The sequence below is a fragment of the Lactobacillus ultunensis DSM 16047 genome (assembly GCF_001436305.1).
Lineage (GTDB): Bacteria > Bacillota > Bacilli > Lactobacillales > Lactobacillaceae > Lactobacillus > Lactobacillus ultunensis.
Window position 1 is genome coordinate 1 of sequence record NZ_AZFO01000002.1, and the last position, 57,671, is coordinate 57,671.

General features: G+C 36.4%; 55 protein-coding genes, 1 tRNA gene and 3 pseudogenes (1 of these 59 running past the window's edge). 23 read left to right on the plus strand and 36 right to left on the minus strand.

The genetic code is table 11. The features are described from left to right. Positions 1-33 precede the first annotated feature (33 nt). Positions 34-1,380: a threonine/serine exporter family protein gene (locus FC57_RS00670; RefSeq protein ID WP_007125498.1), complete on the minus strand. Its 1,347-nt coding sequence runs from the start codon at positions 1,378-1,380 to the stop codon at positions 34-36. Between the two features lie 184 nt (positions 1,381-1,564). On the opposite strand from FC57_RS00670, the gene FC57_RS00675 reads away from it, so the two are divergent. The 3 genes from FC57_RS00675 to FC57_RS11405 all read left to right on the plus strand — a co-directional run bounded on the left by FC57_RS00675 (position 1,565) and on the right by FC57_RS11405 (position 3,073). Beyond that, positions 1,565-2,500, plus strand: coding sequence for a sugar-binding transcriptional regulator (locus FC57_RS00675; protein ID WP_007125497.1), 936 nt, complete (start codon positions 1,565-1,567; stop codon positions 2,498-2,500). 18 nt (positions 2,501-2,518) lie between these two features. Next, complete coding sequence (locus FC57_RS00680) at positions 2,519-2,851, plus strand: hypothetical protein (protein ID WP_007125496.1); 333 nt, start codon at positions 2,519-2,521, stop codon at positions 2,849-2,851. 87 nt (positions 2,852-2,938) lie between these two features. After that, positions 2,939-3,073 carry a hypothetical protein gene (locus tag FC57_RS11405; protein ID WP_007125495.1) on the plus strand — a complete coding sequence of 45 codons (135 nt, stop codon included), beginning with the start codon at positions 2,939-2,941 and terminating at the stop codon, positions 3,071-3,073. Positions 3,074-3,141: 68 nt separating this feature from the next. Here FC57_RS11405 and FC57_RS00685 read toward each other — a convergent pair whose 3' ends face one another. Continuing rightward, entirely contained in the window at positions 3,142-3,522 is a 381-nt protein-coding gene (locus tag FC57_RS00685) for a DUF1828 domain-containing protein (protein WP_007125494.1), read from the minus strand. A 162-nt stretch (positions 3,523-3,684) separates the two neighbouring features. On the opposite strand from FC57_RS00685, the gene FC57_RS00690 reads away from it, so the two are divergent. Genes FC57_RS00690 through FC57_RS00700 form a run of 3 tightly spaced genes read left to right on the plus strand, consistent with a single transcriptional unit; the run spans position 3,685 to position 6,790 of the window. Continuing rightward, the gene (locus tag FC57_RS00690; RefSeq protein ID WP_007125493.1) at positions 3,685-4,242 is read left to right on the plus strand and encodes an ECF-type riboflavin transporter substrate-binding protein; all 558 of its coding nucleotides are present in this window, start codon (positions 3,685-3,687) and stop codon (positions 4,240-4,242) included. Positions 4,243-4,254: 12 nt separating this feature from the next. Beyond that, positions 4,255-5,964: an ABC transporter ATP-binding protein gene (locus FC57_RS00695; protein WP_040529377.1), complete on the plus strand. Its 1,710-nt coding sequence runs from the start codon at positions 4,255-4,257 to the stop codon at positions 5,962-5,964. Next, the gene (locus FC57_RS00700) at positions 5,957-6,790 is read left to right on the plus strand and encodes an energy-coupling factor transporter transmembrane component T family protein (protein ID WP_007125491.1); all 834 of its coding nucleotides are present in this window, start codon (positions 5,957-5,959) and stop codon (positions 6,788-6,790) included. Before FC57_RS00695 ends, FC57_RS00700 begins: the two co-directional genes overlap by 8 nt. Before the next feature lie 20 nt (positions 6,791-6,810). On the opposite strand, the gene FC57_RS10810 is transcribed toward FC57_RS00700, so the two are convergent. The 21 genes and pseudogenes from FC57_RS10810 to FC57_RS00795 form a co-directional block, all read right to left on the minus strand. Continuing rightward, on the minus strand, positions 6,811-6,975 hold the full coding sequence (locus FC57_RS10810) for a hypothetical protein (protein WP_007125490.1): 165 nt from the start codon (positions 6,973-6,975) through the stop codon (positions 6,811-6,813). A gap of 27 nt (positions 6,976-7,002) precedes the next feature. Further along, a complete protein-coding gene (locus FC57_RS00705) occupies positions 7,003-7,458 on the minus strand; it encodes a DUF441 domain-containing protein (RefSeq protein ID WP_007125489.1) in 456 nt (151 codons plus the stop codon). 242 nt (positions 7,459-7,700) lie between these two features. Continuing rightward, a pseudogene (locus tag FC57_RS11455) lies at positions 7,701-7,811 on the minus strand (LPXTG cell wall anchor domain-containing protein); the annotation flags it as partial. Positions 7,812-8,527: 716 nt separating this feature from the next. Further along, a complete protein-coding gene (gene citF, locus FC57_RS00710) occupies positions 8,528-10,069 on the minus strand; it encodes a citrate lyase subunit alpha (protein WP_148449531.1) in 1,542 nt (513 codons plus the stop codon). Next, positions 10,059-10,973 (minus strand): aldolase/citrate lyase family protein, encoded by a 915-nt coding sequence (locus FC57_RS00715; RefSeq protein WP_007125487.1) that lies wholly within the window; start codon positions 10,971-10,973, stop codon positions 10,059-10,061. Before FC57_RS00715 ends, citF begins: the two co-directional genes overlap by 11 nt. Next, on the minus strand, positions 10,973-11,266 hold the full coding sequence (gene citD, locus FC57_RS00720; protein ID WP_007125486.1) for a citrate lyase acyl carrier protein: 294 nt from the start codon (positions 11,264-11,266) through the stop codon (positions 10,973-10,975). Before citD ends, FC57_RS00715 begins: the two co-directional genes overlap by 1 nt. Beyond that, positions 11,256-12,311, minus strand: a complete 1,056-nt coding sequence (gene citC / locus FC57_RS00725; RefSeq protein ID WP_007125485.1) for a [citrate (pro-3S)-lyase] ligase — start codon at positions 12,309-12,311, stop codon at positions 11,256-11,258. The genes citD and citC overlap by 11 nt, the downstream gene beginning before the upstream one ends. An 87-nt stretch (positions 12,312-12,398) precedes the next feature. Beyond that, on the minus strand, positions 12,399-13,190 hold the full coding sequence (locus tag FC57_RS00730; protein ID WP_007125484.1) for an alpha/beta fold hydrolase: 792 nt from the start codon (positions 13,188-13,190) through the stop codon (positions 12,399-12,401). Between the two features lie 79 nt (positions 13,191-13,269). Then, the gene (locus FC57_RS00735) at positions 13,270-14,736 is read right to left on the minus strand and encodes a DASS family sodium-coupled anion symporter (RefSeq protein WP_007125483.1); all 1,467 of its coding nucleotides are present in this window, start codon (positions 14,734-14,736) and stop codon (positions 13,270-13,272) included. A gap of 244 nt (positions 14,737-14,980) precedes the next feature. After that, positions 14,981-16,294, minus strand: a pseudogene (locus FC57_RS00740) (C1 family peptidase). Positions 16,295-16,421: 127 nt separating this feature from the next. After that, positions 16,422-17,348 carry an L-lactate dehydrogenase gene (locus FC57_RS00745; protein ID WP_007125480.1) on the minus strand — a complete coding sequence of 309 codons (927 nt, stop codon included), beginning with the start codon at positions 17,346-17,348 and terminating at the stop codon, positions 16,422-16,424. A gap of 172 nt (positions 17,349-17,520) precedes the next feature. Continuing rightward, entirely contained in the window at positions 17,521-18,891 is a 1,371-nt protein-coding gene (locus tag FC57_RS00750; protein WP_007125479.1) for a flavocytochrome c, read from the minus strand. Positions 18,892-18,903: 12 nt separating this feature from the next. Next, a complete protein-coding gene (locus FC57_RS00755; protein WP_007125478.1) occupies positions 18,904-20,304 on the minus strand; it encodes a class II fumarate hydratase in 1,401 nt (466 codons plus the stop codon). Between the two features lie 127 nt (positions 20,305-20,431). Next, a complete protein-coding gene (locus FC57_RS00760) occupies positions 20,432-21,133 on the minus strand; it encodes a methionine ABC transporter permease (protein WP_007125477.1) in 702 nt (233 codons plus the stop codon). Beyond that, the gene (locus tag FC57_RS00765) at positions 21,126-22,187 is read right to left on the minus strand and encodes a methionine ABC transporter ATP-binding protein (protein WP_007125476.1); all 1,062 of its coding nucleotides are present in this window, start codon (positions 22,185-22,187) and stop codon (positions 21,126-21,128) included. The genes FC57_RS00760 and FC57_RS00765 overlap by 8 nt, the downstream gene beginning before the upstream one ends. Before the next feature lie 11 nt (positions 22,188-22,198). Next, positions 22,199-23,059 carry a MetQ/NlpA family ABC transporter substrate-binding protein gene (locus FC57_RS00770; RefSeq protein ID WP_007125475.1) on the minus strand — a complete coding sequence of 287 codons (861 nt, stop codon included), beginning with the start codon at positions 23,057-23,059 and terminating at the stop codon, positions 22,199-22,201. Between the two features lie 471 nt (positions 23,060-23,530). Continuing rightward, on the minus strand, positions 23,531-25,951 hold the full coding sequence (locus FC57_RS00775) for an HAD-IC family P-type ATPase (protein ID WP_007125474.1): 2,421 nt from the start codon (positions 25,949-25,951) through the stop codon (positions 23,531-23,533). A gap of 83 nt (positions 25,952-26,034) precedes the next feature. After that, positions 26,035-26,541, minus strand: coding sequence for a dihydrofolate reductase (locus FC57_RS00780; RefSeq protein WP_007125473.1), 507 nt, complete (start codon positions 26,539-26,541; stop codon positions 26,035-26,037). Positions 26,542-26,552: 11 nt separating this feature from the next. After that, the gene (locus tag FC57_RS00785; protein ID WP_007125472.1) at positions 26,553-27,509 is read right to left on the minus strand and encodes a thymidylate synthase; all 957 of its coding nucleotides are present in this window, start codon (positions 27,507-27,509) and stop codon (positions 26,553-26,555) included. A gap of 141 nt (positions 27,510-27,650) precedes the next feature. Beyond that, positions 27,651-29,036 carry an amino acid permease gene (locus tag FC57_RS00790; RefSeq protein WP_007125471.1) on the minus strand — a complete coding sequence of 462 codons (1,386 nt, stop codon included), beginning with the start codon at positions 29,034-29,036 and terminating at the stop codon, positions 27,651-27,653. Positions 29,037-29,168: 132 nt separating this feature from the next. Further along, positions 29,169-29,260 (minus strand) — tRNA-Ser (locus FC57_RS00795). Between the two features lie 119 nt (positions 29,261-29,379). Between FC57_RS00795 and bsh the strand changes: the two genes are divergently transcribed. Together bsh and FC57_RS00805 are read left to right on the plus strand one after the other, a co-directional pair. Further along, positions 29,380-30,357: a choloylglycine hydrolase gene (gene bsh / locus FC57_RS00800; protein ID WP_007125470.1), complete on the plus strand. Its 978-nt coding sequence runs from the start codon at positions 29,380-29,382 to the stop codon at positions 30,355-30,357. Positions 30,358-30,460: 103 nt separating this feature from the next. Beyond that, a complete protein-coding gene (locus FC57_RS00805; protein ID WP_007125469.1) occupies positions 30,461-31,036 on the plus strand; it encodes a phosphatase PAP2 family protein in 576 nt (191 codons plus the stop codon). A 55-nt stretch (positions 31,037-31,091) separates the two neighbouring features. On the opposite strand, the gene FC57_RS00810 is transcribed toward FC57_RS00805, so the two are convergent. After that, positions 31,092-31,925: a DegV family protein gene (locus FC57_RS00810; RefSeq protein WP_007125468.1), complete on the minus strand. Its 834-nt coding sequence runs from the start codon at positions 31,923-31,925 to the stop codon at positions 31,092-31,094. Positions 31,926-32,148: 223 nt separating this feature from the next. Here FC57_RS00810 and eno point away from each other — a divergent pair, with 223 nt between their 5' ends. Next, positions 32,149-33,435 (plus strand): phosphopyruvate hydratase, encoded by a 1,287-nt coding sequence (gene eno / locus FC57_RS00815; protein ID WP_007125467.1) that lies wholly within the window; start codon positions 32,149-32,151, stop codon positions 33,433-33,435. Between the two features lie 80 nt (positions 33,436-33,515). Here eno and FC57_RS00820 read toward each other — a convergent pair whose 3' ends face one another. Together FC57_RS00820 and FC57_RS00825 are read right to left on the minus strand one after the other, a co-directional pair. After that, complete coding sequence (locus FC57_RS00820; RefSeq protein WP_007125466.1) at positions 33,516-34,169, minus strand: DUF4767 domain-containing protein; 654 nt, start codon at positions 34,167-34,169, stop codon at positions 33,516-33,518. Between the two features lie 76 nt (positions 34,170-34,245). Further along, positions 34,246-34,731: a nitroreductase family protein gene (locus FC57_RS00825; protein ID WP_007125465.1), complete on the minus strand. Its 486-nt coding sequence runs from the start codon at positions 34,729-34,731 to the stop codon at positions 34,246-34,248. 132 nt (positions 34,732-34,863) lie between these two features. Between FC57_RS00825 and FC57_RS00830 the strand changes: the two genes are divergently transcribed. The 7 genes from FC57_RS00830 (at position 34,864) to FC57_RS00860 (ending at position 41,884) form a co-directional block, all read left to right on the plus strand. Next, positions 34,864-35,727: an ROK family protein gene (locus FC57_RS00830; protein ID WP_007125464.1), complete on the plus strand. Its 864-nt coding sequence runs from the start codon at positions 34,864-34,866 to the stop codon at positions 35,725-35,727. 198 nt (positions 35,728-35,925) lie between these two features. Next, complete coding sequence (locus FC57_RS00835) at positions 35,926-37,308, plus strand: glycoside hydrolase family 1 protein (RefSeq protein ID WP_007125463.1); 1,383 nt, start codon at positions 35,926-35,928, stop codon at positions 37,306-37,308. Beyond that, positions 37,308-38,741: a PTS sugar transporter subunit IIC gene (locus FC57_RS00840; RefSeq protein ID WP_007125462.1), complete on the plus strand. Its 1,434-nt coding sequence runs from the start codon at positions 37,308-37,310 to the stop codon at positions 38,739-38,741. The genes FC57_RS00835 and FC57_RS00840 overlap by 1 nt, the downstream gene beginning before the upstream one ends. Positions 38,742-38,782: 41 nt before the next feature. Next, entirely contained in the window at positions 38,783-39,025 is a 243-nt protein-coding gene (locus tag FC57_RS00845; RefSeq protein WP_007125461.1) for a hypothetical protein, read from the plus strand. A gap of 140 nt (positions 39,026-39,165) precedes the next feature. Further along, complete coding sequence (locus FC57_RS00850; RefSeq protein ID WP_040529376.1) at positions 39,166-39,888, plus strand: GntR family transcriptional regulator; 723 nt, start codon at positions 39,166-39,168, stop codon at positions 39,886-39,888. 10 nt (positions 39,889-39,898) lie between these two features. Continuing rightward, on the plus strand, positions 39,899-41,380 hold the full coding sequence (locus FC57_RS00855; protein WP_007125459.1) for a family 1 glycosylhydrolase: 1,482 nt from the start codon (positions 39,899-39,901) through the stop codon (positions 41,378-41,380). A 93-nt stretch (positions 41,381-41,473) separates the two neighbouring features. After that, positions 41,474-41,884 (plus strand): DUF3284 domain-containing protein, encoded by a 411-nt coding sequence (locus tag FC57_RS00860; RefSeq protein WP_007125458.1) that lies wholly within the window; start codon positions 41,474-41,476, stop codon positions 41,882-41,884. 91 nt (positions 41,885-41,975) lie between these two features. On the opposite strand, the gene celB is transcribed toward FC57_RS00860, so the two are convergent. From celB to FC57_RS00880, 4 genes are all read right to left on the minus strand, one after another. After that, positions 41,976-43,328 carry a PTS cellobiose transporter subunit IIC gene (gene celB, locus FC57_RS00865; RefSeq protein ID WP_007125457.1) on the minus strand — a complete coding sequence of 451 codons (1,353 nt, stop codon included), beginning with the start codon at positions 43,326-43,328 and terminating at the stop codon, positions 41,976-41,978. A gap of 206 nt (positions 43,329-43,534) precedes the next feature. Next, complete coding sequence (locus FC57_RS00870; RefSeq protein ID WP_040529375.1) at positions 43,535-44,047, minus strand: PTS cellobiose transporter subunit IIA; 513 nt, start codon at positions 44,045-44,047, stop codon at positions 43,535-43,537. 105 nt (positions 44,048-44,152) lie between these two features. Beyond that, the gene (locus FC57_RS00875) at positions 44,153-44,524 is read right to left on the minus strand and encodes a PTS lactose/cellobiose transporter subunit IIA (RefSeq protein ID WP_007125455.1); all 372 of its coding nucleotides are present in this window, start codon (positions 44,522-44,524) and stop codon (positions 44,153-44,155) included. 32 nt (positions 44,525-44,556) lie between these two features. Next, a complete protein-coding gene (locus tag FC57_RS00880; protein ID WP_007125454.1) occupies positions 44,557-44,892 on the minus strand; it encodes a PTS sugar transporter subunit IIB in 336 nt (111 codons plus the stop codon). A 400-nt stretch (positions 44,893-45,292) separates the two neighbouring features. Between FC57_RS00880 and FC57_RS00885 the strand changes: the two are divergent. Both FC57_RS00885 and FC57_RS00890 read left to right on the plus strand, forming a co-directional pair. Further along, positions 45,293-45,998: pseudogene (locus FC57_RS00885) on the plus strand (GntR family transcriptional regulator). Between the two features lie 87 nt (positions 45,999-46,085). Further along, on the plus strand, positions 46,086-47,534 hold the full coding sequence (locus FC57_RS00890; protein WP_007125451.1) for a 6-phospho-beta-glucosidase: 1,449 nt from the start codon (positions 46,086-46,088) through the stop codon (positions 47,532-47,534). 56 nt (positions 47,535-47,590) lie between these two features. Here the strand turns inward: FC57_RS00890 and FC57_RS00895 are convergent, their stop codons facing one another. Together FC57_RS00895 and FC57_RS00900 are read right to left on the minus strand one after the other, a co-directional pair. Beyond that, a complete protein-coding gene (locus FC57_RS00895) occupies positions 47,591-48,253 on the minus strand; it encodes a DNA alkylation repair protein (protein ID WP_007125450.1) in 663 nt (220 codons plus the stop codon). A gap of 72 nt (positions 48,254-48,325) precedes the next feature. After that, complete coding sequence (locus FC57_RS00900; RefSeq protein WP_007125449.1) at positions 48,326-49,447, minus strand: NAD(P)-dependent alcohol dehydrogenase; 1,122 nt, start codon at positions 49,445-49,447, stop codon at positions 48,326-48,328. 220 nt (positions 49,448-49,667) lie between these two features. Between FC57_RS00900 and FC57_RS10970 the strand changes: the two genes are divergently transcribed. The 4 genes from FC57_RS10970 to FC57_RS00915 are packed head-to-tail and all read left to right on the plus strand — an operon-like array spanning position 49,668 to position 52,245. Continuing rightward, the gene (locus FC57_RS10970; RefSeq protein ID WP_007125448.1) at positions 49,668-49,925 is read left to right on the plus strand and encodes a cupin domain-containing protein; all 258 of its coding nucleotides are present in this window, start codon (positions 49,668-49,670) and stop codon (positions 49,923-49,925) included. Continuing rightward, positions 49,913-50,650, plus strand: a complete 738-nt coding sequence (locus tag FC57_RS11190) for an AraC family transcriptional regulator (protein ID WP_007125447.1) — start codon at positions 49,913-49,915, stop codon at positions 50,648-50,650. Before FC57_RS10970 ends, FC57_RS11190 begins: the two co-directional genes overlap by 13 nt. Before the next feature lie 40 nt (positions 50,651-50,690). Further along, positions 50,691-51,620: a nucleoside hydrolase gene (locus tag FC57_RS00910; RefSeq protein ID WP_007125446.1), complete on the plus strand. Its 930-nt coding sequence runs from the start codon at positions 50,691-50,693 to the stop codon at positions 51,618-51,620. A gap of 4 nt (positions 51,621-51,624) precedes the next feature. Next, a complete protein-coding gene (locus tag FC57_RS00915; protein ID WP_040529428.1) occupies positions 51,625-52,245 on the plus strand; it encodes an NUDIX hydrolase N-terminal domain-containing protein in 621 nt (206 codons plus the stop codon). Between the two features lie 62 nt (positions 52,246-52,307). Here the strand turns inward: FC57_RS00915 and FC57_RS00920 are convergent, their stop codons facing one another. Both FC57_RS00920 and FC57_RS00925 read right to left on the minus strand, forming a co-directional pair. Next, the gene (locus tag FC57_RS00920) at positions 52,308-53,801 is read right to left on the minus strand and encodes an LBA0864 family S-layer associated protein (RefSeq protein WP_052536193.1); all 1,494 of its coding nucleotides are present in this window, start codon (positions 53,799-53,801) and stop codon (positions 52,308-52,310) included. A 92-nt stretch (positions 53,802-53,893) separates the two neighbouring features. Then, positions 53,894-54,163, minus strand: coding sequence for an FMN-binding protein (locus tag FC57_RS00925; RefSeq protein WP_007125443.1), 270 nt, complete (start codon positions 54,161-54,163; stop codon positions 53,894-53,896). A gap of 152 nt (positions 54,164-54,315) precedes the next feature. On the opposite strand from FC57_RS00925, the gene FC57_RS00930 reads away from it, so the two are divergent. Continuing rightward, positions 54,316-55,926, plus strand: coding sequence for an Mbeg1-like protein (locus FC57_RS00930; RefSeq protein ID WP_007125442.1), 1,611 nt, complete (start codon positions 54,316-54,318; stop codon positions 55,924-55,926). 38 nt (positions 55,927-55,964) lie between these two features. On the opposite strand, the gene FC57_RS00935 is transcribed toward FC57_RS00930, so the two are convergent. Together FC57_RS00935 and FC57_RS00940 are read right to left on the minus strand one after the other, a co-directional pair. Further along, positions 55,965-57,071 (minus strand): serine hydrolase domain-containing protein, encoded by a 1,107-nt coding sequence (locus tag FC57_RS00935; RefSeq protein ID WP_007125441.1) that lies wholly within the window; start codon positions 57,069-57,071, stop codon positions 55,965-55,967. A 92-nt stretch (positions 57,072-57,163) separates the two neighbouring features. Then, on the minus strand, positions 57,164-57,671 hold the 3' portion of the coding sequence (locus tag FC57_RS00940; protein ID WP_007125440.1) for an aspartate-semialdehyde dehydrogenase. The gene runs 551 nt beyond the window's last position; 508 of the gene's 1,059 nt are visible here — the last part of the coding sequence; its start codon lies off the right edge, out of view; the stop codon is at positions 57,164-57,166.

Consider the following 57,671-nt stretch of genomic DNA (forward strand, 5'->3'; position numbering starts at 1 on the left):
TGAGGGTTAGTTTTTTCCCAGACACCTTTTATATTAATCTGCATGTCTCCATTTTTCGTCCGTTAAGATACGAGCGGCAAGCAATCCTAATGGTAAAGCAATTACGATCATTAGAGCTTCAGTTGTCCAAAAAGCACCAATATTGATATTGGTAATACCAAAGTTGAAAACTGCTCGATACATGTATAAACCTGGAACCATAATCACAATTGAAGGTACTGTAATTGCAATTCGAGGGAAACCAACTTTTTGTCTAACAATACTTGCTAAAAGACCAGCAGTTAAAGCACCAATAAATGCTGCCAATGCTGGAGCAATATGTCCGTAATCAACTAAGCTCAATCGTAAAGTATTAGCCATTGCACCCATAATAGCAGCAGTTGCTGCCATATCTGGACGACTGTTAAACATAATTGAGAAGCCGAATACCCCACAAAAACTAGCAATCAGTCGTAAGAAAGTAAGCATCCCTGGTTCGATTGTGAGCTTAAGCATAGAGCCTGGATGTAACCGCAAGATTGTCGCTACAGCCCAACCAGACATAGTCGCAATAATAATAATTAAAATTGCATAAGTCAGTCGTTCAAGACCAGACCGCATATCCAGCTTGGACATGTCCAGACCTGAAGTAATGAATGGAAAACCTGGAATGACAAATAGCATTGCGCCAATATAACCATAAGCATGATGACGATCCAAATGGAAGAGCATACTGCCAATATGGAAACAAATAAAGTAAACTGCACACGCAACTGCGACAGCCACCGCAATTTTAGCTACTAAAGTCATCCTATGCTTGCCCATTAGTGCTCGCACATAATTACCTACTCCTGCACCAAAGAAAGCACAAATGACTTCTGGCCAGCCACCACCTAATAAAAAAATGAAGCCTGCACAGGCAAGTCCAGAACTCAAACCCGCAATCAAAGCAGAATAAGCTGATTTTTGGTTTTCAATTTCACGTAAACGCTTATGAATCTGACCGATCGTCCATTGACCGTGACCAGCCTCAAATTGACGGACAAACTTTTCCATTTCATTCAACTTGGTCATATTTACGCCAGTCGATGGCAATGACAAAGTCTGTGAATAAGACTCATTATCAACATCAAAACAAGTATATTCAATTGAAACCAAACCAATATCAGCAGAACAAGTAATGCCTAAAGTTCGAGCAATTGTATCCATCGAATCGCGTACACGCCAAGCACCAGTTCCACAGCTCAAAAGCATGATTCCTACTCGACCAACGATTGATGCCTTCTCAACCAAGGTCGCATCTTGAGCCATTGTGTCATCATCACTCTTGAAGAATTCCTCCCACAGAATCTTCATATGATGTTTCTCTGATAAATGCCGTTCTCGTTCCTTATCCTTCATTAGTAGTATTACTTTCCTTCAATATTAAAATTAATTAAATGTAGCTCTTTTATTTTACCACAGGATTTTTATAAGAAATTGGTAAAAAATTAGTATTTTTAAAATTTTGCCACTCCATTTCATTATTTTAAATTTATAATTAGAGTATGAGAAATTAATTTAAGTAATTAAAGGATGAATAAAAGTGGCACAATTAACAGACGAAGAACTTGCTAGTATTGCTCATGACTTTTATTTGAGCAAACTAAACATTGCTGAAATTTCCAAAAAATATGATTTATCTCGTTACTTGATTACCAAAGCACTTGAAGATGCCGAAACTCGTGGTATTGTTAAAATCAAAATTGCTCAAGGAATCAAACGTAATCAGGTATTAGAACGCGAATTTCAAAAGAAATTTGGGTTAAAAGAAGCCTTTATTTTACAAAGTCATGAAAGCAAAGATGAAACTAGTGAAGCCGTAGTCAACTTTGCAGCTAAGCAAATTGAGACTTATTTAAAAAATGCCAAAGTTGCTGGCGTTAGTTGGGGAGCAACGATGCATGGCGTTATAGATGACTTTGCCGAAGAAGAATTTAAACACCTTTATTTTGTACAATTGTTGGGACAAGCTATTAATTCTAATCGTCGCAAGAATCCATTAGCTCAAGATGCTGCTGAAAATTTGCATGCTCACAGCTTAACCTTGCCTAGTCCACTCTATGTTTTAAACCCTAAGATTATTCCAGCATTAAAACAGGAACCCTATTTTAAGATAATTGAAAATTGCTACCATAATTTAGACTTGCTTTTCACAGGGTTAGGTACTTTGGAGTCCTTTAAGGTTAATCAATTTTTAGAAGACAATTATGGTTCAAAATTATTCCAAAATATCCCTCAAGAAGAAGTAGCCGGTCTCATTATGGGACGTCCTTACAACATTAACGGTGATTTCTTTACTAGCTTTGAAAAACACATCTGTGGTATATCAATGGATGACATCATGCGTACTCCAATTCGCTTCTGTATTGTCCGCAATCGTTTCAAATCTGATGCGTTACTTGGAGCATTACGCACCGGTGTAATTACACACTTAGTGACCAGTGATGCTATTACCCAGCGCGTACTGCAAAAGCTTTGATTATTTGGAGGAAAGATTATGAAAAAATCAAAATATGATCTTTGGATAGGGGCAATTAACTTATTTAATTGCTTACTGTTCATTGCATCCTGGTTTGCAATTTTTGGTGCTGATTTTACTACCCGAATTGCAATGTTCTTCTATCTTTTCGCTTGGACAGGAGCTATCTTAAACACAATTGCCGTTGTACAATCACACAATATGCAAATATCAATAATCGGACCTATCTTGGGCGTAATTGGCAACATGTTATATGGATTTACTGCTGTTCTTGCCTTACCTGCCGTAATCATCAACATCATATCTGCATTCTTCATTTTTATGCAGCATGACAACAAGAAAAAGAAATAAAAAAAGCCGCAAGTCAATTGCGGTTTTTCTGTGCTTTTGGTTAACTTTATGGTGTAAGCGATTTACAATAACGGTGAGGTGAGAATTATGGAGTTTAGAATTGATTCTTGTATTCCAGATGTCGAAACCATTATGAACCTGGATGAGGCTGTTGCCAATTTTGATTTGAATGGGCAAAAACCGGAAGATGTTGATGTAGAAAGGATGCCTAAGAATGATTAAAGGTGTCCGAGTGAAATTGAATAAAGCAAAAATGCATCCCTGAGTATTAATTCACGGGGATGCATTTTTTAACCTAAATAGGAAATAGCAACTTGAAGTTGTGCTAACTTCATTACTGCTTGAGCCAAATTCTGTTGGTCAACATCAACATATATTTCAAAATGATCTTCATCAAATTCATAACCAGAACCAACTGCAATTTCCTCAGCTGTTTCATTCAATTCATGATCTTCTTCATTAGGGTCAAGCTTGAACAAAATTCTACCACCATCACTCACTCTACAGTGATCACCATCTTCTTCCACCCAAACATACACGGTATCGCCATAAGCGTCGATCATCATTGTAGCAATTTGCATAGTCTTTTTATCAACCCAGATTGTTTTGGTGCTTTTGGCTACATAATTACCAATTGCCTGACCTAATAATTCTATTTCATCTTTTTTCATTTTTTACTCCTAATTTGTAACTATATCTTTATTTTTATTATAAATCTAAAAATTTAATAAGCTAAATACTATCTTTTCAATTATTAGAAGAATTTAATGTTCACTTGACGGTAACCGCTTTCTAATTATACCTTTAAAATATATATTTTTTTGGAGAATTTTATGAAATCAAAAGGCTTATCTGTTAAAAATGTTGTTGCTATCGGTATTGGCTCTGCCATTTACGTCATTCTAGCTCGTTTTACGTCAATTCCAACTCCTATTCCTAATACCAATATTGAATTGGTCTTTCCTTTTCTTGCCTTCTTTGCCGCAATTTACGGTGCCAAGGTCGGCTTTGCCGTGGGATTTATCGGGCATACGCTATCTGATTTTATTATGTATGGGCAAACTTGGTGGAGTTGGGTTTTAGCAACTGGAATTCTAGGCTTAATTATTGGTTTAATTAGTAAAAAACTTGATCTAAAAAACGGCATTTTTGGGATTAAACAAATTTTATTTTTCAATATTGTTCAAATTCTCGCTAACGCAGTTGCTTGGATTTTAGTGGCCCCTATTGGTGACATTATTATCTACAGCGAGCCCGCTAACAAAGTTTTTGTCCAAGGGATCAGTGCCACAATTTCCAACGGAATTACAATCGCAATTGTTGGTACAATCCTGCTCAAAGCTTATGCAGATACCAAAATCAAAAAGGGCAGTTTACGTAAAGAAGATTAGAAAGGTATGGTCATGACTGAACCCATTATTACTTTTAAAGATTTTTCATTCAAATATGACAGCCAAGCTTTCCCCACTTTAAAAAATATTAATTTAACTATTAATAAAGGCGAAAAGATTCTAATTGCTGGCCCCTCTGGTAGTGGTAAATCTACCATTGGTCGCTGTCTCAATGGACTAATTCCAAATATTGATACTGGAGATATTTCGGGCAAATGTATTATCAATGGTAAAAACATTGAAGAAACGAATTTATTTGAATTATCCTTTACCACATCGACTATTCTTCAAGATACAGATAGTCAATTTATTGGTTTAACCGTTGGTGAAGACATTGCCTTTGCATTGGAAAATGATTGCCAACCACAAAATCGAATCAGACAGACCGTACATCGTTGGGCTGACGAATTAAATATTTCCCATCTTTTAAAGCAATCACCTCAAAATTTATCAGGTGGACAAAAACAAATTGTGGCTCTAGCTGGTGTCTTAATTGATGAATCCCCTATTCTGTTATTTGACGAACCATTAGCCAATCTTGATCCAGCTTCTGGGATGAGAACAATGGCTTTAATTGATCAGATTCAAAAAGAATTGAATGCGACAGTTATCATCATTGAACATCGCGTCGAAGAAGTCATGAGTCAGCCACTTGATCGAATTATTTTGATTAATGACGGCGAAATTATCGCAGATAAAAGACCAAACGATCTTTTACATGAAAATAAACTAGAAGATATCGGCGTCAGAAGCCCCCTCTACATTAAGGCATTGGAAAAAGCAGGAATTAACTTAGAAGAAATTCCTAATCTAACTTCGATAAATGAATTACCTGATAGTGAGGAAATTAGTAGAAAATTACAAGCTTGGGTAAACAACTCTACTCTTCAGGGAGAAAAGGAACAAGATGTTCCGTTGCTTGAATTAAAGGGCGTTGGTCATCGTTACAATCGATTGCAGGTTAATCCCTTACATGATGTAACAACTACTATTAATAAAGGTGACTTTGTTTCCATTGTCGGACAAAATGGTGCGGGCAAAACAACTCTTTGTCGTATTATCTGCGGTTTTGTTGCCAATGAAGGGCGTATTTTATTTAATGGTGATGATCTTGTATCCCTCTCAATCAAGGAAAGATCCGAAAAAATCGGCTATGTAATGCAAGACCCTAATCAAATGATTTCACAAAAAATGATTTTTGATGAAGTTGCACTAGGTTTACGCTTACGTGGTTACGATAAAAATGAAATAAAGAAGAGAGTCTATGATGCTCTCAAAATCTGTGGTCTTTATCCTTTCCGTAATTGGCCAATTTCTGCATTAAGTTTTGGTCAAAAAAAGAGAGTCACAATAGCGGCTATTCTGGTGCTTAAGCCAGAATTAATCATTCTTGATGAACCGACAGCAGGACAAGACTGGAAGACCTACACCGAAATCATGTCTTTCCTAAAGAAACTGAATCAACAGGGTAAAACTATTATGATCATCACCCACGATATGTATCTTATGATGGAATATACCAATCGATCTTTAGCTTTCGCCGATGGAAAATTGATCGCAGATACTTACCCTATCAAGTTACTGACAGAAAAAAGCTTAATTAAGAAAGCATCACTTAAACGTACTAGTCTTTATGATCTTGCTCAAAAGTATCACTTGCGGGATGCGGACACCTTTGTACGAGCTTATATTGATTCAGAAAGGAACAAACAAAATGCATGATGAAAGTCAAATTTTAGGTTATCAACCTGGTACAAGTTTTATCTATCAGCTAAATGCGACAACCAAGCTTGTCTTCATGTTACTAGTTTCCGCAGCTTGCATGATCACTTATGATACTAGATTCTTATTCGCTATCTGCATCTTTTCAGTATTTCTCTTCAAAGAAGCCGGTATTAAATGGAGACAGATCTCATTTATCATAAAATTTATTACGGTTTTTATGATTTTAAATTTGCTTTTTGTCTATCTTTTCCAGCCAACCTATGGTGAAAATATTTATCATACCAAGAGTATATTGATTCATGCAGGATACTTTACATTAACTATTCAAGAAGTATTTTACTTATTTAACCTGCTTCTAAAGTATATTTGTTCTATTCCTATCGTCTTGCTGTTTTTATTAACGACTAATCCCAGCCAATTTGCGGCCAGTCTAAACAGAATAGGCATTAGTTACAAGATTTCTTATGCTGTTGCTTTAGCTTTACGCTATATTCCTGACATTCAAAATTCTTATTGGGCAATTTCCGCAGCTCAACAAGCTCGTGGTATTGAATTATCTAAAAAAGCCAAATTATCCCAAAGAATCAAGGGTACTTTAAATATTGTGATGCCATTAATCTTCTCTAGTTTGGATAGAATCGATACAATTAGTACAGCCATGCAACTCAGACGTTTTGGCTCAAAGAAGAAACGCACATGGTATGTGTCAGAATCTTTCAAGAAAGAAGATTACTGGGTAATGGGGCTGTCTGTTCTACTAGTTTTACTAGTCGCATTACTTTGGTATCTCAATCATGGGCGTTTTTACAATCCATTCATGTAACTTAAAAGGACTGCTTCACATTAGCAGTCCTTTTTATGATGTTTTTTCTTCTTTTTATTATCGTCAACAGTGACGATTTCTGGCTTTTTAGGAATTGGTGGGATGACTTGATAATTGCGTAAACGACGTTCTAGATAATCATCTAGCCTTTCAGTTGTATTTTCATGAACAATTATCGTCATCATTCTCACCTCTTTTTTCAATTATATCATCTAAAAATGTAGATTGAATAAAGTAATCACTAAGTAAATCATACCACTAGCAATAACCGGACCAGCAGCAACTCCTTTGAAAACAACAACACCAATAATAGTTCCTAAAACTAGGGCAACGGTTACCTGAGGCACAGCAGCTAATTGATTTACGCCATATCTTGATAAAATAGCAACTGCAATACCCGCTAAAATAGCAATCCAACCAGCAGGTGTTTTGAACGTTTTCACTAGATCTTTAAATCCTATCTGTCCTGTAGCAATCGGTACTAAAATTGCTACTGAAATAATAGTAACACCCCAATTAATACCTTTGGCTTGAATCGTAGGCAACCACTTGTTGGTAAAAGGTAGTAATTTAAACACCATCACTACGCCGGTAGCAATAATTAAAGATATGTTTTTTCCTACGATTGCTACAAGCAGGACTAATGCTAAAAATAACCAACTCTCCAATTCATCTCTTCCCTTCTATGATAAAGTGTCATATTTTAATACTTTATCAAAAAATGCCTTTTAAGACAAAATAGATGAAATTTATTTCAAGATATGACATAATAAAGTTGCTCAGGAATGAATATTGTATACGCAAGCAACCCATCATTTAGTGATGGGTTGTCTTTGTTTATTTGAATGTAAAAAAGGTTCGACTAAAAATCAGTCGAACCCTTTTTGGTATATTAGATATTAGAGTTTAATTAATCCTTCTTGGCTTTGCCTAAAAGACCGGTAATTAAATTCATAGCACTCAAGGCAAAACCAAGGAAAGCAAAGTTGTTCTGGTTTCTACCAGTTTGTGGCAAGCTTTCTTGCTTAGCTGTATTTACATTCTCATTAGTGGAATTCGTAACAACTCGATGCTTTTTTCTGACATTACTATATTATTAGTAAGTATCTTTTCCCCCTTTTGAGTAGATTTATTCTTGTTTGATTATGACATCTCCTTTCATTTTATTATCTATACAAATTTGATAATTATAGTTTTATAATCATATTTACGTTTTAAGCCTATATCATATAGGTTTCGATAGATAATATAACTCTCTAATATTTGTTCGTCAACAGGTGTAAAATTCATATATGCACATAACATATGTTCTCTAATCATTGTTTAATTATCAGTTACTTTAAGCAAAGTAATGAGTATCTTAAAATAGCGTAATAACAATGCTTAAATAAACCAATTTGCTATTACTACACTAAAATTGAATCAGATATCGGTTTAAAATTAATTTTAAATTAATTTATTCTATTTACGTAATATAACTAGAATTGTTATTTTGAAACCATAATTTGTAACATTTAAGTCATTACAATCGCAAACAGCGAAAGCACTTACAAAGTAATAACATGTGTTCATATGTACAATTAAATTACTAATTTCCATTCTTAAATAACCTCTCCTCATTCTAACTTCTAATTCATATTTAATAAGTGCTTATGGATCATACCAATTTAAAATTATTATAAAAAAGAAGAACGCGTACCAAACACGTTCTTCTCTTCTACTATTAAATTAATCTACTTAATCTTTAACTTCTTTAATTGCATCAATAATTGTACCATCACGGTATTCAACTAACGCAACAGTACGGTCAGTATATTCAAGTGGCTTTGGCGTACCCACTTGCTTTTCAGCCATCTTTTGCAAATCCTTAATATCTAAAATATGAAGACCTGGGACCTTGTTAAAAGCCTTAATCAAGTCTTGACGAGCTGGGTTAATGGCAATACCACGTTCAGTTACCAAAACGTCAATTGATGAACCTGGGGTAACAATTGTTTCAACGCTAGGTACAACAGTTGCATTTCGACCACGTACAAGTGGAGCAGTAATGATTGTCATCTTTGCACCAGCTGCAGCGTCTTGGTGACCACCAACAGCACCACGAATGACACCATCGGACCCAGTCATAACATTGACATTAAAGTCAGTATCGATTTGTAATGCTGACAAAATTGAAACATCAAGATTATTGACTACAGCACCCTTATTATGTGGATCAGCATACCAAGAAGCATCAATTTCTTGTTGATTCTTGTTGTTAGCCATTGATGCAGCAGCACCTTTATCAAAGTCTTGGACGTCCATTACCTTTCTGACTAAGCCTTCTTCAAGCAGGTCAGTAGTTGGCTTAGTAACACCACCCAAAGCAAATGAAGCAGTAATACCATCCTTAATCATACTCTGACGAAGGTAACGTGTTACAGCTAATGCAGCACCACCTGAACCAGTTTGGAAGCTAAAGCCTTGCTTGTAGTATGGTGAGTTAACTATTACTTGGTTAACCATCTGAGCAATCTTTAATTCCTTAGGATCTTTGGTAAAACGAGTAGCACCTGAGCCAATCTTATCTGGGTTACCTACCTTATCAACTTTAACTACGTAGTCAACTTGATCTTGCTTGATTGAAGCTGGTGTATTTGGATAATCAACAATATTATCAGTCAACAAAACAACCTTGTTAGCATATTGAGCGTCCATTAAAGCGTAACCCAATGAACCAAAGACTGCATCCCCATCTTGACCATTTGCGTTTCCAGCCGGATCAGATACAGGCACACCTAAGAAGGCAATATCAATCTTGATTTCTCCCTCTTCAATTGAACGAGCACGGTTACCGTGTGAACGGAAAATCACAGGATTCTTTAAGCCACCATGAGAAACAAAGTCACCAAGTGAACCACGCATCCCTGAAGAAGTAATGTTGGTAATAACACCCTTCTTAATAGCCTCAATCACCTTATCGTTCATGACGCCAGTCAATGAACTTGGAGCCAAAGTCAAATCCTTGTAGCCCATATTGATGATCTTATCCATTACCATGTTGAAGACATAGTCACCATTTCTAAAGTGGTGGTGGAATGAAATCGTCATACCATCTTTCAAATTGTTCTTAATGACATCATCAAGTGAGTCGACGATCTTGTTTTGACCTGTAGTAACTCTTACTTTAGGAGCAACACGTTCAACTTCTGGATGACCAATTTCAGTAGTTTCAAATGGTTTCAAGTCCATCTTTTTCATTAAATCGTCTGGTAATTCGCGTTTAACTTTATTCTCCAATGTAGTTACCTTCTTCATCAATCAAGTTAGAAGCTTTTGCAGTTTCAAGGACACGAGTAGCTTTTTCAACAACTGGCTTATCAACCATCTTGCCGTTCAATGAGATTACGCCACTACCCTTAGCTTTAGCTTCACGAATAGCTTTTTCAACATTCTTGGCTTGTTCAATTTCTTCCTTAGTTGGATTGAAGACCTTATTAACCATTTGAATTTGACGTGGGTTAACCAAACTCTTACCATCGTAACCCAATTCATGGATATAGTTAGTTTCACGATAGAAGCCTTCAGTATCCTTCATGTTGGAGAAGACTGTGTCAAATGCGTAAACATCTGCTGCACGAGCTGCTTGCAAAACCATGTTACGAGCAAATTCAAGTTCACGACCATCTGGATAACGATGAGTGTGCATGTCTGCAGTATAGTCTTCGCCTGAAACAGCTAAGCCCATCATCAAAGGAGTAGCAGTAGCAATTTCTGGAGCATTTAAAACACCCTTAGCACTTTCAATAGCAGCCATTACACCAATAGTGCCCTTTTCAATGCCATAAACATCTTCCCAGTGTTCAATATCCTTAACCAATTTTTGAATCATGGCAGCTGATTCAGTTTTTGGCAAACGAATAACATCAACACCGGCCTTAACCATGGCACGAACATCTTCATCGTAGAATGGTGTATCTTGACCATTAACTCTAACTACAATTTCACTGCCACCAAAGTCAACAGTCTTAATTGCCTCATAAACAAGCATTCTGGCAGCATCTTTTTCAGTCAAAGAAACCGAGTCTTCCAAATCAAGCATGATGGAATCTGCACCATAGATACCAGCATCCTTAATCATAGCTGGGTTGTTGCCAGGAACAAACATCATGGTTCTACGTAAACGATTTTTAACGTAGGTCATTAGAGCACCTCCAAATCTGGCTTATCTTGTGTTTCAGTTGCACGTTGTGCAGCAGCTAAAGTCCGAGCCTTAATTACACAATCAAGTGCAACTTTATCTGTAGCCTTAACCTTAGCGTTTTCTAAACCATATTTCTTTAAAGTATCAGTGATTACTTTTTCAATTTGATCACCATAAGCTTTTTTAACTTCTGATTCAAGATCAATTTCGATACCATTAGAGCCCTTGGAAATCATAATTTGAATATCTGAACTTTCAAGCGTTCCGGCAACGGCTGTAGTCTTAATTTCCATTAATATTCATTCCTTTCTCAATTCGAGATTGCAACTTATTCATATTTTCCTTAATAAATTCATAGCTAGACTCTGGTACGAATTTATTGATTTCCTTTAAATTACCCGCCTTGATTAACTGTCTTACCTTAGTAGCTGTAACAATTTCATTTTCTTCTTCAAGACGTTTGACAACAATTACTTCAATATCTGGACCAAGTTCATGAGCTAAACTTACATTATAATAATGCGTCGTTCTAGAAAATGGCTCTTTACCAATGTAGCGACGAGTGATATTTAAACCTGGAGCAATCTTATTCTTAAAGACGCTGGCATCAATGGTAGTTTGTACACTAATCAAATCATCAGGCGTTTTCAAAAAGTAAGCTGGGAAAGTGGCTGGTGAAACCATGTAGTCGCCACCAGAAACCACTTTGACATTATTGAACTCTTTGGTGCCTTCTTTAACTAGTTCTATTCGCTCATCAAAACTGAAAAGCGAAACATCATTAGCAACTACAAAGACATAAACCAAGTCGTTTTCTTCACTAGCTAGCTTAACTAAATGCTGATGACCCAATGTAAAAGGATTAGCGTTCATCACAATAGCTGCGACTTTTTTATTAGCCTGGTCTTTAACCTTTGGCAATTCTTCAACAAAGTCATCGACATCAGGAGTACCGTATTCTAAAAAAGCTGCAACATCTGTCTTAGCTAGCAAATTGAAATGCAGATGTTCAAAACTGCTAGCATACTTTGCTTTAGTAAAAACAAATGAATGAAATATTTTTTCATTGACCAGATATTGCATCAGACTGGATACAACTTTGTTGAAGCGAGCACCTTGCTCTGCGTCATCATTTTTAACGCCAATATACTTAAGGACGTTGCCTGCTACACTACCTGTACCAACCAGACTTCCATCTTCATCAACCAAGCCAATTGTATGATCAATCACATCTACTTCACGGTCGCTAAAATCATGCAAACCTAGTGAAGACAATAACTGTTCCCACTTTTTTCTAGTTGATGCGTCGTTTAAAAATAAATCCACGATTTTATCCATCGCCACGCCACCTTACTGAGCTTTTAATAAGTAATTGTTTTCACAAGTTCAGTGTACTCCTGAATTTTAACTATTTCAATTTAATAACTAGTTTTTTATATTTTTCAAAAAGTCACTAATAATCTGATGTACTTTTGCTGGTTGTTCAGCTTGTGGCAAGTGGCCACACTCCGGAATTACTGCCGTTTGTACTTGATCATTCAAGAACTTAATTGCCTTAGTAAAATCAGGATTAAAGTATGGTGATTTTCCACCTGCAATAACTAGCATTGGAACTGGCGTGTCCATAATCATGTCACGCCAATCTTGTTCTGCGTGTTCAACTAAACAATTGTAATTTTCAGCAGGATCATATGGGAATGCTTGATATTCATTTTTGGCATCTTGAAACATTTTATCGTCAATGTGATGATAAAAAGCTTTACCAAAATCAAGCTTCAGCATTTCAGGATAGTTGTCCCAATTTAAGTCCTTGAATCCATATTGCCAACTTTTATCGGCAATCATCTTCGGTGACTGATCAAGATCCACCATGGCCTTTAATCTGCCTTTGCCATAGATTGATAAATAAGCCCAGATATTGGCTGCACCCATCGAATTACCAATAGCAATTACGTCATGCAAGTCTAGTTTTTCCATCAATTCTTCTAAATCAACTGCATGTCGACTAATCCGTTGACCACGATAAGTTCTTTCTGACTGCCCTTGATTGCGTGGATCAAGCATAATAAAACGATATTGGTCATTAAAAAGTTTGATCAAGTCTTGCCACATTTGACAGGAACCACCAATACCAGGGATGCCTAGCATGACTGGCTTATCTTTTTCGCCTGTATCGCTATAATGCAATAATACGTTATCGTTAGTTTTAAATTTCATCTTGTATCTTCTTTCTCACAATCTTTAATCCTATTATCACGCAAAAAAGGCAATCTGCTTTCCAGACTGCCTTTTTCTTTTACCAAACACCGATAACTTTCATCCAAAGAGTACCAACGATGCCAAAAATCAGCATATAGAGAATACCTAAGATGAAGTTCATCTTCCACCATTCACTTTGTTTGACATAACCGGTCGTAGCTAAAATTGAAGCTGGTCCGTTAGCATAGTGCGTGGTTGAAGCGTTAATTACACCAGTGAAAGCCAATAACATTGCTGAAAGACCAAGTGGAGCACCCATAGCTGTAGCGACAGTGAGGAATGGAAGATACAAAGCTGTCATATGAGCAGTACCACTGGCAAAGAAGTAGTGAGTATAGAACATAAGCAAAATCAAAACTACCAATACGAATCCCCAACTAATGCCGTGTACTTCACTTTGAATAAACTTAGCAAACCAATCGATAAAGCCGTAAGAAATTAGTTTACCGGCCATAAAGATCAAGATTGAAAGCCAAATCAAAATGTTCCAAGCACCAGTTTCATGTAAAGCATCTTCCATGCTCAATACACCAATGATCAACAGAAGCGTTACAGCCAAGAATGCAACAAAGGCTGAATCAAGTTGTGGAATCTTGAAGAAACCGGACAAAACCCAAAGTAAGATAGCTAAGCAAAATACTGTAGCCATGATCTTTTCAGGTTTAGACATTGGTCCCATTTCTTTTAACTTGCCATCTGCCCACGTCTTAGCATTAGGAGTTTCCTTAATCTCAGGTGGATACATCTTATAGATGACGATTGGAATAATCAAGGTAGCTACGATTACTGGAACAAGACCTACCCAGAACCAGCTAACCCAACTCATTTGGTAACCCTTTTGGGCAGCCATCTGTTGAGCTACCAAGTTTGGTGCAGCACCTGTAATAAATAAAGCCGTTGACAAAATATTGGCATGAAAAGCTGTAAAGTCAAGATAAGCACCAATCTTCTTTCTAGAAGGATCATGTGGATCTGACTTGTAACTCTTAGAAATTGATTCAACTACCGGCCAAGTAACACCACCAGTACGAGCACTATTAGAAGGAATCAAAGCACCCATAATCAATTCCAAACCAGTAATAGCGTAACCAATACCAATTGAACGTTTACCAAACTTTTCAATCATGACATAGGCTACACGATTACCTAAACCAGTCTTGCTGATACCATGGGCCATAATGAAGGCCATAGCAATCAACCAGGCAGCTGAATTACCAAAAGAACTCAGGATACCAGTTTGAACGACTACGCCTTTTGAGTTAACAACATCTTTAACAGGAGCTAAGCCTACTAAAACTGTCACTACCATGCCAAGCAGCGTGGTACCCCCAATTGGCAAAGGCTTAGTGATACATCCCACAATTGTTGCAACAAAAATGGCAAACATTTCCCAGGCTTGTGGACTTAAGCCACTAGGGCGCCAAGGAGTAATCAACCACAGTACTATTCCCACCGCTAAAGGCCAAATAAAGCCTTTATAATTTACTTTCTCTAAACTTTTCATTTTTCTCCTCTGTTTAGCTTTTAAAAATGAATTTTTTCACATAGTCATTATATACCTTTTATCATACTTTTAAACATTTTTTAAATAAAGATTGTGTTTTTAGTATTTTTAAAAACATATTTGCTTGTGAAATTAGTTCATTAGCAAGTTTGTTATTTTTTATACACGCTTGATACTGTAAGCTAACCAAGAAGCAAAATAAAAAAGCCCGACTTCACATATGCAAAGTTAGACTTTAAATATTTTAACCAATATTATCCCAAGGCTTTAGATCTACTGCTGGACCTTCTGCCAACTTAACTTGTTCATCGGTCAAAAATTCTTTTCTTACGACTACATCATAAACATAGTCTTCAAACCATTGTTGACTCATTTCGTAGAAACCCTTATGACCATATTTATCGCCCCAAGAGTTTTCTACCTTCCATTTACGAATATGACCATTGTCTTCATCAACACCAACCAATGTCATATCGTGAGTGGCAAAGCCTTCACCAGTAGCTAAACGATCTGCCTTGCTCATCTTAGTATCAACATCAAATAATTTATCAGTTTGGTAAAGTTCACTGTCTAAGTAGCCAGTCTTTCTTTCCATTTGCTTTAAGACATCGTTACCAAAAATTACGGCATCCCCTGACTTAAGTTGTGCTACAGCAGCTTGAGCCAAGTATTCAATTGGCACGTTTAAGAACTTAATTTGATCACCGCCATCAACATTGTCATAAAGTCGCATATGGTAAAGAGTGTTGAAATCGTGGTTAGGACAGTTTGACAAAACTACATAATCATCAAAATTAAAGTCCTTAAAGTACTTTTATACAAAAGCACGTGGAGTCAAATCACGTTCCAAGTGATACTTCTTATCATCGTCACGGTATTCCAAGTCAAACTTCTTAGGTGGTTCACCTAATGCAACAGAAACCATGCGATAAACTTCATTCAAGAATCGCTTCTTGGTCTTTTCTAATTGATCTTGCTTGCCTTCTTGAACTAATTTACGCAAAACCATTGCGTCTTTTCTCTCTTTACGAGCAAGTGAATCAATTAAACCAGTCGTATCATTTGAGTTAAAACTTTCTGGCATTGCATATGAAGGAACCACGCCATACTTTTTAACTAAGTTAATAGCCATGCTCCATAAACCGCCATCTTCACCGGCAAAGCCCAACCATGATTGTACTTCTCGATCATCGATTGGCTTATCAGCTAAGCGAATAATAGCATCATAAAATGCATTGGCACGTTCAATCTTGTCCCAAAAGAAGTTGTAGGCTTGTGAAAAGGTAAAGTCCTTAACCTTATTCTTCTTACCGAAATAGTGACGTAAAACGTTCAAAGTTGCGAATTCCCAACAACGACCTGAATGCTTTTGATCAGTAACGCCACCAACATCCAATTCAGTTGAAAAGACATGGTTTAAACGTTCTGCGACACGGTCATTAAAAGAAGCTTCGAGCAAACCACTGCGACGAGCGGCACGAGAAGCAACTTGATTTTTACTATTAGAGTTAAAATCAGCAGAAAAATCTGTGATTTCTTGATCTGAAATAACTGTCATATTTTACCTCGTTTTTTGTTTCTCATTTTTTATTAATAATCATACATTTTTTCAAGCCAAGCCGCAAGCCTCAAATAAAAAAGACATTCGGATAATCCGAACGTCTTTACAGATTTAATTATCTAAATTAAAGTTCAATACCATCTAAAACTTCTTGCATCTTATCAGCTGAGTTAATCATCTTTGCCTTTTCAGCATCTGAAATCTTAGTTTCAATAACTTGTTCAATACCTTGACCATTAATAACAGCTGGAGTACCCAAGTAAAGATCATGCTTGATACCATATTCACCATTAATAGGTGCAGATAATGGTAAGCAAATTGAACGGTTATCCAAAATTGCACTCACAATTTGAGTAAGCATCATAGCAACACCGTAGAATGTAGCACCCTTGTTGGCAATAATCTTGCCGCCCTTCTTGCGGACGTCAGTTTCAATTTGACTTAAAACATCATCGTTGATTTCTGAGTAATCACGAAGAGCTTTACCATCAACAGTTGATTCATCAAAGTTTTCGAAACTAGTATCACCGTGTTCACCAAGAACCATTGAGTTAACCTTGGCAACTGGAACATTAAGCTTCTTAGCAAGTTCAACACGTAAACGCATTGAGTCAAGTGAAGTACCAGTACCAATTACACGGTTCTTAGGGAAGCCTGACAATTTTTGAGTTAAAGTAGTCAAAATATCAACTGGGTTTGCGGAAACTACGAAGACACCCTTGAAGCCTGAATTTACAACTGGTTCAACAATACTCTTCAAGATCTTAACGTTCTTAGCAACCAAGTCAAGTCTAGTTTCACCTGGTTTACGAGGAACACCAGCAGTAATTACACAAACATCTGCATCCTTAGCATCGCTATAATCAGCTGGGTGAATATCGGTTTGACCCATAAATGGAGTAATATCTTCAAGGTCCATTGCATCCCCAACAGGACGATCCTTAGCAACATCAAAAATTGCTAATTCATCAACAGTTGCATTTTGCAATAAGTCATTTGCAAAAGTAGAACCTACCGCACCATCACCAACAAGAAATACTTTTCTACTCATAAATTTAATATGTCCTTTCAAAAGTAATTATCTTTTTAATCTACATGACCATTATACACTAAGCGCTTACATTAAGACACCATCTATTATTTGATCACTGCAAAATAACCTTCTTAACTAGTATCATAGAAAAAAGAGTAAGTTTTCCTTACTTTCTTTAGAAAAAGATTATTTATTTTCTTGCATATTTAGCCATTTGAATACCAGCCTGACGGCCAAATACAACTGTTTCAGCAATAGAGTTACCACCAATACGGTTATTGCCGTGAAGTCCACCAGATACTTCACCGGCAGCATAGAGGCCCTTAATTACATTACCGTTTGTATCAAGGACTTGAGTTTCAGTATTAATGTGAATTCCACCCATTGTGTAGTGAACTGCAGGGTGAACATGAATTGCAAAGAATGGTCCCCGATCCAATTCACGATCCATACCAGTAGTTCTGCCAAAGTCTTTATCCTTATGGCTTTCAACGGCTTTATTCCAGCGTTCAGCTGTTGCAGTTAGGTTCTTGCCATCAACACCAATTTCTTTGGCTAAATCAGTTAAACTATCACCATGTTTTACTAAACCAATGTGATCATAGAATTCAACTGCAGCAAAGTGAGCCCGAACACCAGAATCAAAGATTAAGTAAGCCCCATCTTCATGCAAATTAGTAATCGCACCAGAAATAATCTTCCGTGTATTCAATTCGTTGACAAAACGATTGCCGGCCTTATTAACCAAAATTGCGCCTTCACCACGTAAGCCTTCACCGATTAAGTAAACGTGTGGGTTATCAGTATCGGCAGTTGGGTGAACTTGAATAAAGTTCGTTTGCATCAATTGTGCATCTAATGCCTTAGCTAACTTCAAACCATCACCCGTTGCGCCAGGTTGATTGGTTGTCTTGTAGTCAACCAAATCAGGACGATATTTCTTAATAATATCCTTTGAAGCACCGAAGCCACCGGTTGCTAACAAAACGGCCTTAGCCTTAATGGTTTTCGTTCCTTCACTCGTTTCAACTTCTACGCCATTGACCTTTTTGTTCTTGTCTTGCAAAAGCTTAGTGACTTTAGCACCTGTAAAGATATCAACGCCAGCTTTTTTCACTTGAGTAGTCAAACGGGAAGTTAAATAGAAGCCAACTGGTTCCATTGATCCAGGACGGTGAGCTCTCTTCTTACTCATCCCTCCCGTAATAGTCAAATCAGTCAATCGTACGCCATACTTCATCAACCAGCTAATGGCAATGGCTGAATGATCAACGAAGTACTTAAGCATAGCGCGGTCATTTAACAAACCGCCACCTTTTAAAGTTTCTTCATAAAAGTCGTGGTTACTGTCAATGATTCCTTCATCCAATTGAACCAATGATTCTGAGGCATTCATCCCACTAGAAGCACGGCTGGTGTTACCACCTGTCTTGTCATTCTTTTCTAAAACAACAACGTTTAATCCAAGTTCACGCGCTTGTAATGCTGCAGTTAAACCAGTACCACCTGAACCGATAATTACTGCATCATACTTATTCTTTAATTCTTTATTATTCGGCATAACTATCCTCTACTATTCTTCTGGAGTGGACTTATCAACATTAGTCATCTTCATGTAGTCCATCCATTCGTCATATTGTTCTTCAGTAACTTTACCGCTCTTAAGTGCAGCTTCCTTTAAAGTTGTACCTTCTTTATCAGCAGTTTGGGCAATCTTAGCAGCTGCATGATAACCGATATGTGGTGACAAAGCAGTAACAGTCATTAATGAGTTTTCAAGCAATTCGTCCATGCGTTCATCATTAACGGTCAAACCATGAATCATTCTGTCAGCAAAACCAGTAATGGTACCAGTCAAGATTTCACATGAATCAAGGAAGGAAGCAATTAATACGGTCTTGAAGACATTCATTTCAAAGTTACCTTGTGAGCAGGCAAAAGTAATGGTTGTATCATTACCAAAAACTTTAGCAGCAGCCATGGTTACTGCTTCAGCTTGAGTTGGGTTAACCTTACCTGGCATGATACTTGAACCAGGTTCATTGGCAGGAATATTTAATTCATGGTAACCAGCACGTGGACCTGAAGCAAGCAAACGGATATCTTGCGCAATCTTGAACATGTCAGCAGCTAAAGTCTTTAAGGCGCCGTGAACAACATCTAGACCAGAATGGTGTGCTAAGCCCCAGAATTTATTAGTCTTAACTTTAAATTCGTGACCGTAAACTTCCGATAATTTACCAGCAATCTTTTCAGTCATACCTGGTGCAGCATTAAGTCCAGTACCAACTGCGGTACCACCAATTGCTAATTCATATAAAGTTGGCTTCAATTCTTGAATGTATGCCAAATCATGCTTAAGAGCTGAAATGTAGCCAGAAACTTCTTGACCAAAAGTTAATGGAGTTGCGTCTTGCAAGTGAGTACGCCCTACCTTAACAGTCTTCCAGTACTTTTTTTCTTTGATTACCAATTCATCAATTAAATGTTGAATTGCTGGTTCCAACTTATCTAAGGCTTCAACGGCAACAATATTCATAGCTGTTGGATAAGTATCATTAGAAGATTGACCACGGTTAACATCATCGTTGGGCAAGATGCCTAAACCAGGATGCAATTTATTAGCTAAATTAGCAACTACTTCATTAACGTTCATGTTGCTTTGAGTACCTGAACCTGTTTGAAGCACGTGAAGTGGGAAATCTTTTCTCAATTCTTCATCATCTAAAGCTAACAGGTGATCGATAGCATCTTCAATAGCTTCACCTTTTTCTTTAGGTTCATCCCCAACTTCAACGTTAGATTCAGCAGCAGCCTTCTTTAAATGCAAAAAGGCACGAATAATTTGTAGTGGCATAAGTTCACCACTCGGGAAATTGTTGCGACTTCTTTCTGTTTGTGGACCCCATAAAGCATCTTTAGGGATTTTTACAGGACCAATAGTGTCGCTTTCAATACGGTATTCTTCGCTCATATTTTTCCTCCTTATTATATAAATATAAGGTATTCATAGTTTTTCAATCAACTTTTATAATACCTGTAAAGGCTTTCTTTTTCAATCCAAGAAAAAAGTCTAAGATCACAGTCTTAGACTAAATCTTCTATCTATTTTGATGGTTCATCTTCTTAGCAAAGAAGTCACCCACAATTTGTACAATAAAGATCAAAATTACTACTAAAATTGTAGCAACCCAGGTTACATCACTATTGAAACGGTTATAACCATATGAAATTGCTGTGTTACCCAAGCCACCAGCACCAATAGCACCAGCCATTGCAGTCAAACCAATCAATGAAATAATCGTAACTGTAGAAACTCTAATCAACTCTGAACGAGATTCACGCAGATAGACATCAAAGATAATATCTGAAACAGTTGCACCTAAACTTTGAGCAGCTTCGATTTTTCCAGTATCCACACTTTCAAGAGCAACTTGCACCTGACGGGCATAGAATGGAAAAACACCCAAAGTTAATGGCACTAACGCTGCCTTCATACCAATCTGGGTACCAACAATTTTTTGTGTAACAGGAGCGACAAAAGCCAGCAAGATTACAAATGGAATAGCTCTAAAAATTGAAACTAGTTTATCGCAAACATTGTACCAGAACTTGTTTGGATGAATACCATCATACTTGGTAACTACTAACAACACACCAAAGATAATCCCAAGAATACCACCAAAAATAGTAGCCCAGAAGGTCATGAACAATGTTTGAAAAATACTGGTTCCCCAACCGGCATCTCCACCCCAGCCAAGCTGCACAACATTTGGACAAATTTTTGCAAACCAACTAATCATCTAAATTCCCCTTTTCATCCAATCTAGTCAAAGTAACGTTTTGTTTTTGCAAGAACTCTCTAGCCTGCTCTTGCTTATCTGCATCCCCTTTAACTAACACTACTAAGGTACCAATGGCCTCACCATTTAGAAGTTCAACGTTACCATAAAGCATTGATACTTCAACGCCAATTTGACGATAAAGTTCAATAATAATTGATTTCGTCACGTTAGCAATACTGTAAACTAATTGGTAAACTTCTTCGTTTTCTCTTAATTTGCCTAAGTTCAAAGCATCAAGTGTTTGAATAGCTTCAAGACTACCACCAACAAAACGCTTAGTTAATTTCTTCTTAGGATGCAAGAATACTTGACGCAAACTACCATTTTCAATAACTTGACCATGTTCCATTACAGCAACTTTGTTACAGATCTTCTTAACTGCATCCATCTCGTGCGTAATCAATACAACTGTTAAACCCAACTTTTTGTTCAATCGTTTCAATAGATCCAGAATTTGTTGCGTATTTTGCGGATCAAGGGCACTAGTTGCTTCATCGGAAATCAAGATATCTGGATGATTGGCTAAGGCACGAGCAATAGCCACTCTTTGCTGTTGACCACCAGAAAGTTCTACCGGATAAAAATTAGCTTTGTCTTTCAAATCAACCAAGTCAAGCAGTTCCAATGATCTCTTTTCCAGTTCATCATCTGAAAGTTTGGCATGTTTCAAAGCAAAGGCTACATTTTCAAGGACCGTCGTTTCATTTAATAGATTAAACCCTTGGAAAATCATACCGATCTTTCTACGTTCCAATTGCAGCTTTTTGTTGGAAATTACTTGTTTGCCATTTTGGACAAAATCAACATTGTTAACTTTGATATCACCAGCAGTAGGATGCTGCAATAGATTAATTGTTCTTACCAAAGTTGACTTACCTGCTCCAGAAAAACCAACTACTCCATAAATGTCACCTTTTTCAATATGTAAGCTAACATCATGAACTGCTCGAACAAGCTTGCCCTTCTTTTGTGGAAAATCGACATTAATATGATCTAATTGAATAATACTCATCTTTCAGCCTCCTACTTAATCTTGATATCCCAAGCAGCAATTTGTGAATTGCCATAGAAATGTTTCGTTAACTTCTTAGTCTTTTCAGTTTGGTAAGCCTTAACTACATCTTTATAAAGCTTATTGTTCTCTTGACCCTTCTTGGCACAAATAATGTTGATCCATTGCTTTGAATCTTTATTAACTGGTTCAATGTAAATAGTTTGTTTATCACCCAAGCCTGCTGGACCAGCATAGTCGTTATTAACAACTGAGGCATCTACCGAGTTGATTACTCGACCAGTTTGTTCAGCACCTACTTCTTTTAATTTGAGATTATGAGGATTCTTAGTAATATCAGCAACAGTTACTAAAGCTTTGCCTTTTCTTAATCCAATCAAGCCCGCATTCTTTAAAACAAACAAAGCTCTTGATTCATTAGTAGCATCATTAGGAATAGCAATGGTGGCACCATCTGGTAAATCTGCTAACTTTTTATATTTCTTTGAGTACAAACGAATTGGGGCAATGTAAGTTTTACCAATTGGAACTACGCCACCACCGTTTGATTTATTCCAAGCCTTTAAAAATGCGTAGTGCTGGAAAGCATTCAAGTCAACATCTCCAGATTTCAACGCTTTATTTGGTTGATTATAATCTGTAAAGTTCTTGATCTTAATTGTAATACCGTAATCTTCTTTAGCTGTTTTAGCTACACTCTTCCAAATTGCAGCGTCTTGTTTACTTTGGGAAACAACACCTACCGTGACTGTCTTATTTTGAGCCTGATTATTAAAGTTAAGCCCAGGTCCAAAACTAAACCATCCAGCAATAATAATTACTACTGCAATAATTGACCAAATAATTGTATTTCTCCGTCTCCGTTTTCTCATAAAGCTCACTCCTAAAATTTAAATGAAAATAAAAAGAGCATTCATCCAAAAGGACGAATGCTCGTGTTACCACCTTTAATTCACTTATCACTTACGTAATAAGCCTCAATGACTATCTAAAAAATAGTCTGCATTGTTAACGGGTGCAAATCCGCTGATAGCTAACTATCACTACCAGTCATCGTTCCAAGCCCATATTCGCTAGATTTTGTTTGCCAACTTTCACCACAATGTTGGCTCTCTTTATAAACAAAAGACTAGTTACTCAGCTCTTCAAGATGTTTAGTTATGATTTGTTATAAATAAGCTATCATCATTTTTTAATCTAGTCAACACATTTTTAATTTTTCTTCTGAGAAAGCGGTTTTATTTTATAATGAACTTAAATCTAATAATTACTAAGGAAAAATAAATGAAGAAAAAGAACTATCTGTTTTTCTACAACAGATAGCTCTTATTTTTTATAGACTTTTACTCTTGAATGTTTTGGCGACCACGATGATAGGCTTCATGCACGTCCGCAAAAGTCATATTTTTGCCTTTTTGATCAAAGACTACCAATACTTCTCTTACGCCATCCAAAATTCTGGACAACCAACGGAAAATAGTAGTTGCTGCACAGAACAAAATAAACAGAATAAAAATTGCCTTATTTGAAATCATTGTCATTGAGAACAGATCGTGCAAGAAGATGATTGCCAAAATTAAGCCGAGGAATGAACCCATCATGACACTTAACCGGAATTTATTCAGTGGTGCTGAGATATGGTAAAGCACCATCATCCCTACCGCAACTAATAATAGCGTAGCTGTAGTTCCCACATCATTATGATCTAAAGAAATATAACTACCAGCAATCACTAAAATACTTACAGCAAGCATGTCTGTCACCCCACCGGGGATTGCTCGTGACAAAACATTAGGAATAAATTGACCACGAATTCGATTATGATTGCTTTCTAAAGCCAGCAGGAATGAAGGCAATCCGATTGTGAAGGCTGAAATCAAAGTAATCTGAGAAGGCTGCAATGGATAATTGATAACCATCACTAATGAGAAAATAGCCATTAAGAATGAGAAAATGTTTTTTACTAAGAACAAACTGGCTGAACGTTGAATATTATTAACTACTCGCCGTCCCTCATTCACAACTTTAGGCATTCTAGCAAAATTAGAATCCAGCAACACAACTTGTGAAGCTTGAACCGCTGCGCTATTGCCTGAAGCCATTGCAATTGAGCAATCAGCCTTTTTCATAGCTAAAATATCATTTACCCCATCACCGGTCATCGCTACAGTATTCCCTTGCTTTTGGAGAGCTTTAACAAATTTACGCTTTTGTTCAGGCTTTACTCTGCCAAAGACACTGTATTTTTGAACAGCTTCCTCATAACCATCTTCTGGTATTTCCTGGGCATCAATATATTTATCAGAATTTTGAATACCAGCTTGTTGAGCAACTCGAGAAACTGTAACCGGATTATCACCTGAAATGACTTTAATCTCCACTCCTTGCTTAGCAAAGTATTCAAAAGTTGCTTTAGCTTCTTTTCTAATTGGATTAGATAAAAGGATATAACCGTAAACCTCAACTGGTTGAGTTAACTTAGAATCATCTTCAGTCAAAATTGCTGGATAATAAGCCACAATTAAAACACGATAACCAGTGGCCGCATATTTTTCAAATTCATCTTTATAGTCTTCAAACTGATCACGCAATACCATTTCTGGCGCACCAATCAATAAAGTATGATCATCGAAAATCACGCCACTGTATTTATTAACCGAAGTAAAAGGCAAAATACCCGTAGCTTTTTTGCCTGTCTTTTCAGTGAAGTGAGCATGAACTGCTTTCATGGTGGCATTATCAGCAGGCATTGCTTGAGCGAAGTCACCAATTATTGGATCTAAATTTTGCCCTTTAAAATCTCTTGAAGGAATAGCTTTTTCTACACTCATTTTTGACTCAGTAATCGTACCAGTTTTATCAACACAAAGTACATTGACCCGTGCCAAAGTTTCTACACTCTTCATATCATGCAACATTACTTGTTTCCGCGCTAGACGCACAGCAGCTAAAGCCAAAGCGATAGTTGTTAAAAGATAAAGTCCTTCTGGAATCATGCCGATAATTGCGGCTTCCATTGAAACAATACTGCGGTAAAGAGACATATGGTTGACAAAAAAGCTCATTGAGAACAAGGCTATTCCCAAGGGAATAATGATAATACCGACCCATTTAATTAATTTGTTAATTGAACGGACCATTTCTGATTGTTCACTACTCCCCATTTCTTTGGCTTTAATAGTCAATTTAGAAATGTAGCTTTCTTTGCCCACACGTTCTAATTCCATATAGGCTGAACCAGAAACAACAAAAGAGCCGGACATTAATTCATCATCAACATCTTTAGAAATTTCGTCAGATTCCCCGGTCAATAGTGATTCATTAACCCGAATGTTCCCTTTAACTACACGGCCATCAGCAGGGATTTGATCGCCAGTCTTCAAAAGGACAATATCGCCTTTAACCAATTGTTCTATTGGTACCTCTTTTTCCTTGCCTTCGCGCAAAGCAACAATATCGGTGGCATTCATTACGTTTAGTTTACTCAAGATCTTTTTTGCCCGAATTTCCTGCACGATCCCAATCACAGTGTTCAGGATAATAACAGGTAAAAAGGTTAGATCTTTATAAGCACCAACTAAAACTAGCAAAATCGATAAGACCAGGAAGATCAAGTTGAAATAGGTAAAGAGGTTTTCTCTAATAATTTGCTTATTCGTCTTAAATTGATCATCAACAGCTTTATTGATTTCACCAGCATTAATTCTTTCTTGAATTTGGCTACTTGTTAAGCCTGTTTCCAAATTAGTTTTTTCTTCGTTCATTTTTATTACCCGACCAATACTTTTTATGTGTTCTTTCTATTATACATAAGAACAAAAAAAGCTCGCAAACTTGCGAACTAATTTTAGTGTTTTCTAACATAAGTTAAGAAAGTATATGGAAATTTATTTTTCTCATCTGCTGGATGAGCTTCTTTTTTAATTAATTTAAATTTATCATAGTCAATTTCTGGCATCACTGTATCTGCTGAAAAGACCCCATCAATTTCAGTTTTTGCCAGAATATCAACTTGATCTATCAAAGCCTTAAAGATCGAAACACCACCGATAGCACATATTTTTTCTGAACGATGATTTTGCAAGTATTGATTAAGTTCTTCAAGTGAAGCAAGAATGATTACCTGATCATTTGTTTGATACTTTTTCTTTAAGTCCTCATTATGAGTCAAAACAATATGTTTTCTCTTCGGTAATAGTCTGGGTAAACTAGCAAAAGTTTTTCTTCCCATAATTATTGGATGATTTATCGTTTCTTCTTTAAAGTGCTTCAAATCTGCTGGTAAGTGCCAAGGCAAATGTCCATCGACACCAATCTGATGCTTCTTATCCTCTGCCCAAACGTATTCAATCATATTGTTTCATCCTAAACCGCAACCGGCGCCTTAATTGTGCCATGATGCTTATAATCTATAACTTTAATATCCTGCATTTCAAAATCTTCGATATGTTTCTTATCAGGATTCAACCAAAGTTGTGGTGAATCATACGGTTTGCGACTAAGCAATTCTTTAACCTGATTAAAGTGATTGCGATAAATGTGAGCATCCCCCAAAGTATGAACAAATTCACCTACTTTAAGACCTGTTTTCCGGGCAATCATATTTAACAGGAGCGCATATGAAGCGATATTAAAGGGAACACCTAAAAACATATCGCCACTTCTTTGGTATAATTGCACGCTAATTTTACCGTCAACTACATAGAATTGAAACATTACATGGCATGGTGGCAATGCACTAGTTGGCACATCTTCAGGATTCCAAGCTGTAACAATCATTCTTCTGGAATCGGGCGTTTCTTTTATTTGCTTGATCACATTAGCAATTTGATCAATAAAACCACCATCACGTTTTTGCCAATGGCGCCATTGTGCACCATATACATCCCCTAGATTGCCATATTTAACTGCAAAAGCTTCATCATCTAAAATCCGCTGATCAAACTTTTTCATTTCTGTTTGATAAATTTTATTGAATTCAGGATCACTCTGACTGCGTAAACCAAAATCAGTCATATCTGGACCATCATACTCTTCACTAGTTACCCAATTTTTAAAAGCCCATTCGTCCCAAATATGATTGTGATGCTCAAGTAAAAAACGAATGTTGGTATCACCACGTAAGAACCATAAAAGCTCACTTTTAATCAGACCAAATGGAACTCGTTTAGTTGTTAAAAGTGGAAAACCTTTAGAGAGATCAAAACGCATTTGAGCACCAAAATAACTTCTAGTACCTGTCCCTGTTCTATCACTCTTGTCATGGCCTTCCGTCATAATTTTATTCAAAAGATCCAAATACGGTTGTTCAAGAATTGCCATTTTTACACACCTTTCAGGAATTTTATCTTTATTACCATACCATATATCTAGTGGGTTTGATAATGAAAGTCACTAGACTTAGTGTTTTTATTATTTTTGGCAAAACAAAAAAGATGAACTGAATCATCTTTTTAACTTATATTAATTTTTCTTAAATTCACTCTTATGACGGATCAAGTACACAACAGTCGCTACAATTAAAACTAAAGCTCCGACAATAACTGAAATTCTTGTATCTGGATTAATAAACATAAAGACTACGATCACCAAGAGCATCAGAAAAGCAAAGTAATTAGAGAATGGATAAAGCGGCAATTTAAACGGATGGTTCTCCATCGTTTTCTTATTATGCTTTCTAAATCTTAATTCAGCTAGCAAGATTACAAACCATGGGATCATTCCTGGTAAAACAGATGAACTGAATACAATCACAAAGAGATCGGATGCAGAATGATTAAACTGAGAAGCAATTACGTTTAAAACAAATCCCAAGAAAATTCCACTAGAAATTCCCATAATTGCACGATCAGGAACAATTCTCTTGGAAATATGCTTAAAAATTCCAGGTGCTTCATTATCATGTGACAATTTAAAGAGCATTCTACTGGATGAATAAATTCCTGAGTTAGCCCCTGATAAAGCTGCCGTCAAGACAACAAAGTTAATAATTGACGCTGCGGCCGTAATTCCCACTTTGGCAAAAGTAGTAACAAAAGGCGAACCTAAAGAACTTAACTTATCCCATGGATAAATAGTAACAATTACAAAGATTGCACCTACATAAAAGATCAAGATTCTTAATAAAACCGATTTAACGCTTTTTACTATTGCTTCTTGCGGATTCGAAACCTCACCTGCTGAGATCCCTAAAAGTTCAATACCTTCATAGGATCCCACAATGATAGACATCGAGAAGAAAAATCCTTTCAATCCACCAGTAAAGAAACCACCATGAGCCCACAGATTGCTAAATCCTGTTGGCTTGCCTCCATTACCAACACCAAAGAAGATCACAATAAAACCTAAAATGATCATCAAGATGATGGTAACGACCTTGATCATCGCAAACCAGAATTCTAGCGATGCATAAGCCTTCGCACTAGCTAAGTTGGCAATCAATAAAAACGCGATAATGATGATCCCTGACCATAAAGCACTAATATTAGGCCACCAGTATTTCAAGTATTCCGTTGCGGCCACTACTTCAGACATCCCTACCACGATATATTCAAAAACATTAGCCCATTCTGCTAAATAGCCAGCTAAGGGATGCACATATTCTGTGGCATAATCTGCGAATGATCCTGTACCTGGATTTACATACAGCATTTCTCCTAATGCGCGCATTACTATGTAAAGGATTAAACCAACAAACATGTACGCTAATAAAACAGAAGGTCCTGTCCATTTAATAGTTGAGGTTGATCCCATAAATAAGCCGACACCAATTGCACCGCCTAGAGAAATCATCTCCATTTGGCCAGCGGTCATAGTACGACTAAGTTGAGGGGCATTATTCTTTTTCATTCAACAACTCCCTATCTAAATCAATCTATCCTACATTAACCCAACTTTTTATTTCATTAAAATTTGGCCTTTTTGTCAAGCTGAAAATAAAAAAACTACCATTCAACTCATGGTAGTCTTTAGTATTCAATCTGGAGGAGTGTACAGGATTTGAACCTGCGCGCCAAGGAAAACTTGGTTCGCCGGATTTCGAGTCCGGTGCATTACCACTCTGCCAACACTCCGTAACGTACTCATTATAACCTATTTAAAAAAATAGTCCAAAATAATTTTCTTTTTTGTGTTGAACTATTACAATTTATTCTAGTGCATTTACAGATATGGATATAGAAAAGAGAAAAATATGTGTACATCAATTATATTTAGCCCTAAAGATCACTACTTTGGTCGTAACCTCGACCTCGAAGTTAGTTTTGGTCAACAAGTTATAGTTACACCTCGCAACTATAATTTTAAATTCCGCAAGATGCCAGATATGAAAAAGCATTTTGCCATGGTAGGTATTGCTCTTAATGCCGGAAATTATCCCCTATACTTTGATGCAGCTAACGAAAAGGGATTAGGCATGGCTGGTTTGAATTACCCTGGCAATGCTACATATTACAAGGAAAAAGAAGGCAAAGACAATATTGCTTCTTTTGAATTTGTTCCTTGGGTTTTAGGACAATGCAGCAATATTAGTGAAGTAAAAGAATTGCTTAAAAACTTCAACATTATAGATTTAAACTTCAGTGATAAGATGGAAGCTTCACCACTTCACTGGTTAATTGCTGATAAATCAGGTACTTCTATTGTGGTAGAAACTGACAAAGATGGGATGCATATTTATGATAATCCCGTTGGTTGCTTGACTAATAATCCTCAATTTTCAAAACAATTGTTCAATCTCAACAATTACGCTGACATTTCCCCTGCAATGCCTAAGAATAATTTCTCAGACAAGGTAAATATGGATGGCTACAGTCGTGGGCTTGGTTCACGCAATCTCCCTGGCGGCATGGATTCAGAATCACGTTTTGTTAGAGTTGCTTTCAACAAATTCAATGCTCCTCATTGCGAAACTGAGGAAGAAAACGTGGATAATTACTTCCACATCTTGCACTCTGTAGAGCAACAAAGGGGACTCGATCAAGTAGGTCCTGACGCTTTTGAATATACAATTTATTCAGATGGAACCAACTTGGATAAAGGTATCTTTTACTATACTACTTACACTAACAAGCAAATTAATGTAGTAGATATGAATAAAGAAGATCTAGACAGTGATAAATTAATTACGTATGAATTATTAACTAAACCGAACTTTAATCATCAAAACTAAGAAAAGAGAAAATAATGTTAATTTTATATAAAGATCGATATTATTTTCTTTTTTCCGGTTAAAATAAGAGTGGTAAATATATTAGTGAGGGTATTGTGCATTAATGAATAGTTATCTTGTATTATCGCTGGCAACAACGATTTTATTATTACTCATTTTTAGTATTAAAAACTCGCGTCGTTTTAACCTATTTGACCATTGGCTTCACCATCAGCTCGTTAAGAAACGTGATGGGTATCGCTGGCAAGTAATTGCCTTCATTAACGATCCTAAGCTAATGGTTGTTTGGGATGTACTTTTAGCCGGTTTGCTTTTAAACGAGGAACGTAATTTAACTGCTCTTTGGGTATTAGGTACATTAGGGTTTGCAGATCTTTCAGGAATTATTCTGAAAAGATTAATTAGACGTAAACGTCCAATTATGCACTCAGACATGGAAGATGGTTATAGTTTTCCTAGCGGACACGTATTAGGAGCAACTACGATAGGGTTAATTCTTCTTCAACTCTTTGGTAAAGAATTCGGATTAGCTTTTACCATTGGCATTGTTGCTCTTTGGATTATGGTAATTATTTCTCGTTTAAGCTTGAAGGCCCATTACCCTTCCGATGTTATCGGTGCAACTAGTTTGGCAATTGTTTGCTTTAGTATTTCAGAGCAATTATTTTTAGCTATTTAACAAATTAACAAAAAATCATGTCAACATCAGTTGGCATGATTTTTTCTTTGTCTTATTATTCGTGGAAGCCAATCATGATGCCACCCTCTTCAGCATAAAAACTACATAAGCCATGCATGGACCTAATCGTAATTCTGGCATCTGGAAATTCCGCTAATAATTTTTCTTTAATTGTATTTGCATCCTTTTCATTTTCACATTGGTCAATAATTACCTCTCCACCATGATAATTATCATCTTTCATATATTTGATAACTTCACGAATTGCTCTTTTCATTCCTCGAGCTTTGCCTAAAGGTTCTAGTTTGCCTTCTTTACTAGCAGTTCCAATTAAGTTTATTTTTAACAAACCAGCAATCTTAGCAACAGCTGGAGATACTCGACCATTTAGTGATAGATTATGCAAAGATTGTAAAATGAAAAGCAAATGCGTATGTACTCTAAATTTAGCAATCTCTTCTTCAAGATCAACAAAACGAATATTATTCTGCAGCATTTGACGAATACCATTTACTACCACAGTCAATTCTGGACCAGCACTTCTAGAATCAACTACAATAATTTGGCTAGTCGGATGCTTTTCTTGATACATTTCCTTAGCTTGCAAGGCCGAAGAAAAAGTTCCGCTCATACCACTTGTCATCGTAATTAAAACAGCTTTTTCTGTTCCTTTTAATGCATCAAGCCATGCTTGAATGCTTGGGCAAGTCGTCTTACCAGCTACTTGATTCTTATTCATATCTGATAAAAATTCTTTTATGTTTAAATTTTGATTATCAATATAATCTTTGCCATTAAATGAAATCGTTAGAGGCACTACTTGTAAATTATGCTCAGGGTCACTTTCCATATTGCTGCTTGAATCAATAATTATTTTAATATCTTCCATACTGCAAATTCCTCGTTCTGTAATCGCTTTATTACATATATTATAGCGCTTTGATATAGTATTTTTTAATGTGCTTTACGAATTTTTAAAATGTAAACCGCTTTCATATGTTTACACAATCACAAAGTTAGGCTAAAATTTGAATTGTAAAGCGGAGCAAAAATTGTTCCGTATGGTATGTATAAATTTGTAAACATGCCATAATTTTTGAGGAGGTTTATTAATGCTCAAATCAGTTATTGAAAATGTACACGCACTCGAAATTTTTGACTCTCGTGGTAACCCAACTGTCGAAGCTTTCGTTACCCTTTCAAACGGTGTCGTAGGTAAGGCAGAAGTTCCATCAGGTGCTTCTACTGGTGAAAACGAAGCTGTTGAATTACGTGACGGTGGTTCACGTCTTGGTGGCAAGGGCGTTTCAAAGGCTGTTAACAATGTTAACACTGAAATTGCTAAGGCTTTAAAGGGTATGGACGCTCATGACCAAGCTAAGATCGACCAAACTATGATCGACTTAGACGGTACTCCAAACAAGGGTCGTCTTGGTGCTAACGCTATCTTAGGTGTATCAATGGCTTGTGCTGTTGCTGCAGCTAAGGACTCACACCAACCTTTGTACCGTTACCTTGGCGGTATTGATCTTGAAATGCCACAAACTTTCCACAACGTTATCAACGGTGGTGAACACGCTGACAACGGTATCGACATCCAAGAATTCATGATCACTCCAATCAAGAAGACTTCATTCCGTGACGGTTTCGAAAAGATCGTTAACACTTACCACACTTTGAAGAAAGTTCTTGAAGACATGGGTTACGAAACTGGTTTAGGTGACGAAGGTGGTTTCGCACCTAACATGAAGAACTCAGAAGAAGCTTTGAAGGCTTTACACGAATCAATCATCAAGGCTGGTTACAAGCCAGGTGAAGATATTGGTATCGCATGTGACTGTGCTGCTTCATACTTCTACAACAAGGAAGACGGCAAGTACCACCTTGAAGGCAAGGTTCTTGACGATGAAGAATTAGCTGCATACTACGACAAGCTTTTGAAGGAATTCCCTGAATTAATGTCAATGGAAGACCCATATGACGAAAACGATGTTGACGGTATGGTTAAGTTCACTAAGAGCCACAAAGACCGTATCCAAATCGTTCTTGACGACTTCATTTGTACTAACCCAGCACTTTTGAAGAAGGCTATTAAGGAAGGTGCCGGTAACGCTTCATTAATCAAGTTGAACCAAATCGGTACTGTTACTGAAACCCTTGAAACTGTTCGTATGTCACGTAAGAACGGTTACAACACTATGATTTCTCACCGTTCAGGTGAAACTGGTGACACCTTCATCGCTGACTTAGCCGTTGCTGTAAACGGTGGTCAATTGAAGACTGGTGCTCCAGCTCGTTCAGAACGTGTTGAAAAGTACAACCGCTTACTTGAAATCGAAGAACAACTTGACGGCGGCGAACGTCTGGCATTCTTCCCAGACAGCGTTGACCACGATTAATTTCGATTAACCGAGTACAATTTCAACAAAAAGCATGTAGATTGATTTCTACATGCTTTTTTGTTTTATATTTAATTCAATTATTGCTGATAAACTTTTTCAAAATCCTTGTTTAATACAGGATCTTTAACCTTCTTAACTATTATGGATCCACCCTTTTTAGACTGGTCAAGTAAGATAATTAGCTTATTATTTTTTAGACAGAATAAGTAAGTATTATGCCAAGTCTTAAAATCTGCATTAGCAATTGCAACCACATTATATTGATACTTGTTTTTGCCTAGCGGACTATAACCAAGCTTTATCGTCTTTTTATTCAAAATGAAGTTGTTTTGTGTAAAAACAGTCGGGTAAGTTGCGCCCTTTTTAGTCTTCAATAGATGAATACCGTCATAGAAACGATATCTTTTACCAGCCGCTCTACTCCATTTATTAACTGCTATCTGCAATTTGTTAGTTTTAGCTTTATTCCAATTAGTTTTAACTACCTTTTTAGTCTTCTTAACTTTTTTATTTTTCTTTACTTTCTTAGTAGTTTTCTTTGCTGACGCAGTCTTTTTCTTAGGTACTACTTTCTTTTGAGAAGACTGCTTTTTTACTGCTTCTTTTTTCTTAGATTCTGTCTTCTTAGCACCAATTGTAATAGCATCCCTACCAAAATGAACCTGGCTACAACCAGATAAGGTTGCAGTCAGCAATAAAGCCGACACTCCTACTAAATTTTTTTTATCCATAAATTCACCATTTTCACTATTTAGTTAACTCAATTATATATTAAAAAAAGGACTGATTAACAGCCCTTTCATAAACTTAATAAATGGTAACTTGATAGCGATGTGAACGATCTTCTTTTTCAGGTTCTTCAGCAATTTCTCCGACAGAGACAATAACCGTTGTTTGATAAGCTTGATCAATGCCTAATTCTTTTTGAAGATCGGCATCATCATTAAGTTTAACAGCTCCACCCATGACATAGACTGAACCTAAGCCCAGGTCCGTAGCTTCAAGCATAATGTTTTCTGCAGCAGCTGATGCGTCACGTTCACCAAACATGCTATCTTTTTTGGTATTGATTATAAATAAAACAGGAGCATTATAACAACTATTACCTGTAACCTGCTCAATTTTACTACGCAGACCCTTATCTTTTACAACTACCAGGTTCATCACATCGGCTTGATGCATGCCACATGGTGAAGTTTGAAATGCGGCAACAATTTTCTTAATATCTTCGTCTGAAACTGCATCTGCTTTAAACTTTCTTACAGCTCTTCTATTTTCAAAAATTGAATTCATATTTTTCTCCTTGGAGTAAAACTCTCTTCGCTTACTTTTATTTTAACATTAGTCAGCTTATTGACAACGCTTTCAAAAGCAATTATGATTGATTTGAAAAGTATAGATTTTTAAATTAAGGAGAATATAAAAATGGATTTAGCCGCAATTGACATTGGTGGTACAACTATTAAAATCGCAACTTGGAAAGACAATCAATTACAAGACAAACATGCAGTTGATACACCCAAAGATTTGGAAAGTTTCTATCAAGTCTTAACTGATGAAGTCAACAAAATTAAAGAAAATACTGACATCAAAGGTGTTGCAATTTCCTCACCTGGTGCCGTTAACCAAAAGACAGGTATTATTGGCGGATCAAGTGCAATCCCATATATTCACAACTTCAAAATTGTTGACGAATTAGAGAAGCGTTTTGGCTTACCTGTTTCCATTGAAAACGACGCAAATTCTGCTGCTCTTGGTGAACTTGCAGAAGGCAGTGGTAAGGGATGCGACAGCATGGCCTTCTTCGTCATCGGTACAGGTATCGGTGGTGCTTTAATTATTAATCATAAAGTTTGGCATGGTGCCCATTTATTTGGTGGCGAATTCGGCTACATGATTATGGGAGACCATACTTTAAGCGAACTTGCCTCCCCTGTCTCAATGGCTAACAGATACAATGAAAGAACTGGCAAGCATTTAGATGGTAAAACTATTTTTGAATTGGCAGATCAAGATGACCCTGTAGCTAGCGATGTCCGTCAAACTTTAATCCATTCTTTAGCTGTAGCCATCTACAACATTCAACACAGTTTTGATCCAGAAAAAATTGTTCTTGGTGGTGGTATTTCTAATAACCCTGAATTAATACCACTTTTAAACAAAGAAATCGATCGCTTAAGAGATGGTCTAGATCTTGTAACTTTAAAGCCAGATATTGTCCTCTGTAAGTTAAAGAGTGAAGCAAATCTTCGTGGTGCAGTGGCAGACTTTGAACAAAACCATCAATAAAAGAATAACTAAAAAGATAAATTATTTGTTATTTTTAGATTTTTAAGCATCTTATAAAGCCCTTGGTTATGGGCTTTTTCTTTTACTCAAAATAAAAGTATATATTTTTAATATAAAAAGTCTTTATTTTTATATTTAATCTGATATACTAATTGGTGTAGAGAATTGAAAGTGCTTACAGAGGGAGAGAAGAAATAAATGACTGAAAAGCGCAAACTACCATCTACATTCTTCTGGGGAAATTCAGTTTCAAGTATGCAAACTGAAGGTGCCTGGAATGAAGATGGTAAAGGTCTTTCCGTCTATGATGTCCGACCGGCTACTGACAATACTACTGATTGGCATGTAGCAATCGACGAATATCATCGATACGATGAAGATCTTGATTTGCTGAAGGACATGCACATGAATATGTATCGAATACAAATTTCATGGTCACGTGTATGTCCCGATGGCGACGGCGATTTCAACCAAAAAGGTATCGACTTCTATGACCGTTTAATTAATGCCATGCTCAAACGCGGCATTCAACCAATGATCTGTCTTTACCATTTCGATATGCCTTTGAATTTAGCCAAAAAATATAATGGCTTTATGTCAAGACATGTGGTTGATGCATTCGTCCGTTTCGGTAAAAAAATGATTGATCACTTTAGTGATCGCGTCAAATATTGGATCGTCTTCAATGAACATAACCTATACTTCCAAGATGAAGTTTTCAATATTTCAGGTTATGAATCTGGAGATAAGAGTTTGGATGATATGTACACTATCTTCCATCATACGATGATGTGTCATATTCGGTTAGCAAACTACATTCACGAAAATTACTCAGATGTAAAGATCGGTGGAATGCTCGCTTACCAACAAATTTATCCAGCTACAAGTAAACCAGCTGATGTCTGGGCAGCTAAGCAAGTGCAGGAGTTCTTGAACTTTAACATTTACGATGCTGACACAGGTCACGGCTATTCACCAGAAGTAATGCAATACATGAAGAATCATGATATTCACATGGACATTACCGATGAAGATAAAGAGATTATGAAGAAAGCAAAAGCTGACTTCTTAGCTTTCTCTTATTATTCATCTTGGGTTTTATCAAGTGATAAAATTCCAGCTGGTGAAGCACCTAACCGTTATCTCAATAAAGGTGGAGTTGAATCCAAATTTGTTAAGACTAACGATTGGGGTTGGGCAATTGACCCACTCGGATTTAGGAATGCGATTACTACTATGTATAATTACTATCGTATCCCTATTTTCCCAATAGAAAATGGTATAGGTCTCAAGGAAACTTGGGATGGTGAACACATGATAGAAGATGATGAGCGTATTGCTTACCATCGTGATCATATTAAAGCCATGAAGGATGCTATTTTTGATGATGGTGCTGAAGTACTTGGCTATCTTGGTTGGGGCTTGATTGATATTCCAAGTTCCCATGCTGATATGGAAAAGCGTTACGGTGCTGTTTATGTAAATAGATCTAATCATGATCTTAAGGATTTAAAACGTGTACCTAAGAAATCATTCTACTGGTTCCAAAAGGTATTTAAAGACAATGGAGATGAATTATAATGGCTGATAAAAAACAATCTGGTTTCAGTAATTTTGTTAACAGCAAAATTCTGCCTCCAGTAATGAAATTCGTTAACACGAAAGCTATTGTTGCGTTGCAGAATGGTATGATTTATACTTTGCCATTCATTATTATTGGTTCTATATTCCTGATTTTAGGTAATATTCCTATTCCAGCTGTCGCAAATGCTATTAATGCATCTGGTTGGGGTGCTATCTTTAACCAAGCTTACACTACAACTTTCTCAGTAATGTCATTGTGGGCATCAATTGGTATTGCCTACATCTATGTTAAGAATGAAGGTTTCGAACCTTTAGCACCAGGTCTTACCTCATGTGCTGCATTCTTAATGCTTCAAACTTTGTCAATTGCTTCTCCTGTTAAGACTGCTTTAACTAGTGGTATTCCTAACGGCATGAAGGCTAAAGAATTTAGTGATGCTATTAGTCAATTACCACATGCAGTTCAAACTTACATCGAAGCTCCTGTAACTGGTGTATTCAACATCACCTGGCTTGGTGGTGACGGGATGATCGCTGCTATTATTATCGGTCTTCTTGTTGGTTGGATTTACAGTGGCATTGTTAGAAGAGGTTGGACTATTAAGCTTCCTAAACAAGTTCCACCTGCAGTTGCTAACCAGTTTACTGCTATGATTCCTGCCGGTATCATTTTAATCGGTTCTATGCTTATCTACGGTGGCTTCAACTTATTTGCACACACTGACTTCTTACAATGGACTTACAACACTATTCAAACTCCATTGCAAGGTATCTCAGACTCATTTGGTGGTGCTATTGCTATCGGTTTCCTTGTTCCATTCTTCTGGTTCTTCGGTGTCCACGGTGGTTTGATCGTTGGTTCACTTGCTGGTCCTATGCTTCAAGCTAACTCATTTGATAACGCTCAATTATACAAGGCTGGTAAATTAACTATTGCACAAGGTGCACACGTTGTTACCAACGAATTCTACAACAACTTTATTAACTTAACTGGTTCAGGTATTACTATTGGTTTGATTATCTTCATTCTTGTAGCTGCTAAATCAGCTCAATTGAAGTCAATTGGTAAATTGGAATTAGTACCTGGTATCTTCAATATTAACGAACCATTCCTCTTTGGTTTACCAATTGTTATGAACCCATTCCTTGCAGTTCCATTCTTCTTAACTCCACTAGTTGTAGCTGCTTCAACTTACTTAGTAATTAGAACTGGTATTGTTCCACCACTTAACGGTTTCGCTGCTCCTTGGACTACACCAGCCGTAATTTCAGGGTTCCTGATCGGTGGTTGGAAGATGGCCATTTGGCAAGCATGTACGTTACTTATCTCAACTGCTATTTACTGGCCATTTGCTAAGAAGTACGATAATGTTCTTGTAAAACGTGAAGCTGCAAAAGCTGCTAAAACAGGTTCAACAACTAACGCTTAATTCAAATTTAGTAATTTCTCTTTATTAGAAGGATCAAAAAAATGTCAGATGAAGTTAAAATTGTAAACGAATTTGATCGTAATGGTCATCATTTCAAGATTGGCGTATCTGCTGATGGACAAGTTTCGGTTTATCTTGATAATGAAACTAAAGCTCATCACGGCTATCACTTCCCTGGTATTATTCAAATACCTAAAGGTATTGAAATCGATGGTCAAATGATTTTACGATTACCAATTGATTGTGATGCCGAAATTGAAAAAGGCATTGCAGACTTAAAGTAATTTCCTAACTATAAGAAAAAGAGATGTCGTTGAACTATAAAAATATAGTAAAATGACATCTCTTTTTTGGTAAAGTATAGACTTTTGTTCTAAAATAGAGATATAAGTATAGTAATCTAATTAGAAATCGGATGATAAACATGGCAAAGGCAAAATATTTAGAGGTCGCAAGTGAATTAAAGAAAAGAATCGAAGATGGCGTCTATAGCAAACAAGAACCCCTACCCGACCAAGAGGCATTTGCTAAAGAGTTTAACGTTAGTCGATTAACTGTAAAGAAGGCTTTTGATGGACTAGAACGTCAAGGTTTAGTTTATAAACAATCTGGATTAGGAACTTTTGTAGCAGGAGAAATTCCTATTAAATCTCAGATAGATGCTCCCGCCAATGCCTTTACAGGTCTGCAAAATCAACTAGGGAAAGATAAAATTAAAAGTAAGATTTTACATTTCTCTGTTGAATTTCCAGATGAGCAAATGCAAAGGAATCTAAATTTAAAGGCAAATGAACCAATTTATAATATCATTCGTCTCAGAGTTTATGAGGATCATCCTTTCATTATTGAACACACTTTTATGCCAATTAAGTTGGTCCCTGATTTAGATGAAAAAATACTTCACTCTTCTATTTACAACTATATTCACCAGAAATTGCATTTAAAGTTTGGTCATGCTTATCGTAAGATTCGTGCCCAGAAGCCTGATCAATACGATATTAAGTACTTAGATGCAAAAGCAGATGATCCTATGCTTGAATTAGAACAGATCATCTGGCTAACAAATGGACAGCCAATTGAATATTCAGTCAGTCGTAATCGCTATGATGCACGTGACTATGTTTTGTTAGATAATAATCGTTTTTAGAGGTTAATTTATGTCATTTAAAAATAGTTTTACTTGGGGTGGCGCTACAGCCGCCAACCAATATGAAGGCGGATATGATGAAGGCGGCAAAGGATTAAACGCTGTCGATGTTTTAACCAATGGTTCTGCAACTGAACCACGTAAAGTTACTTGGAAAAAGCCAAATGGCGAAACTGGAGCTACTCCATTAGTTTGGGGTAAAGAATTCAAGCTGCCAGAAGGAGCTATCCCAGCTATCGTGGATGGCTATTACTACCCTAGTCACCAAGGAACAGATTTTTACCATCATTATAAGGAAGATATTAAATTGATGGCTGAAATGGGCTTTGACATTTTCAGATTATCCATGAACTGGTCAAGAATTTTACCCAATGGTGATGACAAGCTTCCTAATGAAGAAGGGTTAGCTTTTTATGACAAAGTATTTGATGAATGTGGTAAATATGGTATTGAGCCATTAGTTACTTTGTCTCACTATGAGACTCCCCTTTCCTTGATCACTCGTTTTGGTGGCTGGAAAGATCGTCATTTAATTGATGCCTTTGTTCATTATTCCGATATTGTGATGAATCATTATAAAGGAAAAGTTAGATATTGGCTTACTTTTAACGAAATCAATGCCATGGATATGGCCCCTTATATGGGTGGTGGTTTAATCGATGGTAGTGAAGAGAACAGAGCTCGTGGTGCACATAACCAATTCGTAGCAAGCGCTAAAGTAGTTAAGTTGGCTCATCAAATCGATCCTAATAATCGTGTAGGTCAAATGTTAGCCTACTCTGCTTTCTATCCATATACTTGTGATCCTAAAGACCAATTAAAAGTAATGAAGGCTAAGCAAGAAATGTTGTTCTTCAGCGACGTTCAAACTGGTGGACGTTATCCAGACTACCGCTTAAAGCAATATGAACGTGATGGTATTGAACTTAATGATAAAGCAGAAGACTATGACTTAATCGCTAAGTATCCTGCCGATTTCTTAAGCTTCTCTTGCTACACTTCTAATGTTTTAACTACTCATGGAGCAGATGCTAAAGCTTCTGGTAATGTAACCGCTGGTGGCGTTAAGAACCCTTATCTTAAAAGCAATGCCTGGGGTTGGGCAACTGATCCAGATGTTTTAAGAATTGCTTTAAATGACCTCTGGGATCGTTATCACAAGCCTTTATGGGTTGTAGAAAATGGTTTAGGCTCTGCTGATACTCTTGAAAAAGATGGCTCAGTTCACGACGATTACCGAATCAATTACTTAAGAAGCCAAATTAAATCAATGTGCGATGCTGTCACTATTGATGGAGTTGATTTAATGGGGTACACTACTTGGTCAGCAATCGATCTCGTTTCAAATGGTACCGGTGAAATGAAGAAGCGGTATGGCTTCGTTTATGTTGATCGTGATGATCGTGGTCATGGTTCACTTAAGCGTTACCCTAAGGACTCCTTCTACTGGTACAAGAAGGTTATTGCTTCAAACGGTGATGACTTAGATTAATAGATAGTTCAAAGAGCCTAGTGAAAAGCTAGACTCTTTTTTTGTAAAAAGATATTATTAAACTAATAGCTTAGATATAGAGAGGAAAAAATATTGATAACTATTACTAAACAATACAACTTCAAGGCAAAAGATTTCTTTGACTACCTTGATCGTCAACTAATTGACAGCATTAAGAAGGCACGCAACAATGACATGCCTGTAGTATTGAAATCAGGCACAGAGTATGAGCAATCCGGTGCTAAAGTAAAGATCACTGAATACGAACGTGGCAAAGTATATGCCGCTCATTTTGTCTCTGATCGCTTTGATATTGTCATTAAGTATTTAACCGAAGACAATGATCAAGGTGTTAAAATTACCTTCAGTGAAGAAATGAAGCATTTTGAGCGTGAACATCACGGTAAATTGCAAACCATGTTTTATAACTGGCAACTGAAAATGGGAGCAAACAAAGAATTAAAACGAATGGCTGACAACGTTTATGCTAATATGGCTGCTTAGAATTGCCCTCTCAGCATCAAAAAGACCGTAACTCAATCGAGTTACGGCCTTTTATCGTTCAAAGTTTAATAATTAATAATATTTTTTAATCTTAGTTCTTAGCAGCGTCTGCTTTTTCTTGTTTAAGCAATACATTGTCGTAGTGCTTGATGAATGGGAACCAAATCAAGAAAGCAATAATTGCACAGACGATTGAAAGAACTGCACCTTGCCAACTAACAGTAGCAATATAACCACTCAAGCCAATAGGTGTTGGCCATGGTTGTTGAACAATAATCTTAGGAACAAGATGTGTAGTTACAGCAATGTAACCAACAAGACCTGATGCAAGTGGAGCACAAATAAATGGAACTAACAAGTTAATGTTATAAACAATTGGCAAACCGAAAAGAATAGGTTCGTTAATATTGAAGATAGCTGGAACTAATTCAACCTTACCAATTTCCTTTAATTGAGCTGAACGTGAACCAAAGGCTAACCAAATGGCCATACCCAAAGTAGCACCTGAACCACCGATGATTACGAAGGCGTTCATTGGGTCACCTGCAAAGAAGTGAGTTGCGCCCTTTACGTTAGCAGCCATGTTAGCCAAAACAATTGGAGTATAGAATGAACTCATAATTGTGGCACCATGAATACCGAACCACCATAAGAAGTGGATCAAGAAGATAATGATGAGGAAGCCCCACCAAGTATCAGCAATGTTGCTAATGAATGAGAATGGAATGTAAAGAACCTTGAAAATATCAGTTCCTAAAGTTACCAAAATCAATTCAATAACAGCAACTACAACTGCAATACAGAAACCTGGAATCAAAGCACTGAATGAGTTAGCAACACCAGCTGGAACTGATGCAGGCATCTTGATTCTCCAGTTATGCTTAACAGTGTAACGGTAGATTTGAACTGTTAACCATGCAATTACCAAACCGGTGAAAATACCAACTGAGGCAATTCTAGTAATACCACCAGTTGATGCTTCATAACCGCCAGCAACCATCTTAGCCTTGGTAAGAATGGTAATAAATTGAATTGATCCATTCTTCCAAATAAGTTCTGGCACAGTAATGAAGAAGGCCATCAAGAACATTAACAAACCGTTCATTGGAACCAAGTCCAACTTTTCTTCTTGACGGTAAATATTAGTATATGAATATGCAAAGGTACCAGCAAATACTAAAGCTAAGATACCCATAGTTGAGTTATAAACAACTTGGAACAAGTTGGTAAAACGACCCAACGTATTTGCATAAAATGCAGCAAATCCAGGAATTGGAAATGCTTGAGGCAATACAGTCAAAATTAAGAAGAATGCCCCGATAATTGAAAACGAAATAACGCTATAACCAGCGTCCATAATAGCTCTAACAAAACGAGATGATGCAAACTTACCAGCTTTGGCAGCCATCTTGTCTTTGAAAGAAGCAGAGTTTGAATCAGCCATATTTCTTTCCCCCAATATTTCTGAAACAATTCATTAAATCTGAACAACTTCATTATAGCGAAAGCGGTTTCGTATGTAAACGTTTTTATTTGTCATACGTTATACTTTTAACTTTAAAAGTCTAAACTTTTCCCAATATACTGGGATTTACAGATCCTTAAAAAATATAAAAAAACTTATGTTTTACCATAAGTTTTCTCCAATAATTATTGTTGATGTTGCTTAAAAGTCTCAATTACTTTGTAATAACGATCCTGATTTTTGATTATTTGATGGACTCTATATTCGCATAAAAGACAAAGAAATATTCCGATTAATAAAAATCCCAGCATAAAGTACATAGTATCTTGATTAATTATAAACGGGAAAATCTCTTTTTTTATTGATGTAAATAATAATATCCCCAATATTATGTTAAAGACTAATTGAACATAGAGATAAATTCGCGTAATCGGTATATCTCTTTTACGATTATGCATCTTAGATAATTGCTCAAAACTTGCTACGGCAGAATAAATACCCATAATTAGCGCAGCAAAGATTCCTACTCTGCTGCCATAATAAGCACTAATAATAAACCACATTAAGTTTGAAAACAAAAAAATAGTTACTACATACCTAATCATCAAATAGCGGCTAAAGTACAAATATCTGATACTTGCTTCATGTTTCTTCTTAGCAGCTTCAGTTTTTTCTCTTGCTACTTCTTCTTTATTCATAATTTTCTCCATCTAAAACAATTGATTTATAGTCATTATTCTTAGTCTATCATTTTTAAGTTAAAAAAATAGCCCCTGCTTTCGCAGGAGCTATTTAATCAGCGATTACTTTTCTTCTTTTTTAAGAGCGCCAGATTTATACAGCTTTTCGTAAAGATCTACCATTTCTCCAGCCAAATCTCTAAAAGTAATAGCATTCATCAAGTGGTCTTGTGAGTGTACTACCAACAATGTAACGTGCATGTGGTCACCTTGTGCTTCCTTAGTAAGCATCCCAGTTTGTGAATTGTGGGCTTCAAGAAGTGACTTGTCACTTTCCTTCAGCTTAGCACGTGCACCATCAATATCGCCCTTCTTTGCCAAACGAATAGCTTCAAATGCTAAACTTTTTGCATTTCCCCCGTTAGCAATGAGACCCATAGCGGCCATCAATGTTTCTTGTTCTTTTTGCTCTGGAGTTTTCTTTTCTTCTGCCATAAAATCTGTATCTCCTTTTTAGCTAATTTAAATTAGCCCTTAATTAACTTTTCGGCTTGTGCCAAAACGTTCTTACCGTTCATCATGCCGTAGTCTTGCATGTTGATAACGTCCAAAGGAATATCCTTGCCGTCTTTGCCCTTGCCTTTAACCTTGTTTTCGAAGTCACCCTTCATGTAACTTACTTGAGGCCCAAGAAGAACACAATCAATTTCTTGTTGTGCAATCTTGTCATCAGCTTCTGAAGCTGGGCAAGCAAAGATCTTAGCATCAATACCTTCTTCTTTAGCAGCAGCTTGCAGCTTAGTTACTAAAAGTGAAGTACTCATACCAGCACTACAATTTAACATAATAGTTTGTTCAGCCATAATAAAATTTCCTCCTGGTTATTACATTTTATAGTTTAATTAGCTTTTTTTAATCTACACCAAACATTATAAAACGCTTTCATTAGTTTGTAAACAAAAGATTATACATGCGCCAAAATATTCTTGCTCCTGTACAACCGCTTTCATTTCTAAGCATATACTTTTAAATACTAAAATCAAGATAAAAATATATACTTTTGATTTGTTCACAGAATATTATGCATCATTTGTAAGCATTTTCAAAGACATATGCATTACATATAAAGCATATCACCTTACTTATGAAATTGCTTACAAAAAAGTTTTGAATATTTAGCAAACGCTTTCACTTTTATAAGAGAAAACTGTTAGAATATCTATGTAAGATTTTATCTTTACAATAGAAAGGAGGTAGATCTCTTTGAGTCGCTACCAAGAAATTGCTAATGACATTGAAAAAGACATTATCGAAAAGAAATATAACAGACGCTTACCTGAACAATTTGACTTAGCAAAAAAATACAATACTAGTCGTGTAACGATTGTTCATGCATTAAAAATATTGCAAAATAAAAAAACTAATTAAAACAGTTAAGGGTCATGGAACATTTATTACCAATAAGTCTATTCCTGATATCTTTCTTAATTCGGGCGTTAATGAACATAACGGTTTTACTAGACATGTTAATAGCGCATTCCATTTAACTAGTCATGTAATTGCTTTTAATATTAGAAAACCTAGTGCAGGAGAAAGAAAAGCTCTTAATCTGGGTAAAAATGACGAAGTTTATGACATCATTCGGCAAAGAATTTTAAATGGAAAACCTGCCAAATTGGAATATACGGTTATGCCAGTTAAACGAATTCCGGGTATCACTCTAGATGTGCTACATCACTCTGTTTATTCCTATATTCAGAATGATCTCGGTCTTAAAATTGGCAAAGATGATCGAATTATTACTGCTGAAAAGTCAGACGCCTACGACATGAAATATTTAGACTGCATGCGCGATGATCCTGTTTTATGCATTCAGCAAAAAGCATTTTTAGAAGATGGCCGTCCATTTGAGCTTTCAGAGTCGCGCAACCGCTATGATCGTGGCGCTTTAACCGTAAACGGCGATTAATCTTTTGCTTGATTTAAAAACGTAAGTGTGTAAGAATGACCGTTGTAAACGTTTCCAGTTACATACAAGAAAGAGAGGAAATAATCAATGTATTCAGCAAAAATGCCAAAGAACTTTTTATGGGGTGGCGCCGTTGCTGCTCACCAACTTGAAGGTGCTTGGAAAGAAGGCGGCAAAGGCGTATCTGTTGCCGATGTAATGACTGTGGGTTCTGCTACTAAGCCTCGTGAAATCACCGATGGCGTGCTTCCTGGCAAGAATTATCCTAACCACTCCGCCATTGATTTCTATCACCATTACAAGGAAGATCTTAAATTAATGGCTGAAATGGGCTTCAAGGCTTTCAGAACTTCCATCGCTTGGACTAGAATCTTCCCTAATGGCGATGAAAAAGAACCTAATGAAGAAGGTTTAAAGTTCTATGACGACTTATTCGATACTTGTCATGAATACGGCATTGAACCTGTAATTACCCTCTCCCACTTTGAAATGCCATTTAACTTGGCTAAAAACTACGGTGGTTTTACTAACCGTAAAGTAATCGACTTCTTCGTTCGCTTCGCAGAAGTTTGCTTTAAGCGTTACAAGAACAAGGTTAAGTATTGGATGACCTTTAATGAAATTGATAATCAGTCAGCATTCAACAACGACTTTTTAATGGCTACTAACTCTGGCATCTTGTTTAAAGATGGAATGACTGACAAGGACAAAGAAGCAGCTATGTATCAAGCTGGTCACTATGAATTAGTTGCTTCTGCTTTGGCGGTAAAGATTGGTCATAAGATCAACCCTAACTTCAAGATTGGTTGTATGATCAACTACTCACCTGTTCGTCCACTTACTCCATCAAGTGACGACGTGCTTTTAGCAGATAAATGGGAACAACGTCGTGACTGGTTCTCAGATGTTCATGTATTTGGTGAATATCCAAAGGCCGTTGAAGCTTATATTGAGAGAAATGGCTACCGTCCTGACATTACCGATGAAGATAAAATCGTCTTAAAAGAAGGTACCGTTGACTATGTTGGCTTTTCCTACTACCAAACCACTACTGTTTCCAGTGAAAAAGTTAAACCTGATGATTTGACGGACTTAGCTAAGGCAGTTGCTAAAAACCCTACTTTGAAACGTAGTGACTGGGGCTGGGAAATCGATCCAGAAGGTTTGAGAATTGCTTTGAACCAATTACAAGATCGTTACCACAAGCCATTATTTATCGTTGAAAATGGTCTTGGTGCTTACGATAAGGTTGAATCCGACGGTTCAGTCCATGATGACTACAGAATTGACTACTTGAGAAACCACATTTCAGAAATGGAAAAGGCGGTCGAACTTGATGGCGTTGACTTAATGGGCTACTTGCCATGGGGTTGCATCGACTTAGTTTCTGCAGGTACTGGTCAAATGGATAAGCGTTATGGCTTCATCTACGTTGATAAGAACGATGCTGGTGAAGGTACCCTGGCTCGTTCACGCAAGGATTCATTCTTCTGGTACAAGAAAGTGATCGAATCAAACGGTCAAGATTTAGATTAATCAAGTAAAAAATCAAAATACAAAAAAGAGTTAGAACTAAAATTTCTAACTCTTTTTTATACCCTTAAATACTTGCTGCCTTCACTAATACTTAATTTAGCTAAATGATCATGATTCTCTTCAATGAATCTTTTAACCCATTCTGGATTAGTCTTTGAATAGTCACGAAGTGCCCATCCTATCGCCTTATTAATAAAGAATTCTTCACTATCAAAATTATTTTCAATAATCTTAGCAAGCAAATCTGTATTCATACGCTCTTTTCTTAGCAGTTGGTATTCTATTGCTACTCGTCTAACCCACTTATCAGGATCGATGGACCATTGAAGCATTAAATCATTTACTCTTGCATCCCTCAATCCAACATAACCATAGACTTTCATTAACGCATCAATCGTATCCCACCACTGCTTGGTTCTAACAAACTTTTCAATTCTGAATAAGTCTTCATAAGATACATATTTTTTCATTGCTAACAAATAATCATAGACAAAATACTGCATCTCTCTATGTTCATCTTGCCAAGCTTGATCTAACAAAGCCCAATCTATTTGCTTCTTTCTTTTCTCATTCTTAAGAAAGTCATGGTAAATTTCTTTTCTTTGGGGTGTTTTAAGTCCATAAAAGATGAATTGATTACGCATATATTTCGCCATATGTTGAGCATTGTCTCTATTAGCTTTCTGCTCAAAAGCAGTTCTTAATTCATTGATTTTCATAATTATATTGTACTAAAAAAGATCTCCATTCGGAGATCTTTTAAACGGGTATTTATTATTTCACCACTTGCTTTAGTCACCAGGCTTGTAGTCCTTATCAATGATTAAGACTGGCTTAATAACCTTACCTGATACCGAAGCTTGGTTAGCTTCATTAATGTCTTCAAAGTCAAAGAACTTTTCAGTCTTTTCATAATCAAACATACCTAACTTATTGAATCTGATCAAACGTGGTACATCAATTTGTGGGATAGCATCACCCATATTGACACCAATGATTTTACGATCACTAGTACAAAGATCATTCCAAGTTGAGAATTCAAGGTTATGTGGAGTTACAGCAATGGCAGCTTCAGTACCACCTTGAGCCAAAGCATCAATGGCACTCTTCATTACTGCAGGTAATCCCGTAGTATCTACTGTGTAATCAACACCATAGCCATTGGTTAATTCCTTGATCTTCTTTACTGGATCTTCTTCCTTAGAATTAATTGTATCAGTTGCACCTAATTCCTTAGCTAACTTCAAACGAGATGGAACAATATCAACGGCAATTACACGAGTACAACCGGAAATTTTACCAGCCATCATTGCGGCTAAACCAACAGCGCCAGTACCAAACACAGCAATTGTTTCACCTGGACGTGGTTTCAAAGTATTGAAGACAGTACCTGAACCTGTAATATAACCACAACCCAATGGGCCTACCCGACGAAGGTCAGTATCTTTATCTACTTTGACACAGTTTCTTTGGTTAGTAACAGTCGTAGTAGTAAAGGATGATTGGTTGAACATATCTGAAATATGCTTGCCATTTTCTTGGAATTGATCATCACCATCAAAGCGAGTACCTGAAAGGTTGTATTTAGCATAATTACGACATTGTGTAGGAATACCCTCTAAGCACTTGTCACAAAGTCCATCTGCGTAGAAAGCCATCACAACATGATCGCCTGGCTTTAAGTTTTGTACTTCGGAACCAACTTTTTCAATAATCCCGGCACCTTCGTGACCTAGAATTACTGGATAGCCTAAACTAGCATCACCTTTACGAATAGCTTCATCTGAGTGGCAGATACCGCTAGCAACCATATGCACTTGAACATCAGTTGGACCAACCTTATGTAGCTCAATATCATCTTTAATTACGAAGGGATCGCCCTTTTTTTCAACAACAGCAGCTTTTATCTTCATAATTATGCCTTCTTTGCTACTTATTATTCATTTTTTCTTTACACTTTTTATCTTAAATTTTGTGAAGCTTTTTACAATGGCAAAAAGTTGGATTATTTAATATCATTTCTTAAGATTAATTTTATTAATAAATGCTATGATACTAGTATAGTATGCGGTTTCAAATAAATAATAATCTAAGACAAAATAGTATTTTTTAATAAAAGAAAAAAGGTTTCTTATGATTAAAGAAGCGATATTAAAGAAGTTATCTAAATTAAGTCCAATTGAACAACAACAGATTAAAAAGCACCAATTTGTCAACGATCTTTCGCCTTATGTCTGGTCTAAAGACAATAAAAATAGAGTAATCAATCAAAAACTACTTAGTCATCATTCTATTTATCTAAGCAAGCATAATCGTTTTGCTCCTTATCCTTTGCATAGTCATCAATTTGTAGAAATTAACTATATGCTCCAAGGCGAATGCAAATTGTAGAAGATGAACCCATTCATCTAAAAGAGGGTGACGTCTTAATGATGGATATTGGTTGTCATCACAGTGTTGGTCAGTTAAATAAAAATGATCTGATGATTAATCTAATTTTCAATAATAAGAATATTTCTTTTGATTTTCTCGATAAAACTCATAAAAAAGATAGTTTCATTTACCAGTATCTTTTCAATATCTCATTGCAGAATCACAATAAACAAAAATTCGTTATCTTTCCTAAAAACTCAGATATTACAGATACAATGGACGATATTATTAACGAGTATTTTTCTGGCTTCAGTTACCGTGGCATGATTATCGATAATTATTTCAATATTTTATTAGCTAAAATCATTCGTAATTATCCAATGATTGAAAAGCAAATTTATGATAATCGACAACAACTTTTAGTCGATCTTTTAACTGAAATATCTAATAACTATAAAACAATTTCTTTGGGTAAGTTAGCTACTAAATACGGCTATACTAAGCCCTACTTAAGCAGTTTAATCAAGGATTTATCTGGTCAGACTTTCATTCAGCTTCGTACCAGAAAACGATTAGAACAGGCTCAATATTTACTTAATTCTAGCTCTTACTCAATAGCCAAGATCTGCAATCTAGTTGGCGTTCATAACCTAAATTCTTTTTATACTAAATTTAAAGAACAATACCATATGCTACCTAATGACTACCGAAAAAAGAATTATTTAAACGATACTTTCATCTAATCTGCTAAAATGAAAGTACATAGTTAGAAAGGCCAAACAAATGAAAAATATTTATTTTAATCATGATGGTAATATCGACGATTTAGTTTCTTATCTTTTGCTTTTGCAAGCACCAGACATCAAATTACTCGGTGTAGGTGCCATTGACGCGGATGGTTATATTGACCCATCCGTTGAAGCTTGTCGCAAGATGACTGATTTATTTAATTTACGTGGTGATAAATTAGCAGTAGCTCGTTCCAATTCAAGAGCTGTTAACCAATTTCCACACGAATGGCGTATGGCAACTTATTCATTCAATTATTTGCCAATGTTAAACGAAAAAGGTCATATCGATACCCCACAAGCAGAACTTCCTGCTCACCTTGATATGGTAGAAAAGATCAAGAAATCCAAAGAACCTGTAACCTTAGTAATGACTGGTCCTTTAACCGATTTAGCCCGTGCCTTAGACACCGATCCGGATATCGAAAAGAACATTAAGAAGCTCTATTGGATGGGCGGTTCACTCGATGGTCACGGCAACGTTGCCATGGTTAATGCAGACGGCAGCCAAGAATGGAATTCATTCTGGGATCCATATGCTGTTAAGCGAGTTTTTGATTCTAATATCAAAATTCAAATGGTTGGTTTGGAAAGTACTGAAGAATTGCCTCTTAATGATAAATTGAGACAACACTGGGCAAGCTTGCGTAAATACCCTGCTATGGACTTAGTTGGTCAAGGATACAGCATGATTGTTTCAATCCCAGCTGCGGAATTATATCTATGGGATGTCTTGACTACTGTTAGTGCACTTTATCCAGAAGTAGTAGAAACAGAAGTAACTCATGCTAAAGTCATTACTGATGGTTTAAGAGCTGGTAGTTTTGACCGTGATCCAAGTGGACGTGAAGTTACCTTAGTTACCAAGGCACACAAAGATTTATTTTTCAAAAAGATGGATGAAATTTTGGAAAGAACAAAGTAGTCTTATGGATAACTTCGATCAATTTACAGATTGGGCAATCGAATTGCAAAGTTTGGCCCAAGCGGGCTTAACTTATGGACATGATAAATTCGATCTTGAGAGATATCAACGTATTCGTGAAATTGCAGCAGAAATGATGGCCGAAAAAACAGGTTTGCCTACCAAGAAAGTCAAAAGTCTTTTTTGCAATGATTCTGGCTATCCTACGCCTAAAATTGATACTCGTGCAGCAATCTTTAAAGATGACAAAATCTTACTAGTTAAAGAAAGCGATGGTCGCTGGTCCCTACCTGGTGGTTGGTGTGAAATTAATTTATCACCAAAAGAAAACTGCATTAAAGAAACTAAAGAAGAATCAGGACGAGACGTTGAAATAATAAAATTAATTGCAGTTCATGAACGTAACCAACATAATCAACCACCTTATGCTTTTGGAGTTGAAAAATTCTTTTTCCTATGTAAAGAATTAGGTGGAAAGTTTACCCCTAATGACGAAACCACAGCTGCTAAGTATTTTGGGATTAATGAATTGCCTGAGCTATCTCCTGGTAAAAATAATTTAGAACAGGTAAAAATGTGTTTTAAGGCCAAAGATGATCCTGACTGGACAGCATATTCGGACTAAAAAATACAGAAAAGTTTAAAAAGCTTTTCTGTATTTTTGTTTATTTTAATTATTTTACTAAATTAAATGCGACCTTGAGTTAATTCAGCACGTTGTGCGAATTGAACATAAAGGTTAGAACCATTAGCTGAAAGCCCTTCAATTTCTCTTCTTACGTTGAAGCGATAGTGCTTCTTAGCAGTACCATTTTCACCGACCTTGAAGATGTGATCATTGAAGCCAATGAAGAAGTTACCGTTACCGTAAGTGAAACCTTGAACTGGTGAATTTGAAACGAATCTACCCTTAGTTGCACCAACTTCAGTAGCAGTCCAACTGTCACCACTTCTAGTTAACTTCCAGTATTCGTAGTTGTTGTAACCACCATTGTGGAACAATGCATACATGGTATTATCACCAACGAAAGTAGCATTGTGGATGTAACGGTTCTCAGCAATTCTGAATGTCCAGATCTTGTTAATCTTCATATCACTCTTACGGATTTGAAGAATTTCTTCTGAACGAGGACCGTTATTGTACTTGTTATCATTAGCTAATACATAAATGTAGCTTGATGATGAGCCTAATGATTGACCATGACCTAATTTGATGTATGGACTAACCTTGATATTGTTTGCATATGATCTAAAGGTTGACCAACGCATAGTTGTCAAGTTTTGTGCAGCATACTTGCTCTTAATAGCGTTTAAGTTGTATGAAACAAGGTGACCGTGTTGATCATTGCTGCTAGTAAACATTGAAGTAGTAAAAATACCACTATTTACGGTAATACCTTCAGGAATTACACCAACTTGACCCATTGCATCCCCAGCTTGACCATATCCTAAGCTGACAAAACGTGGTTGGAAAAGTCTAGTTCTTAAAGTTAAACCATTAGATCTGAAAGTATTGCTGCTGGTTTCTGAAGTATAGTGATGAGCAGCATTCCAGTTTCTTGATGAACTCTTAGAACCACCATTCCAAGTAGTTACTGACTTAAATCCTGACTTAGGAGTCAAGTTAGCTTCACCCATTTCGCCCTTACCAGAACGAACGTCAATATTTAATGAAGCCTTAGCCTTACCATAACTGTAGTCAACTGTAGATGAACTAGTGCTTACGTAAGCCTTAGAAACACTAACTTTGCTTGGGTTAACTGCAGTACCATGACTGTCAGTAGCGTAGTTAATGGCATCTCTAGTTGGGAAACCATAATCAGAGTTCTTTACTACTGATACGCTACCAGCAAGTGAAATAGTGTTTCTAGCAAAAAACTTTTCACTTACCCAACCAACATGGCGACCATCTACGTAAATATCCCAGAAGTTTCCCTTCTTAGTTGAAACATATCTCTTAGATTGAATTTGACCATGCTTAAAGTACTTGGTTGAAGTGAACTTGCCACTTGGGCCACCCTTAGAAACACGGTGATAAATAGCATAATTGCCATTACCAGCAATCTTAGTTACAGCCTTGTCATAACTTTTGGCACTTACATGCTGTGATTGGTAACCACCAATAAATAAGCCAGCAAGAAGAGCACTCGTTATAATAACTCCCTTAATGGATTTTTTCATACTTCTTCCCTCCATTTTGTTGATACATCAAAAAATCCAAGGTTTATTTTAGCATGAGAAGTACAATAAACAAATACTAAATTACCTACTATCTATTCTTCTGCTTTCTTTAATGCTTCTTTGACAGCTTCCTTTACCCCATTAGAAGTAAAAGTGGCTCCCGTAACTACATCAATATCTGCTCCTTGTTTATCTAAAATTTCTGCTTTTAATTGTTTCTCAGCCCTTTGTCCATATTTAAGCGTTTCCGTTGATAAATCCAAATCAACATCGGTAATTTTATTATCCTTAATTGTTAATTTAACACCAACAAAACCAGCCATTCCTCTGGCTTGAGCTGAATAAGTCCCTGTCTTTAACATAAAAATCCTCTTTTCTCCCAAAAACTGTGGCTTTATTATACCATCATTAAAATTTGTCTTGCTTTTTTATCAAAAGAGCCTTTTTCTTGCACTATCTTTGTCTACTTACGTTAAAATTGAAAAGGGATTTATTTAATTGAAGAGGGTAAAACATGTATCCAGATAATAATATTCTTACTTATTTAAAATGGCGTGGCGATATTGATTTTAGTACATCGCCTTTCAACGATATTGATGCCCTTGTTTTATCTATTTTTTCTTATCTTGAACTGCCTGATATTGTAGACAGTGGCAGTAAAACAATTACATTAGAAAAAGCTGCCAAATTATATTTTGCAGATGATCATCCACGCAACGATAACTTGCAATATCAAGAATTGTTTAAGTTGATGGCTAAAGCTGATCGCTTTAAAGATGCGCGTTTATCATACTTTGTTAGCACTTTAACCGAACATACACAATTTAGTGCAATTAAAGTGGAACTAACTGATGGCACAAACTTCATTGCCTTTCGAGGGACAGATGATTCCTTAATTGGCTGGAAAGAAGATTTCGAGATCAGTTTTAGAATTACCACTGCTCAAAGACAGGCTGTAAAACTGCTAGAAAAGATTTTAAAAGCAGATGATGAGGATTACTACCTTGGTGGTCATTCTAAAGGTGGTAATTTGGCCGAATACGCTGCAATTAATATCGAACCAAAATTACGTAAAAGAATAAAACGAATTTATACTTTTGATTCACCAGGGATTGCTGAAGAAGTTGGTGCACAACTTCCCGCCAAATATTTAAAGAATACGCTTAGACGATTTGTACCGGAATTCAGTGTTATTGGTCGTTTATTTGAACCAGCTGGTATTTCACCCACAATCGTTAACAGTACTCGTAAGAATTTGAGTCAACATGATGCATTCAGTTGGCAAATTGTCGGTTCTAATTTTGATACTAAGCGCCACCGTAATCCACAATCTCAAGTCTACAATCAGTTGATCAATCAATGGATTGGGGATGCAACATTAGATGAAAGGGAATCTCTAACTAATGATCTTTTCTCCGCTTTAGGTGCTGGAGGAGCTACTAAGATTAACGAATTAGACAAAAATGGATTTAGTGGTTTTGGCGCAATTCTTTTCTCATTTGCGGACTCATCCAGAAGAACACGTTTTGTCTTTGGTTCGCTCTTCTCAGCTATTTGGCAAATGATCAAAAGTCGACACCTAACTAAAGTCCTTTTCTCCACAGATACTATCGTTGGATGGATTATGGTAGTTCTGGGTATTATTAGTTTAACTTTACCCCAATATGCCGTTAGAGCATTCGGTGCATTAGTTGCATTCGCTGGTATTGCTTTTAGTGCCCATCAGATTTTGGATACTGCTAAATCAAAATTAAAGGAACGACAAAAAAACTTCTTTATCACTTCATATTTAGTAGTTTTTGCATTGTCAACGGCGTTGATTTCCAATAATCGCTTATTAATCTTCCTAGCTCATTACTTCTTAGGACTATTTCTGATTATTTATTCATATGTTCGACTAAGGCAATTGATTTTACGTAAAATTCCTGGAGTCTTTCATATCATAATTGTGGCAATAGAAGCTATTATTGCTTTTGCATTAGGAATTGTTGTAGTAGTCAACCCTAGTGCATTCAACCGTCGATCAATTATTATCATCGGTAGCTTATTAATTGCGTATGGATTCTTCAAATTAATTGGAGAACTATTTACTCAACGTAATAAAATGCCTAAAAATCACCGTTAAAAAAGTTCAGCTTATTAAATATAAGCTGAACTTTATTTTTACCTTTTAATAAAAGTACCTGCTTTAATCTTGCTTAAGATACTGTAGCCAATACTCTTAATATGATTCTTGCTACCATTGGGTTGATTTAAGAACATCACAATGCCATTTTGATTATCTGTGGTTAGTTGCATCCAGTTAACAAAATGAGTATCGCCAAAATTACCATAAGCAAGCTTTAACGTACCGCCCTTTTTTAGATAAAAGCCACCTGAATAAGTATTAACTTTCGACTTTAAATGGGACAAATAATTAAATTGCTTAGCAGTTAAAATTTTGCCGTTGCATAGCCCTTGCTGTATTTTTTCATAATCAGCTGGCGTGGAGAATAAATCTCCTGCACCTGGCAATTGAGAAACTACATGCTTATTGGCATAAACAGCACTTTGATAATTCTTCCCATGACGGTAAAGATAAGAAATAGCATCAGTCTTAGAACGTGGAATCTCATCATAAATGTAGGTTTGATGCAAATGAAGCGGTTTAATAATTCGACTTCTAACATTTGCTGCATAAGATTTACCCGTTACTTTACGAATTATTCCTGCTAATAGAACATAGTTGGCATTATTATAGTTAAAACGATTGCGATGTGATGAAGCGTTGAAATCAGCTTTGGCAATTGTCCATTTAATTGCGCCGTTTTCAGAAAAAGTAATACCATGATTTGATTCTGTTCCAGATACATTAATACCTGAAGTATGCGTCATTAGTTGTCCTACCGTAATTTTCGATGAATGTTTCAATAAAGGATACCAACGTGATATCTTAGTATTCTGTGAAAATTTATTTTTATAAATCAACTGCGTAATAATTGCTGCAGTAATTGACTTTTGCAAAGATCCTACTGGATAAACCAGTTTTTTACTTCCATTACCGATTCGGCGTTTGTAATAGCCATAGCCTTCACTAACTTGTTGCCGATGTCCATTTTGAACAATTTCAATTGTTCCGCGTAAGTGATATTTCCTCATGGTTTTCTTGGTGTAGGTACGCAACTGCTTACTAGTATAAGCTTTTGCATTTACCTGTTCACTATTGAGAAAACCACACAAAGAAATAAAAATTATTGTAGCAAATAACCAGAATCGTCTCTTCAACTTCAAAATAAACCCCTCTTTAAATTAATCCTGAAATATTTTACCACAAACAAAAAGCACAAAATGTCTATTTTTAAGGCATTTTGTGCTTTTTAACGTTAAATTAAGTTCATTTTTACCAAATATTCCGCATTTTCAACGGTATTCCAAGCAGCACCTTTGAGTAAGTTATCGGCAACTACCCACATATTAAAGGCGCCTTTGTTTTCATAGTCAGGACGAATTCTACCAACAAAAGTCTCACGCTTACCTGTAGCATTAATTGGTTGAGGATAGATTTGATGCTTAATATCATCTTGCAATACTACACCTGGGAAGTTTGCTACAGTATCCATAATATCCTGTGTAGTTGCACTCTTATCTTCAACAGTAAAGTAGACACTTTCACCGTGAGCGATTGGAACTGGTACTCTAACACAAGTAGCGGTAACTTTGATGTCTTTGGCATTCATATCATTTAACATAATCTTCTTTGTCTCATGGATCATCTTCCACTCTTCATGAGAATAACCACTATCCTCTAAAACATCGATTTGTGGTAAAAGATTAAATGCTAATGGATAATGCTTTTTATCACCCTTGGTTGGTAAAATCTTAGCATCTGCT

Bases quoted from the DNA above. Each gene is read 5' to 3' on its own strand.
- FC57_RS00890 (WP_007125451.1), top strand. From the start codon at position 46,086: ATGTATTCAGCAAAAATGCCAAAGAACTTTTTATGGGGTGGCGCCGTT.
- FC57_RS00780 (WP_007125473.1), bottom strand. From the start codon at position 26,541: ATGATTGAATACGTTTGGGCAGAGGATAAGAAGCATCAGATTGGTGTC.
- FC57_RS00670 (WP_007125498.1), bottom strand. From the start codon at position 1,380: ATGAAGGATAAGGAACGAGAACGGCATTTATCAGAGAAACATCATATG.
- FC57_RS00880 (WP_007125454.1), bottom strand. From the start codon at position 44,892: ATGGCTGAACAAACTATTATGTTAAATTGTAGTGCTGGTATGAGTACT.
- citD (WP_007125486.1), bottom strand. From the start codon at position 11,266: ATGGAAATTAAGACTACAGCCGTTGCCGGAACGCTTGAAAGTTCAGAT.
- FC57_RS00790 (WP_007125471.1), bottom strand. From the start codon at position 29,036: ATGAAAAAGAATAATGCCCCTCAACTTAGTCGTACTATGACCGCTGGC.
- FC57_RS00695 (WP_040529377.1), top strand. From the start codon at position 4,255: ATGACTGAACCCATTATTACTTTTAAAGATTTTTCATTCAAATATGAC.
- FC57_RS00760 (WP_007125477.1), bottom strand. From the start codon at position 21,133: ATGATTAGTTGGTTTGCAAAAATTTGTCCAAATGTTGTGCAGCTTGGC.
- bsh (WP_007125470.1), top strand. From the start codon at position 29,380: ATGTGTACATCAATTATATTTAGCCCTAAAGATCACTACTTTGGTCGT.
- FC57_RS00895 (WP_007125450.1), bottom strand. From the start codon at position 48,253: ATGAAAATCAATGAATTAAGAACTGCTTTTGAGCAGAAAGCTAATAGA.
- FC57_RS00775 (WP_007125474.1), bottom strand. From the start codon at position 25,951: ATGAACGAAGAAAAAACTAATTTGGAAACAGGCTTAACAAGTAGCCAA.
- FC57_RS00920 (WP_052536193.1), bottom strand. From the start codon at position 53,801: ATGAAAAAATCCATTAAGGGAGTTATTATAACGAGTGCTCTTCTTGCT.
- FC57_RS00745 (WP_007125480.1), bottom strand. From the start codon at position 17,348: ATGAGTAGAAAAGTATTTCTTGTTGGTGATGGTGCGGTAGGTTCTACT.
- citC (WP_007125485.1), bottom strand. From the start codon at position 12,311: ATGGATAAAATCGTGGATTTATTTTTAAACGACGCATCAACTAGAAAA.
- FC57_RS00875 (WP_007125455.1), bottom strand. From the start codon at position 44,524: ATGGCAGAAGAAAAGAAAACTCCAGAGCAAAAAGAACAAGAAACATTG.
- FC57_RS00910 (WP_007125446.1), top strand. From the start codon at position 50,691: ATGAAAAATATTTATTTTAATCATGATGGTAATATCGACGATTTAGTT.
- FC57_RS00690 (WP_007125493.1), top strand. From the start codon at position 3,685: ATGAAATCAAAAGGCTTATCTGTTAAAAATGTTGTTGCTATCGGTATT.
- FC57_RS00835 (WP_007125463.1), top strand. From the start codon at position 35,926: ATGACTGAAAAGCGCAAACTACCATCTACATTCTTCTGGGGAAATTCA.
- celB (WP_007125457.1), bottom strand. From the start codon at position 43,328: ATGGCTGATTCAAACTCTGCTTCTTTCAAAGACAAGATGGCTGCCAAA.
- FC57_RS00715 (WP_007125487.1), bottom strand. From the start codon at position 10,973: ATGACCTACGTTAAAAATCGTTTACGTAGAACCATGATGTTTGTTCCT.
- eno (WP_007125467.1), top strand. From the start codon at position 32,149: ATGCTCAAATCAGTTATTGAAAATGTACACGCACTCGAAATTTTTGAC.
- FC57_RS11190 (WP_007125447.1), top strand. From the start codon at position 49,913: ATGCAAATTGTAGAAGATGAACCCATTCATCTAAAAGAGGGTGACGTC.
- FC57_RS00685 (WP_007125494.1), bottom strand. From the start codon at position 3,522: ATGAAAAAAGATGAAATAGAATTATTAGGTCAGGCAATTGGTAATTAT.
- FC57_RS00680 (WP_007125496.1), top strand. From the start codon at position 2,519: ATGAAAAAATCAAAATATGATCTTTGGATAGGGGCAATTAACTTATTT.
- FC57_RS00765 (WP_007125476.1), bottom strand. From the start codon at position 22,187: ATGAGTATTATTCAATTAGATCATATTAATGTCGATTTTCCACAAAAG.
- FC57_RS00750 (WP_007125479.1), bottom strand. From the start codon at position 18,891: ATGCCGAATAATAAAGAATTAAAGAATAAGTATGATGCAGTAATTATC.
- FC57_RS00820 (WP_007125466.1), bottom strand. From the start codon at position 34,169: ATGGATAAAAAAAATTTAGTAGGAGTGTCGGCTTTATTGCTGACTGCA.
- FC57_RS00845 (WP_007125461.1), top strand. From the start codon at position 38,783: ATGTCAGATGAAGTTAAAATTGTAAACGAATTTGATCGTAATGGTCAT.
- FC57_RS00840 (WP_007125462.1), top strand. From the start codon at position 37,308: ATGGCTGATAAAAAACAATCTGGTTTCAGTAATTTTGTTAACAGCAAA.
- FC57_RS00700 (WP_007125491.1), top strand. From the start codon at position 5,957: ATGCATGATGAAAGTCAAATTTTAGGTTATCAACCTGGTACAAGTTTT.
- FC57_RS00855 (WP_007125459.1), top strand. From the start codon at position 39,899: ATGTCATTTAAAAATAGTTTTACTTGGGGTGGCGCTACAGCCGCCAAC.
- FC57_RS00730 (WP_007125484.1), bottom strand. From the start codon at position 13,190: ATGAAATTTAAAACTAACGATAACGTATTATTGCATTATAGCGATACA.
- FC57_RS00925 (WP_007125443.1), bottom strand. From the start codon at position 54,163: ATGTTAAAGACAGGGACTTATTCAGCTCAAGCCAGAGGAATGGCTGGT.
- FC57_RS00810 (WP_007125468.1), bottom strand. From the start codon at position 31,925: ATGGAAGATATTAAAATAATTATTGATTCAAGCAGCAATATGGAAAGT.
- FC57_RS00850 (WP_040529376.1), top strand. From the start codon at position 39,166: ATGGCAAAGGCAAAATATTTAGAGGTCGCAAGTGAATTAAAGAAAAGA.
- FC57_RS10810 (WP_007125490.1), bottom strand. From the start codon at position 6,975: ATGATGACGATAATTGTTCATGAAAATACAACTGAAAGGCTAGATGAT.
- FC57_RS00900 (WP_007125449.1), bottom strand. From the start codon at position 49,447: ATGAAGATAAAAGCTGCTGTTGTTGAAAAAAAGGGCGATCCCTTCGTA.
- FC57_RS00770 (WP_007125475.1), bottom strand. From the start codon at position 23,059: ATGAGAAAACGGAGACGGAGAAATACAATTATTTGGTCAATTATTGCA.
- FC57_RS00735 (WP_007125483.1), bottom strand. From the start codon at position 14,736: ATGAAAAGTTTAGAGAAAGTAAATTATAAAGGCTTTATTTGGCCTTTA.
- FC57_RS00755 (WP_007125478.1), bottom strand. From the start codon at position 20,304: ATGAGCGAAGAATACCGTATTGAAAGCGACACTATTGGTCCTGTAAAA.
- FC57_RS00825 (WP_007125465.1), bottom strand. From the start codon at position 34,731: ATGAATTCAATTTTTGAAAATAGAAGAGCTGTAAGAAAGTTTAAAGCA.
- FC57_RS00930 (WP_007125442.1), top strand. From the start codon at position 54,316: ATGTATCCAGATAATAATATTCTTACTTATTTAAAATGGCGTGGCGAT.
- FC57_RS10970 (WP_007125448.1), top strand. From the start codon at position 49,668: ATGATTAAAGAAGCGATATTAAAGAAGTTATCTAAATTAAGTCCAATT.
- FC57_RS00830 (WP_007125464.1), top strand. From the start codon at position 34,864: ATGGATTTAGCCGCAATTGACATTGGTGGTACAACTATTAAAATCGCA.
- FC57_RS00870 (WP_040529375.1), bottom strand. From the start codon at position 44,047: ATGAATAAAGAAGAAGTAGCAAGAGAAAAAACTGAAGCTGCTAAGAAG.
- FC57_RS11405 (WP_007125495.1), top strand. From the start codon at position 2,939: ATGGAGTTTAGAATTGATTCTTGTATTCCAGATGTCGAAACCATTATG.
- FC57_RS00805 (WP_007125469.1), top strand. From the start codon at position 30,461: ATGAATAGTTATCTTGTATTATCGCTGGCAACAACGATTTTATTATTA.
- FC57_RS00915 (WP_040529428.1), top strand. From the start codon at position 51,625: ATGGATAACTTCGATCAATTTACAGATTGGGCAATCGAATTGCAAAGT.
- FC57_RS00785 (WP_007125472.1), bottom strand. From the start codon at position 27,509: ATGGCAATTCTTGAACAACCGTATTTGGATCTTTTGAATAAAATTATG.